The organism is Rhizobium ruizarguesonis (genome assembly GCF_017357285.1).
GTDB lineage: Bacteria > Pseudomonadota > Alphaproteobacteria > Rhizobiales > Rhizobiaceae > Rhizobium > Rhizobium ruizarguesonis.
In genome coordinates this window covers 576,715-632,449 of sequence record NZ_CP071682.1, presented here as the reverse complement: position 1 = coordinate 632,449, position 55,735 = coordinate 576,715, and the positions used below count along the sequence as shown (strand labels likewise).

54 protein-coding genes and 13 pseudogenes (2 of these 67 running past the window's edge) are annotated in these 55,735 nt (G+C 58.5%); 42 read left to right on the top strand and 25 right to left on the bottom strand.

Going from position 1 to position 55,735, the window contains the following annotated elements:
- The 5 genes in view from J3P73_RS37350 to J3P73_RS37330 are tightly spaced (each overlapping or abutting the next) and all read left to right on the top strand, a layout consistent with a single transcriptional unit that may run on beyond the window.
- Positions 1-478 carry the 3' portion of a fatty acid desaturase family protein gene (locus J3P73_RS37350; protein WP_164579942.1) on the top strand. It extends 395 nt beyond the left edge of the window, so 478 of the gene's 873 nt are visible here — the last part of the coding sequence; the start codon falls outside the window, past its left edge; it ends in the stop codon at positions 476-478.
- Positions 468-1,283 carry an alpha/beta hydrolase gene (locus J3P73_RS37345; RefSeq protein WP_164579941.1) on the top strand — a complete coding sequence of 272 codons (816 nt, stop codon included), beginning with the start codon at positions 468-470 and terminating at the stop codon, positions 1,281-1,283. The genes J3P73_RS37350 and J3P73_RS37345 overlap by 11 nt, the downstream gene beginning before the upstream one ends.
- Positions 1,264-2,409 (top strand): GNAT family N-acetyltransferase, encoded by a 1,146-nt coding sequence (locus J3P73_RS37340; RefSeq protein WP_164579940.1) that lies wholly within the window; start codon positions 1,264-1,266, stop codon positions 2,407-2,409. Before J3P73_RS37345 ends, J3P73_RS37340 begins: the two co-directional genes overlap by 20 nt.
- Positions 2,409-2,837, top strand: coding sequence for a DMT family transporter (locus J3P73_RS37335; protein WP_164579939.1), 429 nt, complete (start codon positions 2,409-2,411; stop codon positions 2,835-2,837). Before J3P73_RS37340 ends, J3P73_RS37335 begins: the two co-directional genes overlap by 1 nt.
- Positions 2,837-4,174, top strand: a complete 1,338-nt coding sequence (locus J3P73_RS37330) for an SAM-dependent methyltransferase (RefSeq protein ID WP_164579938.1) — start codon at positions 2,837-2,839, stop codon at positions 4,172-4,174. The genes J3P73_RS37335 and J3P73_RS37330 overlap by 1 nt, the downstream gene beginning before the upstream one ends.
- Here J3P73_RS37330 and J3P73_RS37325 read toward each other — a convergent pair.
- Both J3P73_RS37325 and J3P73_RS37320 read right to left on the bottom strand, forming a co-directional pair.
- The gene (locus tag J3P73_RS37325) at positions 4,115-4,939 is read right to left on the bottom strand and encodes a MipA/OmpV family protein (RefSeq protein WP_164579937.1); all 825 of its coding nucleotides are present in this window, start codon (positions 4,937-4,939) and stop codon (positions 4,115-4,117) included. The two genes, J3P73_RS37330 and J3P73_RS37325, sit on opposite strands and share 60 nt — an antisense overlap.
- A gap of 101 nt (positions 4,940-5,040) precedes the next feature.
- The gene (locus J3P73_RS37320) at positions 5,041-7,335 is read right to left on the bottom strand and encodes a caspase family protein (RefSeq protein WP_245002796.1); all 2,295 of its coding nucleotides are present in this window, start codon (positions 7,333-7,335) and stop codon (positions 5,041-5,043) included.
- Between the two features lie 595 nt (positions 7,336-7,930).
- On the opposite strand from J3P73_RS37320, the gene J3P73_RS37315 reads away from it, so the two are divergent.
- The 6 genes and pseudogenes from J3P73_RS37315 (at position 7,931) to J3P73_RS37295 (ending at position 12,019) form a co-directional block, all read left to right on the top strand.
- Positions 7,931-8,368, top strand: a complete 438-nt coding sequence (locus tag J3P73_RS37315; protein ID WP_164579935.1) for a curlin — start codon at positions 7,931-7,933, stop codon at positions 8,366-8,368.
- A gap of 51 nt (positions 8,369-8,419) precedes the next feature.
- On the top strand, positions 8,420-8,818 hold the full coding sequence (gene csgH / locus J3P73_RS37310; RefSeq protein ID WP_164579934.1) for a curli-like amyloid fiber formation chaperone CsgH: 399 nt from the start codon (positions 8,420-8,422) through the stop codon (positions 8,816-8,818).
- A gap of 816 nt (positions 8,819-9,634) precedes the next feature.
- Entirely contained in the window at positions 9,635-10,048 is a 414-nt protein-coding gene (locus J3P73_RS37305) for a curlin (protein ID WP_164579933.1), read from the top strand.
- A gap of 855 nt (positions 10,049-10,903) precedes the next feature.
- A pseudogene (locus J3P73_RS38230) lies at positions 10,904-11,032 on the top strand (ATP-binding protein); the annotation flags it as partial.
- A gap of 358 nt (positions 11,033-11,390) precedes the next feature.
- Positions 11,391-11,723 carry a hypothetical protein gene (locus J3P73_RS37300; protein WP_164579932.1) on the top strand — a complete coding sequence of 111 codons (333 nt, stop codon included), beginning with the start codon at positions 11,391-11,393 and terminating at the stop codon, positions 11,721-11,723.
- Between the two features lie 92 nt (positions 11,724-11,815).
- Positions 11,816-12,019 (top strand): hypothetical protein, encoded by a 204-nt coding sequence (locus J3P73_RS37295; RefSeq protein ID WP_164579923.1) that lies wholly within the window; start codon positions 11,816-11,818, stop codon positions 12,017-12,019.
- A gap of 202 nt (positions 12,020-12,221) precedes the next feature.
- Here J3P73_RS37295 and J3P73_RS37290 read toward each other — a convergent pair whose 3' ends face one another.
- The 5 genes and pseudogenes from J3P73_RS37290 to J3P73_RS37270 form a co-directional block, all read right to left on the bottom strand.
- Positions 12,222-14,072 (bottom strand): bifunctional DedA family/phosphatase PAP2 family protein, encoded by a 1,851-nt coding sequence (locus J3P73_RS37290; protein WP_245002794.1) that lies wholly within the window; start codon positions 14,070-14,072, stop codon positions 12,222-12,224.
- Between the two features lie 180 nt (positions 14,073-14,252).
- Positions 14,253-14,804, bottom strand: coding sequence for a phosphatase PAP2 family protein (locus J3P73_RS37285; RefSeq protein ID WP_164579931.1), 552 nt, complete (start codon positions 14,802-14,804; stop codon positions 14,253-14,255).
- A gap of 88 nt (positions 14,805-14,892) precedes the next feature.
- The gene (locus tag J3P73_RS37280) at positions 14,893-16,032 is read right to left on the bottom strand and encodes an MFS transporter (protein WP_204340607.1); all 1,140 of its coding nucleotides are present in this window, start codon (positions 16,030-16,032) and stop codon (positions 14,893-14,895) included.
- 108 nt (positions 16,033-16,140) lie between these two features.
- The gene (locus J3P73_RS37275; RefSeq protein WP_037068119.1) at positions 16,141-16,683 is read right to left on the bottom strand and encodes a Chromate resistance protein ChrB; all 543 of its coding nucleotides are present in this window, start codon (positions 16,681-16,683) and stop codon (positions 16,141-16,143) included.
- 282 nt (positions 16,684-16,965) lie between these two features.
- Positions 16,966-17,198, bottom strand: a pseudogene (locus J3P73_RS37270) (hypothetical protein); the annotation flags it as partial.
- 308 nt (positions 17,199-17,506) lie between these two features.
- On the opposite strand from J3P73_RS37270, the gene J3P73_RS37265 reads away from it, so the two are divergent.
- Complete coding sequence (locus tag J3P73_RS37265; protein WP_164579929.1) at positions 17,507-18,208, top strand: acid phosphatase; 702 nt, start codon at positions 17,507-17,509, stop codon at positions 18,206-18,208.
- A gap of 186 nt (positions 18,209-18,394) precedes the next feature.
- Here J3P73_RS37265 and J3P73_RS37260 read toward each other — a convergent pair whose 3' ends face one another.
- Complete coding sequence (locus J3P73_RS37260; protein WP_164580068.1) at positions 18,395-19,375, bottom strand: IS5 family transposase; 981 nt, start codon at positions 19,373-19,375, stop codon at positions 18,395-18,397.
- 30 nt (positions 19,376-19,405) lie between these two features.
- Between J3P73_RS37260 and J3P73_RS37255 the strand changes: the two genes are divergently transcribed.
- Entirely contained in the window at positions 19,406-19,735 is a 330-nt protein-coding gene (locus J3P73_RS37255) for a hypothetical protein (protein ID WP_207580337.1), read from the top strand.
- A 1-nt stretch (position 19,736) separates the two neighbouring features.
- The gene (locus tag J3P73_RS37250) at positions 19,737-20,681 is read left to right on the top strand and encodes a ParB/RepB/Spo0J family partition protein (protein ID WP_207580336.1); all 945 of its coding nucleotides are present in this window, start codon (positions 19,737-19,739) and stop codon (positions 20,679-20,681) included.
- A gap of 31 nt (positions 20,682-20,712) precedes the next feature.
- Here the strand turns inward: J3P73_RS37250 and J3P73_RS37245 are convergent, their stop codons facing one another.
- Both J3P73_RS37245 and J3P73_RS37240 read right to left on the bottom strand, forming a co-directional pair.
- Positions 20,713-21,744: a hypothetical protein gene (locus J3P73_RS37245; RefSeq protein ID WP_164579926.1), complete on the bottom strand. Its 1,032-nt coding sequence runs from the start codon at positions 21,742-21,744 to the stop codon at positions 20,713-20,715.
- Positions 21,734-23,398, bottom strand: a complete 1,665-nt coding sequence (locus J3P73_RS37240) for an HsdM family class I SAM-dependent methyltransferase (protein ID WP_164579927.1) — start codon at positions 23,396-23,398, stop codon at positions 21,734-21,736. Before J3P73_RS37240 ends, J3P73_RS37245 begins: the two co-directional genes overlap by 11 nt.
- Before the next feature lie 399 nt (positions 23,399-23,797).
- Here J3P73_RS37240 and J3P73_RS37235 point away from each other — a divergent pair, with 399 nt between their 5' ends.
- Positions 23,798-25,360 (top strand): nucleotidyltransferase family protein, encoded by a 1,563-nt coding sequence (locus tag J3P73_RS37235; RefSeq protein WP_164579928.1) that lies wholly within the window; start codon positions 23,798-23,800, stop codon positions 25,358-25,360.
- A 382-nt stretch (positions 25,361-25,742) separates the two neighbouring features.
- On the opposite strand, the gene J3P73_RS37230 is transcribed toward J3P73_RS37235, so the two are convergent.
- Both J3P73_RS37230 and J3P73_RS37225 read right to left on the bottom strand, forming a co-directional pair.
- Positions 25,743-26,309: an ImmA/IrrE family metallo-endopeptidase gene (locus J3P73_RS37230; RefSeq protein WP_245002814.1), complete on the bottom strand. Its 567-nt coding sequence runs from the start codon at positions 26,307-26,309 to the stop codon at positions 25,743-25,745.
- An 8-nt stretch (positions 26,310-26,317) separates the two neighbouring features.
- Entirely contained in the window at positions 26,318-26,650 is a 333-nt protein-coding gene (locus J3P73_RS37225) for a helix-turn-helix domain-containing protein (protein WP_207580334.1), read from the bottom strand.
- A 138-nt stretch (positions 26,651-26,788) separates the two neighbouring features.
- Between J3P73_RS37225 and J3P73_RS37220 the strand changes: the two genes are divergently transcribed.
- The 7 genes and pseudogenes from J3P73_RS37220 to J3P73_RS38035 form a co-directional block, all read left to right on the top strand.
- Positions 26,789-27,508 (top strand): multiubiquitin domain-containing protein, encoded by a 720-nt coding sequence (locus J3P73_RS37220; protein WP_207580333.1) that lies wholly within the window; start codon positions 26,789-26,791, stop codon positions 27,506-27,508.
- A gap of 8 nt (positions 27,509-27,516) precedes the next feature.
- Positions 27,517-27,936, top strand: coding sequence for a hypothetical protein (locus tag J3P73_RS37215; RefSeq protein ID WP_207580332.1), 420 nt, complete (start codon positions 27,517-27,519; stop codon positions 27,934-27,936).
- Positions 27,921-29,378, top strand: a complete 1,458-nt coding sequence (locus tag J3P73_RS37210) for a HesA/MoeB/ThiF family protein (RefSeq protein WP_245002793.1) — start codon at positions 27,921-27,923, stop codon at positions 29,376-29,378. Before J3P73_RS37215 ends, J3P73_RS37210 begins: the two co-directional genes overlap by 16 nt.
- Positions 29,379-29,950: 572 nt before the next feature.
- On the top strand, positions 29,951-30,625 hold the full coding sequence (locus tag J3P73_RS37205; protein WP_207580331.1) for an MreC domain-containing protein: 675 nt from the start codon (positions 29,951-29,953) through the stop codon (positions 30,623-30,625).
- A 128-nt stretch (positions 30,626-30,753) separates the two neighbouring features.
- Entirely contained in the window at positions 30,754-31,308 is a 555-nt protein-coding gene (locus J3P73_RS37200; RefSeq protein WP_207580330.1) for a hypothetical protein, read from the top strand.
- A gap of 301 nt (positions 31,309-31,609) precedes the next feature.
- Positions 31,610-32,595, top strand: a pseudogene (locus J3P73_RS37195) (IS5 family transposase).
- A 402-nt stretch (positions 32,596-32,997) separates the two neighbouring features.
- A pseudogene (locus J3P73_RS38035) lies at positions 32,998-33,176 on the top strand (DUF4158 domain-containing protein); the annotation flags it as partial.
- A 21-nt stretch (positions 33,177-33,197) separates the two neighbouring features.
- Here J3P73_RS38035 and J3P73_RS37190 read toward each other — a convergent pair.
- Positions 33,198-34,217 carry a 1-aminocyclopropane-1-carboxylate deaminase gene (locus J3P73_RS37190; RefSeq protein ID WP_018481130.1) on the bottom strand — a complete coding sequence of 340 codons (1,020 nt, stop codon included), beginning with the start codon at positions 34,215-34,217 and terminating at the stop codon, positions 33,198-33,200.
- 143 nt (positions 34,218-34,360) lie between these two features.
- On the opposite strand from J3P73_RS37190, the gene J3P73_RS37185 reads away from it, so the two are divergent.
- Positions 34,361-34,837 carry an Lrp/AsnC family transcriptional regulator gene (locus J3P73_RS37185; protein ID WP_018481129.1) on the top strand — a complete coding sequence of 159 codons (477 nt, stop codon included), beginning with the start codon at positions 34,361-34,363 and terminating at the stop codon, positions 34,835-34,837.
- Positions 34,838-35,122: 285 nt separating this feature from the next.
- Here the strand turns inward: J3P73_RS37185 and J3P73_RS37180 are convergent.
- Positions 35,123-35,368 (bottom strand): annotated as a pseudogene (locus tag J3P73_RS37180) (thiazole synthase); the annotation flags it as partial.
- Positions 35,369-35,562: 194 nt separating this feature from the next.
- Positions 35,563-36,753: an FAD-dependent monooxygenase gene (locus J3P73_RS37175; protein WP_245002813.1), complete on the bottom strand. Its 1,191-nt coding sequence runs from the start codon at positions 36,751-36,753 to the stop codon at positions 35,563-35,565.
- Here J3P73_RS37175 and J3P73_RS37170 point away from each other — a divergent pair.
- Positions 36,752-37,201, top strand: a complete 450-nt coding sequence (locus J3P73_RS37170) for a M78 family metallopeptidase domain-containing protein (RefSeq protein WP_018486479.1) — start codon at positions 36,752-36,754, stop codon at positions 37,199-37,201. The genes J3P73_RS37175 and J3P73_RS37170 overlap by 2 nt on opposite strands.
- 269 nt (positions 37,202-37,470) lie before the next feature.
- On the opposite strand, the gene J3P73_RS37165 is transcribed toward J3P73_RS37170, so the two are convergent.
- Positions 37,471-37,890 (bottom strand): hypothetical protein, encoded by a 420-nt coding sequence (locus tag J3P73_RS37165; protein WP_018486480.1) that lies wholly within the window; start codon positions 37,888-37,890, stop codon positions 37,471-37,473.
- Between the two features lie 96 nt (positions 37,891-37,986).
- Positions 37,987-38,457, bottom strand: a complete 471-nt coding sequence (locus J3P73_RS37160) for a hypothetical protein (RefSeq protein ID WP_245002792.1) — start codon at positions 38,455-38,457, stop codon at positions 37,987-37,989.
- Positions 38,458-38,474: 17 nt separating this feature from the next.
- Between J3P73_RS37160 and J3P73_RS37155 the strand changes: the two are divergent.
- The 6 genes and pseudogenes from J3P73_RS37155 to J3P73_RS37130 all read left to right on the top strand — a co-directional run.
- A pseudogene (locus tag J3P73_RS37155) lies at positions 38,475-38,738 on the top strand (DDE-type integrase/transposase/recombinase); the annotation flags it as partial.
- 101 nt (positions 38,739-38,839) lie between these two features.
- A complete protein-coding gene (gene tnpA / locus J3P73_RS37150) occupies positions 38,840-39,232 on the top strand; it encodes an IS66-like element accessory protein TnpA (protein ID WP_207580290.1) in 393 nt (130 codons plus the stop codon).
- Positions 39,229-39,576, top strand: a complete 348-nt coding sequence (gene tnpB, locus J3P73_RS37145; protein WP_207580329.1) for an IS66 family insertion sequence element accessory protein TnpB — start codon at positions 39,229-39,231, stop codon at positions 39,574-39,576. Before tnpA ends, tnpB begins: the two co-directional genes overlap by 4 nt.
- A 45-nt stretch (positions 39,577-39,621) precedes the next feature.
- Positions 39,622-41,259 carry an IS66 family transposase gene (gene tnpC / locus J3P73_RS37140; RefSeq protein ID WP_207580289.1) on the top strand — a complete coding sequence of 546 codons (1,638 nt, stop codon included), beginning with the start codon at positions 39,622-39,624 and terminating at the stop codon, positions 41,257-41,259.
- Complete coding sequence (locus J3P73_RS37135; protein WP_207580288.1) at positions 41,256-41,867, top strand: plasmid pRiA4b ORF-3 family protein; 612 nt, start codon at positions 41,256-41,258, stop codon at positions 41,865-41,867. The genes tnpC and J3P73_RS37135 overlap by 4 nt, the downstream gene beginning before the upstream one ends.
- Positions 41,868-41,897: 30 nt before the next feature.
- Positions 41,898-42,188 (top strand): hypothetical protein, encoded by a 291-nt coding sequence (locus J3P73_RS37130; RefSeq protein ID WP_207580287.1) that lies wholly within the window; start codon positions 41,898-41,900, stop codon positions 42,186-42,188.
- A gap of 615 nt (positions 42,189-42,803) precedes the next feature.
- On the opposite strand, the gene hxsA is transcribed toward J3P73_RS37130, so the two are convergent.
- From hxsA to J3P73_RS37110, 4 genes are read right to left on the bottom strand one after another with little or no spacing between them, the layout of a single operon-like run.
- Positions 42,804-43,400, bottom strand: coding sequence for a His-Xaa-Ser repeat protein HxsA (gene hxsA, locus J3P73_RS37125; RefSeq protein WP_018486482.1), 597 nt, complete (start codon positions 43,398-43,400; stop codon positions 42,804-42,806).
- Positions 43,397-44,482, bottom strand: coding sequence for a His-Xaa-Ser system radical SAM maturase HxsC (gene hxsC, locus J3P73_RS37120; protein ID WP_018486483.1), 1,086 nt, complete (start codon positions 44,480-44,482; stop codon positions 43,397-43,399). Before hxsC ends, hxsA begins: the two co-directional genes overlap by 4 nt.
- A complete protein-coding gene (gene hxsB / locus J3P73_RS37115) occupies positions 44,479-45,885 on the bottom strand; it encodes a His-Xaa-Ser system radical SAM maturase HxsB (protein WP_018486484.1) in 1,407 nt (468 codons plus the stop codon). Before hxsB ends, hxsC begins: the two co-directional genes overlap by 4 nt.
- Complete coding sequence (locus J3P73_RS37110; RefSeq protein WP_204340063.1) at positions 45,882-46,118, bottom strand: hypothetical protein; 237 nt, start codon at positions 46,116-46,118, stop codon at positions 45,882-45,884. The genes hxsB and J3P73_RS37110 overlap by 4 nt, the downstream gene beginning before the upstream one ends.
- Positions 46,119-46,317: 199 nt before the next feature.
- Here J3P73_RS37110 and J3P73_RS37105 point away from each other — a divergent pair, with 199 nt between their 5' ends.
- On the top strand, positions 46,318-46,839 hold the full coding sequence (locus tag J3P73_RS37105; protein WP_018486486.1) for a peptidoglycan-binding domain-containing protein: 522 nt from the start codon (positions 46,318-46,320) through the stop codon (positions 46,837-46,839).
- Between the two features lie 142 nt (positions 46,840-46,981).
- A pseudogene (locus tag J3P73_RS37100) lies at positions 46,982-47,365 on the top strand (helix-hairpin-helix domain-containing protein); the annotation flags it as partial.
- Positions 47,366-47,555: 190 nt separating this feature from the next.
- On the opposite strand, the pseudogene J3P73_RS37095 reads toward J3P73_RS37100, so the two are convergent.
- Positions 47,556-47,955, bottom strand: a pseudogene (locus J3P73_RS37095) (AraC family transcriptional regulator); the annotation flags it as partial.
- Positions 47,956-48,656: 701 nt separating this feature from the next.
- Here J3P73_RS37095 and J3P73_RS37090 point away from each other — a divergent pair.
- Entirely contained in the window at positions 48,657-48,857 is a 201-nt protein-coding gene (locus J3P73_RS37090) for a hypothetical protein (protein ID WP_026237248.1), read from the top strand.
- 78 nt (positions 48,858-48,935) lie between these two features.
- Positions 48,936-49,106: pseudogene (locus tag J3P73_RS37085) on the top strand (transposase); the annotation flags it as partial.
- Between the two features lie 137 nt (positions 49,107-49,243).
- Here the strand turns inward: J3P73_RS37085 and J3P73_RS38430 are convergent.
- Positions 49,244-49,357: pseudogene (locus J3P73_RS38430) on the bottom strand (IS6 family transposase); the annotation flags it as partial.
- Between the two features lie 72 nt (positions 49,358-49,429).
- On the opposite strand from J3P73_RS38430, the pseudogene J3P73_RS37075 reads away from it, so the two are divergent.
- From J3P73_RS37075 to J3P73_RS37055, 5 genes and pseudogenes are all read left to right on the top strand, one after another.
- Positions 49,430-49,792, top strand: a pseudogene (locus J3P73_RS37075) (DDE-type integrase/transposase/recombinase); the annotation flags it as partial.
- Positions 49,793-50,142: 350 nt separating this feature from the next.
- Complete coding sequence (locus J3P73_RS37070) at positions 50,143-50,970, top strand: type IV toxin-antitoxin system AbiEi family antitoxin domain-containing protein (RefSeq protein WP_018486493.1); 828 nt, start codon at positions 50,143-50,145, stop codon at positions 50,968-50,970.
- Positions 50,967-51,827 (top strand): nucleotidyl transferase AbiEii/AbiGii toxin family protein, encoded by an 861-nt coding sequence (locus J3P73_RS37065; RefSeq protein WP_018486494.1) that lies wholly within the window; start codon positions 50,967-50,969, stop codon positions 51,825-51,827. The genes J3P73_RS37070 and J3P73_RS37065 overlap by 4 nt, the downstream gene beginning before the upstream one ends.
- A 39-nt stretch (positions 51,828-51,866) precedes the next feature.
- A complete protein-coding gene (locus tag J3P73_RS37060; RefSeq protein WP_207580328.1) occupies positions 51,867-52,823 on the top strand; it encodes a hypothetical protein in 957 nt (318 codons plus the stop codon).
- A gap of 218 nt (positions 52,824-53,041) precedes the next feature.
- On the top strand, positions 53,042-53,776 hold the full coding sequence (locus J3P73_RS37055; RefSeq protein ID WP_207580327.1) for an SDR family NAD(P)-dependent oxidoreductase: 735 nt from the start codon (positions 53,042-53,044) through the stop codon (positions 53,774-53,776).
- A 191-nt stretch (positions 53,777-53,967) separates the two neighbouring features.
- On the opposite strand, the pseudogene J3P73_RS37050 reads toward J3P73_RS37055, so the two are convergent.
- Positions 53,968-54,144 (bottom strand): annotated as a pseudogene (locus tag J3P73_RS37050) (small ribosomal subunit protein bS21); the annotation flags it as partial.
- Here J3P73_RS37050 and J3P73_RS37045 point away from each other — a divergent pair.
- Positions 54,143-54,325: pseudogene (locus tag J3P73_RS37045) on the top strand (slipin family protein); the annotation flags it as partial. The pseudogenes J3P73_RS37050 and J3P73_RS37045 overlap by 2 nt on opposite strands.
- A 192-nt stretch (positions 54,326-54,517) precedes the next feature.
- On the opposite strand, the gene J3P73_RS37040 reads toward J3P73_RS37045, so the two are convergent.
- Entirely contained in the window at positions 54,518-55,069 is a 552-nt protein-coding gene (locus J3P73_RS37040; RefSeq protein ID WP_245002791.1) for a hypothetical protein, read from the bottom strand.
- A gap of 24 nt (positions 55,070-55,093) precedes the next feature.
- Between J3P73_RS37040 and J3P73_RS37035 the strand changes: the two genes are divergently transcribed.
- Entirely contained in the window at positions 55,094-55,591 is a 498-nt protein-coding gene (locus J3P73_RS37035; RefSeq protein WP_130676468.1) for a hypothetical protein, read from the top strand.
- A gap of 54 nt (positions 55,592-55,645) precedes the next feature.
- Positions 55,646-55,735: the 5' portion of a hypothetical protein gene (locus J3P73_RS37030; protein ID WP_080642907.1), read on the top strand. 117 nt of this gene lie beyond the right edge of the window; 90 of the gene's 207 nt are visible here — the first part of the coding sequence; the start codon lies at positions 55,646-55,648; its stop codon lies beyond the right edge, outside the window.

The following is a 55,735-nucleotide window of genomic DNA, read 5'->3' as shown; positions in this document are numbered from 1 at the left end:
CTACACATTGATGAGCTTTTTCCGCGACAGCCTCGGCGACATCCACAAGGCCATCGCCAAGAACCGTCCTTTCGACGCCGCATGGGGCCGTTTCGAACTGCTTGTCTTCCTCGGCCTGGCGGCGATCGCGCTGATCTACGATTGGAAGGCCGTGCTGTTCTTCGTGCCGTTTTATTACGCCGGCAACTGCCTGTCGTCGCTCAACGGCTACTACGAACACCTTTATGGCGATCCGGACGAACCGATTGCCTGGGGCGTGAGCAGCCACAAGCCATTCTACAACTGGCTTTGGTTCGGCAATGGTTATCATGCCGAACATCATTACCGGCCGCGCACCCACTGGACGAAACTTGCGGCACTACACGAACAGATCAGGGAAGACCAGGATAAGGCCGGCACGCATGTGATCAGCACCTGCCATGCCCTAGGCTTCATGGCTCCGGAAAACCGCGAGCTGGAGCTTCGGCATGAGATCTGAGCAGTTGAGCTTCTTCCTGCCGGGAACGAACGGCAAAGGTGTGCTGCTGATCCACGGCTTGACGGGCGCGCCCGCCGAAATGAAGCTCTTAGCGCGCCAGCTCAACCGGCGCGGCTACAGCGTTCACGCTCCGTTGCTGGCCGGTCATGGCGAAGACATCAGGACGCTGCGCCGCACGCAGTGGGAAGACTGGCTGACAAGCGTCGTGCGCGGATCCGAATTCCTGGCAGAACACACGCAAGCGGTTTTTGCCGCCGGCATCTGCGTCGGCGGCAAGCTGTCATTGCTGGCTGCCAAGCACCGGCCGGACCTGATCAAGGCGGTGGCGATCTATTCGCCCTGCTTCCACTATGACGGCTGGGACGTTCCGCGACATTATACGATGCTGTCGCCGCATATCGGCTGGCTGTCGCGGGTGCCGTTTCTCGACCGTCTCAACTTCAGGGAAAACCAATCGCTCGGCATCAAGGATGATCGCATGCGCCGCCTGGTCGAGGACATGGCGGGCGAAGGCATGCTCGAAAAATTCCCCGGCCGCGGCATCGTCGAAATGTATCGATTGGGCAAGGCGCTTCGGGGTACCCTGCCTCAGATCCAGACGCCAACCCTGATCCTCCACGCCGAAGAGGACGATCTCAGCAATCCCCGGCATGCGCTTTACATATCCGATCACATCGGCGGGCCGCATGAACTCAAGTGGATCAAGGACAGCTACCACATGATCCATCTCGACCGCCAGCATCGACAGGTGGCCGAATTCACGGCCAATTTCTTTGAGGCAGGCCATGCTGAAGCTCGCTTATAGACAATTTCCCGCCGAAAACGGCGAGCCGGTCGCACAGGTCTACGACACGATCCGAGCCATCGGCCGCGAAGCGTGGAATGCCTGCTACCGCGGCCAGGTCGAAGATTATGATTGCCTGCTGGCGATCGAAGACGCCGGCATCGGCGAATTCGATTGGCGCTACATTACGATCGTCGAGAACGGAAGGATCAGCGCCGCCGTGCCGGCGTTCCTGTGCCCCTATCCGCTGGACACGACACTGGAAGAGGGTTTGCCGCGCCGGTTGATCCGCCGCGTGCGACGGCACGTTTCAGGCTTCCTGGTACTGCGGCTTGCCTGCCTCGGCTCGCCGTGCACCGAAAACGGCGTCATAGGCTTTCATGCCGAGGTGCCGGAGGAACGTCGTGAAGCACTGCTCGGCGAACTGCTCGACGCCTTCGAAAGTCTTGCGGCTCAGGAAGGCTGCTCGCTGATGGGGATCAAGGATATTCCCGCGCCGGTCGCCCTGGAATTCGGGGCCGTGTTTTCAGAACGGCGCTATGCCGCAATCGGCGGCCTGCCATCCGCCTGGCTCGATATCGATTTTCAGACGATCGACGAATACATGGCCCGGCTGTCTGCGGGCACGCGCAAGGACATGCGGCGCAAGATGAAGTCCTTCGACGCCGTCAGGGTCGAAATCAGAACGGATGTGGGTGACGTGCTGGCACGTATCATGGCGCTCTACCACGATACGCGCAATCGCAGCGAATGGCAGTTCGAAGAGCTGACGCCCGCCTATTTCGAGGGGATCCTGACCCATATGCGCGGCCGTTCGTTCTGCGTCCTTTACTATGTCGGGGACGAGCCGCTGGCTGCTAATCTCATCGTTCACGATGATCGAGTCGCGATCGACAAGTTCTTCTGCATGGATGGCGAACAGGGACGGCCGTACAATCTCTATTTCCTGAGCTGGTTCACCAATCTGCGTTATTGCCTCGATAGCGGTCTCAGCCGTTACCAGAGCGGCCAGGCATATTATGAAAATAAGGTACGGCTCGGCAGCCAACTAACGGCCAACACCATGTTTTTCCGCCACCGAAATCCCGTGCTCCAGACATTGCTGCGGCTTATCTCCCCACTTTTTTCCGCGGAGCAGGCCAAGTGATGACATCGATGCGCCTAACATGGCTTGCCGTGCCGGTCCTCAACACGCTGTTTCAGATTTTCATGAAGCTCGGCGCCGTGCAGTTGACCGGTGCGCACGGAGCGACCCTGGCGCACGACGCACTCGCCTCGCACTGGATCCTGGCGGCCCTCGTCGTCGAGGTTGCCTGCTTCTTCGTCTGGATGGCCATTCTGGCCGAACTCGACCTCAGCCGGGCCTTTCCGCTCTCGGGTATCAGCTATGTCCTGATCATTGCGAGCGGCTGGTTGATGTTCGGCGAGCCGGTTGTCGCACTCCAGATCGTCGGCAGCGGCCTGATCCTTGCCGGCGTCTGGCTGATCGCCGGCGCATCGGAGGCGACGCACCCGGTCAATGACCCCCGCAGCGGGCACGCGCTGCCCCACGCGCATCCTGGCAAGGATCGGTGATGGCGCAAGCACAACGCTTCATCTTCGAGAGGATCGGCGCCGTGGCCGCGGCTTTCACCAACTGGATCATGGCGCGGGCACTTTCTCGCATCGTCACCCACGGTTCCCTCGACGTTACCACGTCCGATGGCCGCCTGCTCTCCTTTGGTGACGCATCCGGTGAACGGGTGCATGTGCGCTTTGCCGATCTGGCTGCGCAATGGGCCTTCCTGATCGATGCCGATATGCGGCTCGGCCAACTCTACATGGACCGCCGATTTCTTGTCGAACATGGTTCGCTTTACGACTTCCTGGCAATGATGTTGCGCGAGGCGCAGTACGCCAGACATCCCGTCGTCGCCCGGCTGATCGATGGCGCCCGCACCCGGTTGCGCACCTTCCGCCATCGCAATCTGCCGGCGCGCTCCAAAGCCAATGTCGCCCACCATTACGATCTGGATGGCCGGCTCTACGAGCTCTTCCTCGACGCGGACCGGCAATATTCCTGCGCCTATTTCGAGAGGTCCGACCAATCGCTCGATGCGGCGCAGCGCGCCAAGAAGCGGCATCTCGCCGCGAAATTGCAGCTTGAGCCCGGCAAGAGTGTGCTCGATATCGGTTGCGGCTGGGGTGGGCTGGCCCTGCATATGGCCAGGCATGTGCCGCGCGGGCATGTGCTCGGCATCACCCTGTCGGAAGAGCAGCATGGCTATGCCCTGAGGCGGCTTGCCGAACACGGGCGAATGGAGGCGGGTATCCAGTTTGCCCTTCAGGACTATCGCAGCCTGAGCGGACGGTTCGACCGGATCGTGTCGGTCGGCATGTTCGAGCATGTCGGCCTCGGATCCTACCGCGCCTTCTTCGAGAAATGTGCGGACCTGCTGGAAGATGATGGCCTCATGGTTTTGCACACCATCGGCTGCTCGGCGACACCCGGCTTCACCACGCCTTGGCTCGACAAATATATCTTTCCCGGCGGCTACATTCCTGCACTGTCGGAAATCCTTCCCGAAATTGAAAGAGCCGGTCTTGCGGTTGCCGATATCGAGGTCCTCCGCCTGCACTATGCCTGGACGCTGGCACATTGGCGGCAGCGCTTCCTGGCGCAATGGCAAGAGGCTGCCGCACTTTACGACGAACGCTTCTGCCGCATGTGGGAATTCTACCTTGCAAGCGCCGAAGCCGCATTCCGCTACGAAGATCTGGTGGTTTTCCAGATCCAGCTAAGCAAGCGCAACGACGTCATTCCCGTGACGCGGGACTATATCGGCCAGCATGAGAAAGCGGCGGCGCAAAGCTCAGAAGCCGATCTGGAAGGAGCGGTTGAGCGTGATGCCAATGACGTTCTGGTCGGCTGAGCCAAGTCCTGAGGTGACCGGGCTGTCGGCGGCATCGCCCACCAGGCGGCTATATTTGTCGTAGATCTGCACGCTCCAGGCCGGTGAGAGCGTATAGGTGGCAGCCACCATGAAACCGATGGATTTGAGACCGCCATTCGCGTCGAACGCCTCGACGCGACCGCTATTGGCAGCTTCCTCGGCGGAAACTGCGAAATTGTTGCGCATATAGGCGCCGTTTGCCAGAGATATGCGCGGACCCGCAGATAGTAGCCAGCGATCGCCGACCGGCTGGAACCAATCGAGATAGAGATCGGCAAGCAAACCGTCGCCGCCCCACAACGCCTGACGTGTTTCCGCCCGCATACGCAGGCGATCCTCTATCGGCCAGTATTGCGCAAAGACGCCGGCGTCCAGATTCCACTGGACCGAATGCAAACCCTGCAGTTCGGATTCGTTGAATGCCGACCGCCCTCCTCTCAGGCCGACGACAGAGCCGATTTCGACGCCGCCGATATCGAACAGACCGTAGTCGATATTATCGTCCGGCGCGCTGTATTCAGGCGCTTCGCCGAACCGTCGAAAATCGAAAGACGGCATACCACTGAAAGAAAGGTGCTTCGATCCTTCATAGGAAGGACCGTATTCGACGGATCCGCCAAGGGTTATGATCCACTGGTTATCGGAGGATTTTGCATCCTGGCTCAAGGCCGATTGGGACCCCAGGAATATCAGCGGCAACGATAGCGTCGCCGCCCGGAATAATGCCCTGTCCGATGAGACCATATAAGCCCTGCTCCGCGTCTCGAACGTCAGCAAACGATCCCTCTGTCCAAGGCGCGCTGCTGCAGTCCTTTAAAGCAATTCTATCTTCTATGCCAACTGCCTTAGGGGCATGCAGGTTGATCTGGAGCGCCGCACTTCTTTTTCTCTGCGGCCGGCGGTCGCTTCGCCTGCTGCTCGACGATTGCCGGCTTGGACTTGGGCTGAGGCTTAGGCTCAGCCTGGGGTTTGGGTTGAGCCTGTATCTTCGATTCGACCTTTAGCTTGGGTTCGGCCGGTGGTTTTGGAACAGGTGCCTGCGCCGGACCTGCAACATGCGGCTCCCTCGGCAATGATGGCGGCGCGGCAGACTCTCGAGACGGCGGCGAAACAACATGGCGCAGATTGCCGAGCTGCGGCTCGCCGTTATTGGGAACGCCGGGTTTTGCTGGCGTATTGTCCATAATTGGCGGTGCCGCAGAGTTTGCCGGCAGGCTGCGAGCGTCGGGGTTCGGGGCTGCGACACCTCGTTTCGGCTTCGCATTTGGAGCTGCCGTTTGTGCCGGGGTCTTGGCGATCTGGCTTTGACCTTTGACGGCAGGGGCATTGGCCTCGGGCAACTGCGGCTGGCCCTTTGAACCGGGAAGCGCATGCGCGTCGGGAGTTGTGCCCTGAAGCGTCGGTTGCGCGACCGTCGTCGGACTACGCGCCGTATTCGATTCGGCTTTGGGCGCCTGCGTCTTTTCTGCCGGGGCCGACTTCCGCTTGGTTGTCAGCTTGCCGGCGGGCGGCAGCGGCTCGCCGTTGGCGCCGGGAAGCTCGTGGGTGGCAGCACTTCCGGTCTGGATCTGGGGCTGGTGCTGCAGCTGTTGTGCCTGTGTCTGGACGGAAGGTACGGGCGCCAGCGCCAAACCGGCTGCAGGTGTCGGTTTCCCGGTTGCGGCCGCGACCTGCTTTTGCAAAACCGCAGCCTTTTTCTGTACCGAGGGCGGCAAGGCGACGTGGAGCGCAGCTGCACCCGCCCCGGCGATGACGGCCGCGCCGGCAAGCTTTTCTCCCGTGGTCAATCCGGGCGCAGCCGGTGCGGCCTCGTTCTCGCTGACAACCGTGTTGTTGATGACCGTATTGTGAATGTTGTTGAAAATGATGTTGTTTTCGGGCGGCACTATATCACGCGGGGGTTCCACCCATTCGGGGACCGGAACGAAGACCGGCGCCGGCAGCACGTAGAGATCGACCGGTGGTCTTGGCGGCGCAAGCGTTACGAAATCCGGCGGCGGCGGTGCCAGGAAGACGACCGGCGGCGGCGGCGCATAACCGAAGTCCGCATCACCGAAGTACAGAACAGGCCGGTCGACATAGACGATTTCCGCTGGTGGCGGCGGCGGCACGTCATACTCGATCACCGAAAATGACGGGGGCGGCTCGAGCGCTGCCTCGAAATGTTCCAGACGACGGCGGGTATCCCAGACATGGGGACCACGCGGATAACGTCTCAAATAGGACCAATAGGCCTCAGGCGTGTCCGCATTCCAGGTTTCGCGCCAGGTGATCGCTTCGCGGCGCGCTGCAATGATCGCACGCACCCGCCTTGCCATGGAGTCGTTCGGATAGGCTGCCAGGAAATCCTCGTAACCGCGCATCGTGTCGCGATCGAGCGCAGCGAAATAGGCATCGCGTTCATCGAATTCGCTGATCGGCTTCGTCCGGATAGAGGTATTGTCGTAGCTGGACAACTGAGCCGGCGGCGGATTGGGACCACGACCGAAAAACGTGAAGGCATTCTTGAATCTGGAGGCATTCCAGGAAATCTGCGCGCCCTTCGTCAGATCGCTGACTCGCAACCGTGTCCGGTCAAACACATCGTCGAGAGGAATCCCGCCGATGCGGATCATTTCGGCGAGAGCATGGGCATAGGAGCCATAGGGGCCGGGCTCCTGCGGGGCGACCGTGCCTGGCGCGGCATTGAAGGCGATCAGCTGATCGGCGTCTGGGTCGACGAGCGCCAAACCACCGGCCAGCGGCTGATTGGACTGCACGAATGGATTGCTTCTTGCTGCATCGAGCACGACAATGCTGCCGCGATTGTTGATGCCGGCTAGCGATCTCGAGAAATCGGTTATCCGCAGAGCTTCGACCGGTACATCCCTAGCGTTTACGATCTGGGCGTCGACAGGCAAGAAATAGTTATCGCCCTGGTACTGCACGCCATAGCCCGCCAGATAGACGAAGACGACTGTATTGGGTCCCGATGCATTCGCTTTCGTCTGAAAGTCCCGCATCGCGTCGCGCAATCCGTTCTGGTCGAGATCGCGCGCACCGATCACATCGAAGCCGGCGGCCTGCAGCGTTTGCGCAATCAGCCCGGCATCGTTGGCCGGCGTCGGCAAGGCGCCTGCCTTATAGGCGGCGTTACCCACGACGAGGGCTATTCTCTTTTCAGGGGAACTTTGCGCTTCGGCTGGATTTACGGAAGCGATACCGGCCAAAACCAGCATAATGGCAAAGAATGTCCAAATCGTTTTTTTACACCTCAGCCCTGTTGTCCAAAGAAGAGAAGGCATAGCGGTTTCTTCCAATCAACATGCGATGCAGTTCCTGTGAGCCCCCAGTCGGGGCCAAGCGTATGTGCTTTCGCCAGTGACGGCTGGCGAGCCTTGCGTCGCTACTTAGCAATGGTTTATGAGCGCTGGATTAGGCGAAGCTGAAGCGAAACTGAAGACAAGTCTGTCCCTCCGTAAGCCGCCGGCATCAACGTCCCTGGCTTGCGGCGTCTGGCAAGTCGCCGCGCCATGAGAGAGCCGGGATCGTATAGGTCGTCTGCGTTATTTCGGTGACGGACGACTCGGAACACATATCGCCAAAACTTCCTGGCCAGGCACCTGCAGCCCGCCCGATTGCGCCGATCTCCGCGAATGAACCCCGACTGAATGATGCCTTCAGCTTCCGTTTCAAAGGGAGCGTCTAGAAGAAGGACGTTCAACCGCGGTCTTATCCGCCTGAGGAGACATAGTCATGATCCGCACCTCTATCATTGCAACTGCACTCGTCGCTCTCGTCGGCATCACCGCCGCAGCCCCGGCCATCGCCAATGATGTTCGTATCGAACAATATGGCTGGTCGAACTCTGCCGGTGGGGCACAGGAAGGATACGGAAACCGCATCAGAACCTACCAGAACGGTGGCTACAACCGGGTTCTCGGCCATCAATATGGCCGCCATAATCTTTCAGCTGTCGGTCAGGAGGGCAATGACAACTATGGCGCCACCTATCAGCGCGGCAACCGCAACGTAGCGGGAATTGGCCAATTCGGCTCCAGCCATACGACCATCCTTACCCAGGACGGCAATGGCAACATCGCGGCCGGCGTCCAGGTCGGCCATGGCTGCAGCGCCAATGTCAGCCAAGGCGGCAACGGCAATGTCGCGGCTTTTGTCCAGGCCTGCCCGTAGGCGGCTGCAAGAGGTCAAGATCGCAACAGCAGACCATTAGGGGAAACGACCATGCCAAATAGCATCAAACATCCGCACCGCGTGATGACGGTTCTCGCACTGGTCCTGCTTCCAGTCGGCGCGATTGCCGCCGTGACAACTGCCAACCAATCTGACCGGGCGCAGCTTTGTGAAATCAAAGCAACCCCTGGGGAAAGAATGGTGAGATTGGACGCACTCGTCCACGCCGACAAGCATGTCGGCGGGACTTACACCTTCCATGTCGAAAAAGTGGGAGACGGCGGAAGCTCCACGATCAACCAGAGTGGCGATTTTGATGCCGTCGAGGGACATACGGCAATCCTTGGTTCGGTCTCGCTCGACTCGAAAGGAGCCAAATACAAAGCCACACTGGACGTGGTCATCCGGGATAGGAGTTTCAGCTGCACGAAACAGATCGGGGGCGACTAATCGGTCTCCACACGCTGCAATTTCCGTAAAGGGGCGCCGGTTTCCGGCGTCCTTTTGCTTTGTGCGCCAGGCATGGCGCGTGGTGTGAGAACACCGCTTGGCCGGGGTGGTATCCGGCCGATGACTTGGAGGTGAGAGTCCTCTGCGGGCCCTGGTGATGGGAACCGCTAGCTGAACAGCAAGGGCGTCGTCGCGAGGCGGGGTCTGAAGGAAGCTGGAGGCAAAGTGCCGGCCTGACGAACAGGAAGCGCATATGAGGCGACCGCATCCGGGCGAGGGGGCAAACACACCCGAAGCCCGATATCACCCGGAGGGTGCGGCCGTAGATGCGACAGGTATGTGGCACGAAGGTCACGCGTCTTACCCTGGGAGGTCTGCCGACCTGCCCTGGTTTTCAGGTGTTGCTACCGGCGTCGAAAGGTGTCGGGATGGGGCGGCAGAAGTCAGCAGACGCCGTAGTAGCCGGACCAACCGGTGAAGGGCCGAACATGTCGACGGAGGCTGGACCGCTTTTCCGACCGCCTTGAGCAGATGCCTCGCAAGAGGGCCTAAGCCGGAGGTAGCGGGCGGAACCCGCGAGATAGGGCTGGGCGCTTGTAGGGCGGCGGGCATTGGGGACCATGAAACCGAGCGCGACATGAACCGCCGTGTACGGAACCGTACGCACGGTGGTGTGGGAGGAGGGATGCCGCAAGGCTCCCTCCTACCCGATCAGGTCGAAACGACTGAACGACAACTGAACGGGCAATTCCGACTGGGTTCAGCTGCAAGATGCGAAAGTCGATCATCGGCTGAGGCAGCCGGATGGAGATCAGAATGAGCCGCAACGTGTTTAAGATCCTTACCGTCACTCTTCTTGCCGGGAGCCTGGCGCAAGTAGCCTTGTCTGTGCCAGCCTATGCCGGCGGCCGAATCTCGTTCAACCTCGCACCGGACGACGCCGAGGATGCGGGTCTTTTCTCAACCGGGCTGCGCGTCTATTCGCTCTACCGCGGCCTGAAAGACGCCGACATCCGGCAGTTGGGCCGAGGTAACGGGGCTGGAATCGCTCAGGCTGGCCGTGGCAACCTCGGCTTCATCCGGCAGCGGGGCAATGGTCATTCTGCGACCTTGCGGCAGAACGGCTACAACAATGCCTATGGCATTTTCCAGTATGGGCGAAATGCTGAAACCGACGTGGTGCAGGATGGGGATAATGGCAGTGGTGCCACCTTCAGCTACGGCTGGTAAGACGGACCACCCGGAGAAGGTCGTCTCAGCGCGGCTTTCGAAAGACGAGAAACGAGCAATTCTTGCTTCGCGGGCTTCTGACCTTCAGGCGGTCGAATCGTTGCCGGACTGGGGCATCCGTCGGCGTCCGCCATCCAGTTCGATCGTGGTCCCCTTGGCGCGCGATCCGCATGGATGGGTCCAGCTTCACGTCCGACGCTATGGCAGCCATGGACGCTGCGGCAAGTATACAGGGACATTCTCGACGCACTGAAGAAACTCGACGAGTGGCAAGACGAAGTCCCGCAGACGCAGCCCCCCGTCCGGTTCTCCTTGGATAAGCGGAGGCCAAAGGTGAAAGTCCAGCGAACCCAACCTCGGAGTGGCACCACCACCCATGATCCCGTGCCACAGCGGCTCTTGGTGATTCGCGCTATTTGGAGAACCTCCGACGTCTTGCACGGCTGGCGGACCGCATTGGCCGCAGCGAACTGATGCCAAAGGCAAGGGATGCGATAGCTTTCCGCCCCCTGCTGTTGAGCCTGTGGAACCCAGACGCGGCCGGCGGCGCTGTTATGTCGGCCGCCGGTGGCGACAAGCACCGCGAGAATGCCGGCGATTGCCAGCAGGATGGCGATCAGCGGGAAGGAGACCACGGGACTTTTCTTGAGAATAGATCATGTCCCTCTCCTATAGCCCCGGTGGGGATGGCCTCCATGTTGAGTATACCGTCGAACGGACAAACTGGCTCGGCTGCGGGCCGGCGACGTGGTCCCCAACCGTGCTATGGATACCCAACGATGATCCTGACCAGGGGCATCGCCAAGATCGACCTCTTCAACACCTTTGACATGGACGCCGGCTTGCACCAGGGCGCGCCTCCTTCACCATTCGACAGTGATCACCATCCGAGGTGATAGCTACAGGCTTCGCGAAAAGCGCCGTTCCGGCCTTCTGCGGAAGGCCGGAACGGCGCTCGAGACAAACGAAACAGCAAATCAATGAAGGGGGTCAGTTCTTCGTTTCGCCTACGGTCAAATCTTCACTTCGCTTGACAATGCTGACTCCGGACAACCAATGGCCTTTGGTAGCGATCGTCGGGACCCGGTTGGTACACCAGACGGACGAATGCGATCCATCGTGAAAGAGAACTGAAGACACACTCGTCTTCCGTGTTCAGCCTATACTGGCGACGGGCGTGGAGTCTGGTTCCTGGCCGCTTCCACCGCGTGATCGAGGATCTTCCGGTGACGAACCAACTCCCGATCAGAATTGTTGGACTTGCCGAGTCATAGTGCCGACATCCGGATTATGCCGATTAGGGAGTGGCAGCGCCGGTGGGCAGCCGCCTCCAGCACAGTTCTTGCGGCATAAAAAGGGCGGCATCGGCAATAGCGTTGCCGGGCGACCGAAGGTCCTATCCGACAAAATCCCTTACGAATTCGTCGCCAGGAAGTGCCCGAAGACCTCCAGCAAGAAGATCGTCGGTGCAGCGCTTCTGGCGCTCACCGATCCCGATGTCACAGATCGACATGTGCTCGACACCATCTATGCCCTTGCAATCGATCATCGCATGGACGAGATCGGCGATGGCGATCCAGGCGATGAGCAAGACAACAAATCCGAGATCGCCCCGTCCGTGAAGCCTTCCAAGAGGCGTCTTGATTCATCCACGTCGCCGAGCATTGCGCCGTAAAACCCGCGACCAGCGCCATGCTTTTGCCACTCCGCCGACATTCGATCTCTGCATTGCCGCGCTAAATTCAAAGCTCAAGAAGGAGGACTGCTATGCAGGACATGACGATGTCAGAAGTTCTGAAAGATCCGTTGATCCGGCAGATGCTGCGCGCGGACAACATGAGTCTCGGTGCGTTTGCGGAACTCCTCGAGAGCGCTGCCAACGACCTCGACCGCAAATTGGCGGCCAGCAGTCTGACAGCACAAGGAAAATGGCCAGTTCCGCCCGGGCAAGAGTATCAATCTGTGGCCTGATGCAGGTCTTTCTTCGCAGGTTTTGGGTTCAACCTGGGCAGGCCTAAGGCTCGCTCTAGCGGCGGGCCTCCTTTTTTGCAACGAAACCTCGATTGTCCGATGATCGAAACCCAGTCAGTTTTGTTTTTTGTATCGATGAAACGACAGGGCAGTTACCCGCAGCCGAAGGTTCTTGCTGGTTCCGGGGTGATTTGCTGCGCGATTATAGATGGGCCAAGAGAACACGCCCGTCCCATTCTTCATTCGTTTGCTCGTCAGCGCGTGATACGAGGTTGCTGTTAGCAAAGGATTGCGCCAGCGCCTGCCTCGGCGCGTTGAAGTCCGGTTGCGTCGAAACCAGAGTGATCAGCGAGAGAGGGCGATAGATACGCTCTTCCGTGACCGAACCCACCCAAAGCGGAGTCGGCTGTCCGTCCGTGAGTTCCAGGTCAGTGGTCCACAGGCGAACAACGAGACGCGAACTTGAGTTGGCGGGCAGGCCCCAGGATCGGACGAAGGTTAGATCTGGCAGACGTCCGCTCGCAAATCGAGGAACGACCGGGACAGCAGCGGCGTCGGTGGATGCAGTGAGCCATGCGAGGGTGGTTTCCGGCGTCCAACCCGTCGAGGGCCTCCAACCATGTTGCTGCAGCACATCCTGCAAATCTGGTAGACCGCCCGCCCATTGGAACGTCAGCGGTTCCTCCACTTCACCGGTGAGATCGATCCGCCGCTCCGGTAGCCTCTGCCAACCTGTCGTCCACCAGTCGGTAACAGCCGTGATCTGTGTTGCGCTCTTGGCTGCATACCGCTCCACATCGATCGAATGGCTTCGATAGATGTTTCCTCCTCCAGCAAGGAGAAGCGCTACGGACGCCGCGACAAGCAAGGCTGGCGATCCTATTCGTTCGGCCGGCCGCCGCAGATAGAAGAGGCCGAGCAGGATCAGCCACGCGGATCCGAATGCCGCCCCGCCAACCACATCGGAAAACCAATGCGCACCGAGGTAGAGACGCGAGAACGCGATCAGGAAGATCAGCACCGCAGCGCCGACGGCGACGGACACCTGCAGCGCCGGACGAAGCTCGCGGGCAATGAGAGATGCAAGAAAACCGTAGAGCACCATGTTCGTCGTGCTATGTCCGCTCGGGAAGGAATATGCACTCCAGCCGGAATAGAGCAGCTCATCGGGTCTTGCTCTGTGGAGTGTAACCTTGACGATGGTGTTGAGAGCCGACGCCCCTGCGACAGCAACTAGCCAGAAAGCAGCCGTGCGCCACGCACGCTTCCACACGAGCCAGAGGAACACGATCGCCGTGACGGCTACTACGACTCTGGTGTCGCCAAGCTCGGTGATACCGATCATGACCGCATCGCCGGCTGGCGTGCGAACCTCCTGCAATGCGTTGAAGATGGCGCTGTCGGCAACGACCAGCGGATCACCGCTGATCACATCCTCGAGAACCCCGAAGAACAGCCAAGCCGCGCCGCCGAGGAGGACAAGCATCAAGGCGAGAACCCGCGCTTCGGAACGCTCCGGGTCGAGCAGGCTGGCGATACTGCGGCTGAGCCAGGTGTCTCTGGTCGAAGCCCAGTTCCGTATCTCTGTAACAGCAGCGTCTAGAAGCGGAACCGCGCGCCTCAACGTCCATCGCGCGATACGCAGCATGACCCAGCCAGCTGCGAGCAGCGTGATCAGAAGGATCGCCAGCGGCTTTGCGGCGGCGCCGAGAGCGCCGAATGTGGCGCCGACGAGAACGCCCGGCAAAATGTGTGACGGCGCCCAGGCAAGGGCCGAGGCGATGTTGACGGCATAGAACCGTCTCACCGACATTCCGAGCATGCCAGCAAGAAGTGGCACGAACGCGCGAACTCCCGGCGCAAAGCGGGCGATAAAGACACTCTTGTCGCCGTGCCGCTCGAAAAAGGCTTCACTACGCGCGATCAGTTCGGGGTGCCTGTTCAGCGGCCAGCGCCCAAGAATCTCGCGGTGGTATCGATGGCCAAGCCAGAAAGAGACACCATCCCCGACGATCGCACCTGATGTCGCTGCGGCGAGCAGCGGCCACAGCACCAGGACACCACTCGGAACGAGAGCGCTGAGCGCAGTATCACCGCCGTGCCCGGAACGATGACGCCGATCATTGGGATCGACTCAGAGAGCGCAAGCAGGAACACCGCGAGATAGGCAATGTGCGAATGTGCGCTTAGCCAGTCGATTATCGATGAGAGCAAGGACGCCATTGCCGGCGTCCTATAGGATGCTGGTGATTAGCCGGTCGGCTCTGGTGCCTTCCCGATATAACGCACGGACAATGAGCGCTGCTATAACCCCGGTCAGCGCGCCGCCGAGGACGTCGCTGGCATAATGGGTGCCGATATAAATACGGGAGAAGGTGACCAGGCAAGCCGCGGCAAGAAGCGCAAGTCCGGCACGCCGCGAGCCATGAAGGAGAAAGGCTGCCGCAATGGCGAAGGTTGCCGTTGCGTGGTCGGAGGGGAACGAAAAGTCGGCGCTGCGTTCGATCAGCAGGTTGGTTACGCCGCCGTCATAAGGGCGGGCCCTGTGAATGAAGAGAAGAATGATCTGGTTGGTGCCGAGCCCCAGTAGAAACGAGAACCCTGCCGCAACGAAGATATGGCGCATGTGCGGTCTGTCGGGCCTCCGCCACCATTGAACAGCGACCGCCAGAACCATAAGCGGAACGCCGATACTGGAGATCCAGATCATCAGAAGATCGAGAGCAGCGCTATGTCCTGCCAGTCCGTTGATCGCATGCGTTATAGCGGCGTCGAGTTCATACATCGGCAGTCTCCAGTTTGACTCAAAGCAGCCTCAGGCGCGCTGCCTTTGTGATTGATTGGACGGGATCACATGGCCGGGCGGCAGATGCTCACACATGGATCCGATCTCCCAGCCGCACGCGGACGATGAACAGTCCGGCGAGAGTCATCATGGTGAAAGCGGCTCCCGCCAGGAATGTGCCCTGCGGCCCCGTCATGTCCCAAAGGGCGCCGGCGACGACACTGGCTACGAGCAGTGAGATCCCTGTGACCAGGTTGAACACACCGAAGGCGGTTCCCCGCAGTTCGGCGGGAGCGCTTTCGGCAATCAAGGTTGCCAGCAGGCCTTGGGTGAAACCCATATGACAGCCCCAGAGCACGACACCAAATCCAACCCAGACAATATCGCCCGCGAATGCAAGCGCGAGGTCGGCTGCGAGTAGAAGGACGAGTCCGACGGCTAGTAGGGTTGTACGATTGACGCGATCCGACAGCACACCAACTGGATAGGCGGAAAGGGAGTAGGCGAGGCTCATGACGACCAGGACAATGGGGATCGCCGTTACCGAGAAGCCGATCGATTGTGCCCGCAAGATCAAAAATGCTTCGCTGAAACGGGCGAGCGTTAAGACGGCCGCGACCGCGACCACCCACCAATAGGTCGCTCCCAATCGGCGCAGTTCATCGCGATGCAGCTGCATCCGGGCGCGACGCTGCTCCTTGGGCCGATCCGGCTCCTTGACCCCAACGACGATCAGACCAACGGACAGGAACGCCGGGATAACGGCGATCCAAAACACTGCCTGGAAATGGTCGGCTGTTAGCCACATCAAGCCAATGGCGAACAGCGGCCCGAGAAAGGCGCCGACCGTGTCCAGTGATTGCCGCAGGCCAAAGCTGGCGCCACGCAGATCGGGTGGGGCGATGTCGGCGACAAGGGCATCACGGGGCGCACCTCGAATGCCCTTGCCGACGCGGTCTATGAAGCGCGCCGCGATCAGCCATTCGATGGAAGCAGCCAGCGGGAAGATGGGCTTGGTGAAGGCGGCCAGGCCATAGCCGATCGCCGCCAGTAGCTTGCGCTTGCCCAGCCAGTCGCTGAGTGCGCCGGAAAAGACCTTCGTGATTGAGGCTGTCGCCTTGGCGATACCCTCGATGATGCCGACGCTCAATGCTGACGTCCCAAGTACTGTGACCATGTAGATGGGTAACAGAGCGTGGATCATCTCGGACGATATATCCATGAGCATCGAGACGAACCCGAGGACCCAGATGCCCGTCGGGAGACCGGACCTGCGGATAAGCCGAGTGCCGATGCTTGCAGTGGCTCGGTCAGCCCTGTCCGGTTGACCGCTCATTTATCGGTTCTCGTCATGAGCATCGAAGACCCTTTGCGCGTAGCTGTCGAGCAATGCCTCGCACCCTCGCAAGCGCTCGCTCGCCTCTGCCGCGAGCGTGGCTCCGTAAAAATCGAGCTTCTTGATCTTCTCCAGCCAGCCCTGGAGCTTCTTTAAGTCGGTGTCTTCCTCTTCGAGTTCGGCATAAGTAAACTTGTTGATCGCGATCTCCTTTGCGATCTCGGCCTCGAAATCGGCGCACCGTCCCAGAAACTCCCGATACTGATCGTCGCGATCGGCTTTGAAGCGGGATACGACCTTGTCCTCTTGCGCGCGGTCGAGGGCGACCGTCTCCAGGATGACGGATTCACCGCCCATCTTCGAAACATCGTTCTCGAGCATCTTCAGGCGTCGGACATGATCGTCGGTCTTCGGCAGCAAGCAAACCCCATTCTGCAGATAGACGGCGCCCATTCCTTTCAGCCGCCGCCAAAGCGCGATGCGTTTGGTCGCGGGGTCTGGGGGCACTTTGTATGTGAGCAAGAGCCAAGCTAAATTCGTCATGTAGCAATCGTATTGCAACGACCGTTACAAATCAACCGCGACGACCAGTTCGGCGAGGGAGTATCGTTGATGGCAAAATCGCGCGCGCGCTGCATCTCCGTAAAATTTGCTCTCACTAAGCCCAGATGCGCCTCGCCCATGCTGCGATGGCGCAGCGTCGGCCCGAAGGGGCGAACTCAGGATCCGGAAAGCGCGTCCTCGGTCTAAGCTAAGCTTCCGCTGAAATATGCATGTCAGGGCCCCAAAGCCGACACGGGCGTATAGGGAAGCCCATAGCCACCAGGTGAAGATCGAGTGGATAGAAAGCGTCCGCTCTTTTTGGAACCACAGCAGGAAAGTCAGCGCCAGGGCGATCGAGAAAGCAATCGTCGTAGCCATCAGTGGCACATGGAAGTTGTAGACCAGATTGTCGTAATCAATGTGCCAACAATGCTGATCAGCACCACGGAAAGCCAATAGGCGGCGGGAACATATTTCCTCTGCGCAAACTGCCAGACCAGTGCGACCGCCAGAATGAAGCGCAGCCGGGAATGCCCGTCGAGGATTTCGTCAAACCAGAAGAGCGTACGCCGCCGTCCTTTCTCGTCAAGCCGTTTACAGACCAGGTCATGCGCATATTCCGCCCAGAGTAATGTCCGCATTGCGAGATGAATCAGGGCTTCCTTGACCGGAATGAGGAATGCAGCGCGCGGTGGCGTGAGAGCGAGAAGGCTCGGAGGTTTGCGCCACACTGTTTCCATTTCATACGGATTGGTGAGGTTACTGTCACACGAGCGGAATATCGGGGTGCTAGCGTCGGCATCGCTGTTCAAAAGGAGTTACCATGCGCAATCTAGCCCTGTCGCTCGCCCTCGTCATCGGCCTTGCTTCTTCCGTTTTAGCAGAAGATGCCAAGCCATTTTCCAATGCCAAGGAAATCGACCTCGTTTCGCTGTTGCCGACACCGCCCGCCAATAATTCGCCGCAGATGCAGGCCGAACTCGCTGAAATACTAACGATCCAGGTTACCCGCACACCTGAGATGGCCGCACGTGCCGTCGCCGATGCGGATGAAGATGTCTGGCGCTTCGCCGATGTGATCGACAATCCCAAGTTCACCAAGGAAAACCTGCCGAAGTTCGCCGCCTTCTTCGACCGCGTCGTCGCCACAGAAGGCGCTGTTGTCGATCCGGCCAAAGATTTCTGGAAGCGTCCGCGGCCTCACCTCTACAGCGACCTGGTCAAGCCGATTGTTCCCCTCTCGAAGTCGGGTGCTTATCCGTCGGGTCACACCACCGTCGGCACGCTGATGGGCATCGTCCTTTCCAACATGGTGCCGGAGAAAAGGACCGAGCTGATGGCACGCGCGTGGGAATATGGTCATAACCGTATTGTCGGCGGCATTCACTATGCTTCGGACGTCGAGGCTGGCCGCATCGCCGGCACCGTCATTGCCGAAACGATCCGCACCCATGACGACTACAAAGCTGAATTTGAAGCCGCCAAGAAGGAACTTCGATCCGTCCTTGGTCTGTCCCACGTCTGAGGCGATTGACTAAACATCCATTTGAACCGCCGGCGAGAAATCCGGCGGTTCTATGCTTTCAGGCATGGTCGCCCTTGGATGACCTCGCGTTAGAGTTTACTGCCTTCAATTAACGTTTCCGGCAATTTATGCAGCACTGTTGCATGGATCAGACTTTGGACGAGGCAACCCTATCCACTGCATTTTTCATGCAACGCGCTCGAACTTAGGCCGGCCAAGTTCTGTCATCCGGTTAAGAACACGGACGCCAATCTTCGCTTCAGTCTTCTGATTGTCAAAATGTCGGGCTTTGAGTTTGGGCCCGATCACAGCCTTCCATCGACCCATCTGGGTCTCAGCGCGACTGCGCTTGTTGTAGCCGGTGGATTTCTGCCATGCCATCCGCCCTTTGGTCTGGATTTCTGCAATATGGCGATCGCGGACAGATGGAACCAGCACCGATTGAGGGCTGGCAACGGCAGTCTTGGGAGGTGGGATAATAATCTCCACGATCTCACCAAAGCGTGTCGCCAGAAGATCTCGGCTTGGCGTTCCATCATAGGCGCCGTCGGCAATGAACTTCTCGACGGGGCCACCGATCTGGTCCAGAAGTCCTGGTAACGCTGTCGGATCGCCGACATCATCCACGGTCAGATCGGAACAAACAATCTCACCACTGACAAGATTGAGACCAAGGTGCAGTTTGCGCCATCTTTTGCGTTTGGCCTTGGTTTTATGCTTGTTTTCCAGCCACTCGCCCTCGCCGAAGACCTTCAAGCCGGTGCTGTCGACAACCAGATGGACCGGACCTGATGTTGTGGCTCGGGACTTTGTCGACGGCAACGCCAGCCCTTTGCTCCGGCGAGACAGGGTGGAGAAGTCAGGCACGGCAATATCGAACCCCATCAGCGCCGCGACACTGCGCATCAAGCCTTGGGTCTGGCGTAGCGCCAGCCCGTAGACGACGCGCAGGGTCAAGCACAACGTAATCGCCAGATCCGAGTATTTCGGCTGACCACCCCGCGATGTCCGCCTCCGCGCCGTCCATAAAGACAGGGCCTCATCCTTCACCCAGATGGTCAAATCACCACGTTGACGCAGGCTTTCATTATATGCCGGCCAATTCGTCACTTGATATTTCTGCTTGGCAATCTTGTCCCGCCGATCGGCATTGAACTTGTGCGGCATCGTCGAAATCCACATCAGGAGACTGAAAACTTGAGACTGAAAACCACCGCTCAATATCAGTCGACGGGTGATCCACGCAACAACGCCGTCCATACCCACTCACTTCGACTAAGCAATGAAGAGCGAACACAAAAGACCGCCGCACTTTACGACTATATCACTTCGGAACGTTGTGCCGATCTGTTCAGTCGGTTCGATACCCATGCCGACGATCTACTGGACGTGCAAGAAAAAGAGAAACGTGCGCACGATGCGACCTGGAAAAAACAGGGAGAGCTGATCCGTGCTGTTCAAAAAGTCAAAGCGCAAATGCAGCATGAGATCGATATGATTATCACCACGAGCGCGGCGTCAGAGTAGGATGATGAGCAAACCAGCAGTCGGCCGCGAAAACGTCGTCAATTTACAGGAGCGCCGGCTCGACCGGACGGTCCTGCGAACCTATCGCACCAAAGCAGACATTGATGACATTGTGCCCAATGACAAACAGCCTCGTCTGGGCCCGAAAGTCGATGAAGAGCTTCAACGGCAGATCGAGGCGAACGGCGGTCTGTTTGAACCGCTGCTCGTTGAGCCGCATCCCGATTTTCCGGGAAAGTTCCGGATCATTGATGGCGACCGGCGCTGGACAAACTCGCGAGCTTTGGTTGATCAGGGCAAGGAAGACTACCGCCAAGTCCCAATCGAAGTGACGGATCGCACACTCAGCGAAGAGGATAGGCTTCGTGTGTGGATCTACATTCATCGCCAGCGCAAAGAGTGGGATGCCAAGGAAAAAGAGATGGTTGCCTACAGGTTGGTCGACCTCATGGGACGGACCAGCGCCGCGAATATCCTCGGCATTACAGTTCGTGAACTCGACAACCTGGTTGATATTTTTGAGCTCTCGGAAAAATTCACCAGTTTGCGGGATCCAAGTGCAGCGATAACGTGGTCAAGAGAGTTGATGGGGGTCAGTAAGAAGTTACTTACACCTAGCGTGGTCGAGGCCATTATAAAAAAGGTCAACCAGAAGCGTATTACCAATTCCAAGGACTTGAGGAAGCTACGGTCCATCTTGCCGGACCCAGTTGCGAAGGCGAATTTCCTTTCAGAGGTCGGTGATCTCGACACCGCTATGTTGCGACTGGGACCGACTGAAAAAAAACCCAAGGGCGGACTTCCTGGGGATTTGGACAGCGTCATGGAATCGATGAAGGCCCTTCCTTGGACTGCGTTGCAAGAGATGAGGGGCGACAAGGATCTTTTGGAAAAAATTGATGAAGCCGAAGCGCTTCTTCGATCCCTGCGCAAGGCACTCTCCTAACGGTATGAGTGTATGAGGTTTCGGAGGGTCGTTATCTCTTTGCCAACACTGAAGACCTGCGCCTCCTCGCCTCCTCATGCATGTTGACGGGCGTGGCCGCGAGAACGCGCGTAACCAACGACGTAAGAAAACGGGCCGGTGAGAGGTCATCTGGAGTTCGTTCTTCGAGGATCGATACCTTCGGCAGGGCCTTGACGATGCTCTCGACCGTGCTTTCAGCAAGGTGCGCTATTTCACCCTCGGCCGGATCTGTTATCGGCTGCGGGCCTGGCTCTAATATGCCGTCGGTGGGTTCTTCTTCGTCGACCGCCGGCTGTACCGGATCAGTGGAGTATTCCATCAACACCAGGCAGGTGGAGTGGTAGGCATCGTCCTCACGGCCAAGCTTGGACAAAAGGTCGAACAACCATTCTGCCGTCTTGGGTTCCTTTTCCAAGATGTCAGACCGCAGACCGAACAAGAACCCCAGTGCCGCAAGGGGGTGGCGCAAGCGAAGATTCTTGGCATCGCCGTAGGATTCCTCGATGCGGTTCGGCGCATTTTTTCCATATGAGGAGTCCATTCGCTTCGTAGATATCAGCAATTCTGGGCCGGTTACCCAATCCGTGATGATGACATCGACTTGCTTCAGATAGTTTTTACCCAGAATTGAAGCAGAGGAGGAGGTCACGCCGGGAATGGACGAGTTCGACGTCAAATGGGATTGGACCTTGGCTCGTATCGCTGTGGGAAGCGACTTGACGAAAGCCGAGACAGGCGCGGGAAGAACCCGCGGATTAGCAGGCCTCGGCCAAACCTGGTCCGTCCCGAAACCAGCCCTCCGAAGTTCGTAGCTGAGCCAGACATCGAGGGCGAGTGCAGGCACTCCCGTTTGCGTCCCTACTTTCAGGTGCAGCGGAACACCGAGCAATAGCGCAAGGGTGTCGTAATCGGGATTGATGAACGGCTGGCCGTCAGTTCCAAGAACCCATGGATTGTTGTGTTCCCCGCTAGGTGCGGCAGCTTCGACGATATGATCGAATATTTCCCAGGCTTCTGCTTTCGAACTTGGTTTAGCGGCCACTTGCTGACCTCACATTGCGACGGTTCGCCAGTTCCGCGCGTGCATTCCGGACGGCTGCCATATGTGTCGCCGAAACCTCGCCGTCCACCAGCAGTACCTCGTCAACCAGATTAACGGCATCGAGCAGCCGCCCTTTGTCAAGGAGCTTTCCAACGCCTCGCTTAATCTTGCGAAGCTCATCGGCGCGAGAGGCGACCAGGGTCGGGGAAGGCATGGCCCACACGTCTGCCTCCTTTGGCTCGATCTTCAGGATCCCGCCTCCATAGGCGCGGCCGACCATTTCGGCATGTAGCAAGGTGATTGAGTTCAAGCTGGCGACAGGGAGGAGCTCGCGGCCCAAGGCAGTATATGCCTCGTTCAAGTAAACCCCATGCACCGAATTAAGGTGACGCGCCTTGGCCGAGTTTTCCGTAATCCGGGGGGTGTCCGCATTCATGCACGTCAGTAAAAGGTCCGCGGGTGAAACGAGCGGTACCCGATACCAGGTCTTGCGAACCCGGCATTTATAGGCGGTGTCGACGCCTGTCCTGTGGCCGTCGGCGATATATGCCGCGGCAGCCTTGGAAGGCGGGTCATTTGGATAGAATAGGTGGATCGCGTTGCCCTCTTCACCAAGTTTCTTCAGCTGGGCACTCGAAAGCGAGAGGCCCCGCAAATGCGAGCTTCCGGGTGGCGAAAGGCTAAGCAACTCGTCTGGGCGCAGTCCGAGCTCGGCTACGCGCTGGGGGGAAAGCGTGAAGTATTTGTTGTTTCCGGTTACCATTCCGAGCGTTGTGTCGCCCCAGGTTTCTAGGTCCGTGTAGAGGCCTGCTGTCGAAAGAGCGTGCAAAAGATGCACCGCGTCGATATCGACGAGACTGCTGGTCCACTTGCCCGCTGGGTCGGCCGGTGTCCAGCTCAGTCCCGGACCTAAAGTGTCGAGCGTTGCAGCGTTCTTGGTTTGCCGGATCGTTGCAAAATCCGCCGGCCCCTCAAGGTAGCCATCAGCGAGGAGAAGTACGACATCCGCTTCCGCCTCCGGGAACACTTGCTCATCGAACAATACGAGCTGCATGTCGCGAAATCGACTGAACAGGAATTTGCGGACGGGAGCGGCATAGTTCACCGAGAGCAGTTCGGCGGGCAAGACAAAGGCCAGCCGGCCGCCTTTCTTAAGGAACAACGCCGAGTGCACGGTGAACGCAGCCCAACTGGATGCGAGCCCCGTGAGGGAAATGCCGCCTCTGATGGCCGCCTCCCGGGCCCGGGCACGGGCCTCCCCGGTAAAGTCCTGGTATCGGATGTAGGGAGGGTTTCCGATGACGGCGTTGAACGCGGGATCAGGCGTGACGGCAAAGAAGTCGGACAGTAGGATATCGGCCTCGCCCCCGGCATCAGAGACCCGCTTGCGAGCAACATCTGCGCTGTGGGCGTGTATCTCCACGCCATGAACCACAGGGCACGATCGCCCTCGGGGAGCGAGTTCACGAAGGCGATCGACCGCGGAAACCAGGAATGCAGCGTCGCCAGCCGCGGGTTCGAGCACGCGCTCATCGGGCCCGCGAATGGCCCAGTTTGAAATGAAACGGGTAATCGCTGGAGGCGTGAAGAACGCACCTCTCTCCTTGCGGAGGACGGGAGTGTCGATAGGGTCGCGATGGGTAACGAAAGTCACGGCTAGCTCCCGAATCGTGCACGCATGGGTTCGCTGTCTTGCCGCATACCTATCCTACACAGATGAATTTCTGTCTACTCTTTGTTCTTATTTTCAATTTGCCGATCCAGCGGAAAAATTGCTCCAAGTCAAAAATTGCTCCAAGTCATTGCGTTTAAATGGCCTATAACAGACTACACGACTTGGATGGAAAACCCAGTCGGGGACAACTGCAATTTGCGTTGAGGAACAGTGAGATCCCGCATTGTTTTGCAGCACTCAGGTTGTCAGAGGGATGGGGCGACGGGTTACCTGAGACGATCTTGTAGAAAAGCCGCTCGAGAGCAGAGATGCGCTGTCGTGCCTCGCCGCCAGACTATCTCTCTGATATATACTGCTAAAACAGCAAAAGGTCTTTCAATGCTTCAGCGCCCGGCGATTATCGACGAACTGCAGGTGATTCTCTCCGAATGGGTCGTCGGACTGGAATCCCCAAAGCCGATTGGCGCCTATCTTTTCGGTAGCACGGTAAATGATGGGGGTGTTCGTTTCGATCCGAAGGCCGGAGACCTCGACGTCATCGTCGTCCTGGATTGGGATCGGGTGCCTCCCGGCGAGAGGGTCGAGCAAATTAATGGGCTACGCCAGGCGAAGGAGGAGCTTGAAAACCGCTTGTTTCGCAAGTTACGCAGGGAGAAGGGGTCCGAGAAGATCGTCAGCCTTGTTCCCGTCACTCCTTTCGAAATCGAACACGCTGTGCATAAGGACAACGTCAAACACATCCTCACGGATGCGAGGGCGTTCGATCTGCTTGAGAAGTGCGAGATTGCAGGCCTTAACGGAGGCCGGGCCTCTCATCCCTTAAGCGATGCCCATCGATCGGTGCTCGCCTTCTTGCAGAAGAAGCGCGCGGAAGCCCTGTCCGTTTCACCCAATGGCGGAGGAGGCCTCAAGGTCGAACCTCACGGCGATCCAGTGCCGAAGGAGCTGATGCGAAACTTCGCCGTCGCGACGGCCGAACCCGGGATACATCAGGATATCTCGGATATCGCCCGCGGTTTACAAGGGATCTCTCATTTTGCGCGGGACGCTGCCGGCTGGACACCGATGACCAGCGCTTTCGCCCAATGGCTTGGTGTAAAGATGGGAGAGCGCGGGTCCGTCGATCCGGTGATCAGCTCAGATCACTATCTGCTTCTAATCGAGACGATATACGATCAGGTCCGCGTCCAATATGCGGGAGATACGGCGATCCGATACGTAGGGCCAGGGCCGATATCAGCTCCACCGAAGCACGCTCCGCCAACACCAGCGCTTCCGTCAACCCACCGACTTGAATCGACCTTTCGAGTGACAAAGGCGGACAAACTTGGCGGAACGAAAACCGACATTCTTCGTGCGGTTCGCGCGGCTCGTGCGAACATGAAGGCCCGGGTAAGCAATCCCTTTGAACTGCTGTTCGAAGAGGACGCCAAGGCTTCAACTCTTTTCGAAATAGATGACGTCGATTTGGATGCCAAAGCTCACCGACAAAAGGTAAAGGCCTTTGAGCGTCGAACGCTGGTCGCGGCACGCCAGGCACGCTGGCAACAAGGGGTCGAGCTCATCCTTTGGTACGGAGGAACGTTGTTCCGTGGCGACGAAGAAACAATGGAGGAGGCCTGCAGAATAGCGATCGCCAATTGGTTTGCTGTCGCAGCGACGAACGTGGTTAATCCTGGCGGTATGTTCGAGGCTTTCCACCTCGACCTCTACCCATCATATGGAATGGCCCTCAGTTTCTCTGGTAAGCCCTCGTGGGTAAGGGACGATGGAAGGCCCAGTCCCATGTACAAGCTCGATCCTATGGATCTGGCGAGAGGCTTCGTACCAAATCTTGTCTCGAAATATCTACACCTCGCTTCACAGTCGGGACGTGCTGACCTTCAAGACTACAAGGACAGCGTCTTCGACATCGCGCGGTGGGATTATGGACTGAAGTGATCGCGCGTCGGCGGTTCGCTCTACCGAAGCATTTATTTCCGACGGACGCCGCTTTAAGTCCCTCTCAGACAAAATCTGGACGACTGGGCTGCATTGGAGAATCTGGGAAGGGTAGCGATCAGAGGTCACGGGATAATGAATGGAACCATAGGATTAGCAAAAGTTCTGACGTGCTCACTAGTTCTTATCCTTTCAAGGCGAAGGATAGGGACGAGCGTCTTAATTGGGACCGCCTGCAGACCGTCTGCTATTAGGTGCCGAGCCCGGATCGTGGACGTTTGATTGACGCCAAGCCAAATACCAGATCCTGTTCCATACGCCGTCCTTGGGTCCTATCACCCTCCTGCATCCGGTGCGAGTTCGCCTGTATCGTTGATCCCGATCAAGCCCTGCTATGGGAGAGCTGCTTGTCAATCCCGGTCTTATTGCGCCGCATGCGCAGCAGCGCGGCGCTGACCCCGAAATGCCGGGCTAGCGCCGTATCGCTCATCCCCTGTCGGATCGCCTGAAGCAGGGCGTCGCGAGGAAGAAGCAGCGCGCCGGCGAGGCAGTCCGCTTCCTCTTCGTGAACTTCGTTGTACTCATTCATCATCATGTGCCCGTCCGGCGTGTGAAAGACATGTGCCGGTTCGTGTTCAAGGATGATATGCGCGAGCTCGTGCGCGAGAGAATTGTTGCGTCGGCCGTCGTCGGAGATGCTGTTGAGGATAACCAGCACCATGCCTTCGGCCTCGATCGTCACCGCGTCCCAGCTGTCGGCGTCGTCAACGGTCAAGTGGTCCAGTACCTCCTTGCCGATCCCGGGAATATCCTGTGGAGACCAGACAAGGATGCCCAGATGCCGGGCCAGCAATACAGGATCGAGCGGAGCGCCACGTGCAAGGCCGAGATCGCGCCGGTAGTTCGCGGCCGCGTTCTCACACCATGTCTTGAAGCCACGACGCAACATGGCCAAGGTCAGCCCTCGTTCTTCCGGATTTCCGCCATCGCTGCTTGGGCAGTCAGGATCATCAGCGCGAGATTTTGAGCTGTCTTGGCACTGACAGTTTTCTTTTTTCTGAAATGCACGCGCGCCATCGACTGCGGCGCCGCCGTCACCCCGACCACATCCTCCACGCCAATGCCGAGCCAGCGGCAGATGCGGCGATAATTTGCAAGGTCAGGCATGAAGCCTCTTTCCACCCGCGACAGGGTGGCGTGACTGATGCCTATTTCTTTCGCTGCTGCTCGGATGCCTTGTGTGCCCCGCTTCTCTTTCACGCGCAAGCCGAGGTTTTCCAGCGTTACCATATCATAGGCTCCTCCGTTGGTTCAGATGTAAGACGATGGTTGACAAGTGAGACGACCCGGCTCATGCTGTCTTACATCTGATACAGATTCGCACGGGGCGAGTCGGCGGTCAACCTCTTACCGAAGGAGAGCACTCCGATGTCCACTACGAAAACCTCCATCGTTAACGCCGCTACCGCGACCGGCCAGAAGTGGCCGGTCGAGATCGCTGGCGCCGACCTCGCGTTCACGTCTCATGTTCTGCGCGACCCGATGCCTTCAGGCCGCCAGATTATCGCCACCGCCGGCCACCGCGACCCGGCCGGCTATATCGTCCTGCAGTGGCTGTCGGACGGCGCCCTTGAAGAGCTGCGTCTCGAGGAGTTGACCGACATCGTCGCCAAGGGCATCGAGCGCTTCATCGTCGTCGAGAGCGACCGCAGCTTCCGCCTTGAGGTGGAAGGCCTGCGCCTCGAGTGGCCGTGCGCGCCGATCTCTGCGGCAACGGTGAAGGCACTCGCCGGTCGCGACGACGAGGCGCTCGCCGTCGTGCTGTTGCGCGAGGGTCGTGACCGCGTGCTAGAGGACGACGAGATCGTCGACCTGTCCGGCGACGGCGTCGAGGTCTTCAAGCTGCGCCCGCGTCCGGCCAACGTCGAAATCGGCGTCAACACCAAGCCGGTGCCCATCCGTCGCGGCGTGCACACCGGCCTTCAGATCAAGCAGGCCGCCATCAATGCCGGCGTCGCGATCCAGCTCGACTTCATCCTGAGCCTTGAGACCGGCGCGGGGCAGACCCGCATCATCGGCGACCGCGACCGTGTCCGCGTGAGGCCGGGCCAGCAGTACCTCGCCATCGCTGACGACGACAACAGTTAGGACCCGCAATGACCCCTGCCGTCACCAAAGCTGTCGACGCGATCCGGAGCCAGTTCGGCGGCGATAACGTCCTTGTCGCCGCCGATCGCGACGGCGGGGCTTACGTGATTGTGGAGGGTGTCCCGATCGGGGCGCCCTTTTTGCAGGCCGTCAGTTGGATCGGGTTCCACATTCCGTCGACGTGCCCCTATGCCGACGTTTATCCGCATTTCGTTGTCCCGGACCTTGCGCGTCTTGACGGGGGCCCGCTCGGCGAAGGGCTGTCGACCGGCCACAGCTTTCCGGATCAGGGTTCCCTCAAGACCCAAGGCACCATGTCGGCACGTTCGGCCATGCAGGTTTCCCGTCGTTCGAACCGCAAGGATTCGGCCGGCATAGAAACGCCCCTCCACAAATTGCTGAAGGTGATCCAATGGCTGAAATCATGATGACCGGGCCGTGGTCGCTGACCATCCCCGAAACCATGTACGATACGCTCGACAGGCATTTGTTTCCCGGCGACCACGACGAGCACGGCGCCGTCATGGTGGCCGGTGTCTTTGCGGCGCCTGACGGATCGGTGCGTCTGCTCGCGCGCGACCTGTTCCTTGCGCGGGACGGGGTCGACTACGTTCCGGGCAAGCGCGGCTACCGCATGCTCAAGGCGCAGTTTATCCAGCGCCATATCCTGGCGTGCCGCGACGAAAAACTCGTCTACCTCGCAATCCATAACCACGGCGGCCGCGGCACCGTTGCGTTTTCACCCGACGACTACGCGAGCCACGAACGGGGTTATCCCGCGCTGCTCGACATCAGCGCCGGCAACGCCGTCGGCGCGCTGGTGTTTGCCGCTGGCGCAGTTGCCGGTGACATCTGGCTGCCCGGCGGGCGCCGCGTGACCTTGGAGCGGGCGGAAATCACCGGCCGCCGCTGGCAGGTGCTGCGCCCGGCGCCGGACCGCGCGGCGCGCAAGGCATTGCCCCTTTATGACCGGCAGACCCGCATCTTCGGCGACGCCGGCCAGCATGTGCTGGCGGGCATGAGCGTGGCGATCGTCGGTCTCGGCGGCGTCGGCTCGCTCGTCGCCGAGTACTTGGCGCGGCTCGGCGTCGGGACAATCTGGCTGATCGATCCCGACCGCATCGATCCAACAAACCTTCCGCGCGTCGTCGGCGCTCGCCGGGCCGACATTTGGTGGGCGCTCGGCGGCCCGTTCGCGCCCGCCTGGCTGCGCCGGCGCGTCCTGACATTCGCGTCGCGGAAGGTGGACATCGCCTGGCGGGTGATCAGGCAGGCCAACAAAGCCACCCGCGTCAAGATCGTCGCCGCCAACGTGCTGGCGCCGGAAGCGGCAGCGGCACTGCTCTCCTGCGACTACATCTTCCTGGCCGCTGACGAGATGCGCGCCCGGCTTCTCGTCAACGCGATCGTTCACCAGTACCTCATTCCCGGCGTCCAGATCGGCAGCAAGGTCTCGGTGGCGGACAACGGCGATGTGACCGACGTGTTCAGCGTCGTGCGGCCGCTGCGCCCCGGCATGAACTGCCTGTGGTGCAATCAGCTGATCAATCCTGGCAAGCTTGCAGACGAGGCGAAGAACGACGGCGAGCGCAAGCGCCAGCGCTACGTGGACGACAAGGATGTGGCGGCGCCGAGTGTCATCACGCTCAATGCAGTTGGCGCGGCTCATGCCTGCAACGATTTCCTGTTCTATGCGATGGGAATGTCAGGGGCGGCGTCCACCGATTTCGCCCGTTACGACAGTCGCTCGCGGGCCGTAATGTTCTCCACGCCGCGTACGGACCCGGACTGTACGGAATGCGGGAGCCGCAAGGGCAGCCGCTTGGGACACGGGCAGTCAGGCCCCGACCTCCCAGTGTTCGCTAGGTAAAGTTCCTCCGACGCGCTTTGTCTCTCTATGCACGAAGGCGTGGTGTGAGTTCCAGGGAGGCGACACTCTTTCTTGACCACACTCCACTGGCAATCACGGTGTTGGTGGAACAGCAGCGAAGATATGTTCGAGCATCGAACTTTTAGCTGGCTGCTAGTGTCAACTTTTGGGGGCTCTCGGTTTCGGCCCGAATGACCGGGATGAAGGCGCAATGCAGTCGTTTGCAGACCTAAGCGTGCCGCGCCTTACGGGCCGGAAAGAACTATTCTTTCACGAGCCCTGCAAGCCTTGTTGCTATGATGTTCACTCTTTGGGCGGCGAAGATCGCATAATGGATCGTCGGGAACCTGTGAAAACGTCTCGGGACGAACTGCTGGTAGCTCGTTTCCTTTCAAGAGCGTTGACGTATAGACCGCCTCAGCTCCCATTCGATTGGCCACAAATTCTGCTCCCGGAATGGTGCGGTGGATCTGATATGAGCATGTCTATAGACTGGCAGTCCGCTAACCGTTATTGCGGGTATACCAGCATTTCACCAAACCATCCCGCGGATCCGCCAAGGCCCTCCTATATTGAAAAAAGTGCAACGCAGTTTTGCCATCGAGTACAAAACCGGCAGGCGAAAGCTTGATACCAGGTCGAACTCGATCTGGGGCAACATGGATCTAAAGTCCGTCGCTCGTAACCTGGAGGAAGAGGCATTGCCGTTTCTGTCGGGTAGCTCTCAGAGTGGCAAATCCAACAATGAGATGTCTTTACCGGAACCAGATCAAGCCGAGGCGTTGTTGACACCGCCTCTCGGGGCGTCAACAACAGCATCAGATACACAGGAGATGAGCATGGCCGACGAGACTGATACGGCAACCAGTGCCGATGCGCCGATCGTTGTTGAAACGCCTATTGCGCCGAAGAAACAGCGCAAACCCCGCGCCAAGAAAGCGGCGGCACTCGAGAGCGCGTCGGCTGACGCTATGGCAGAGCCAGCAGCTGCTCTGGCCGGGGCCGGTGGTGTGAAGAGGAGAGGGCGCAAGGCAAGGGTGATCGAAGCTACGGCGAGCGCCAAACGCGCAGCTGTGCGCCGTGCTCCAAAGGCTGTGCAGACAGCGCCGGCCGCGCCGATGACGGCGATAGATGAGATGGCGGATCTCTTGCAGTTGGAAGAGGAAAATCAGCGGCTGCGCAAGCTTCTGGCTGAAAAACTTCGCGCTGAAAATGCCGATCTGCGCAAGCGGCTCAAGCTCGATTGATATAGGCAGCCGGTCAACCGCCGGCCGGATTTCCATGCTTATCCAGTATACATTTTGGCGGCGGTGGATGCTGTTGCCGGAACTAAAACTCACTGCCTGCTTGCGGGATAAAGCGCGAGGTCGGATAGATGGCATCTCCGTGGAAAATTCTTGCCCGACTGATCTCACCGGGGCGCGAACAGAAGCGAGAAAACGGCTCGACGGCGAAGGCTACGCCGGACGCGTTGGCTATTGCCGGTCCGACTGAAGCGCCTGCCGAGGAAAGTGTGAATGGCACTGATCGACCGGCAAGCGAAGAGCTACCTCGTCACGGTCAAGTCGATGCAATTTCCGTTGAGCCTGTGCATTCCGAAGAAGCCGTAAACGACGTCCACGACAAGGTCGACGGGGAAGTCGCCGAAATCGTGGAGGTCGCTGATCCCGCTACATCCGGTGGTACTGGTATTGACGGCACCGCTGTACATGATGCCGCTAGGATCAAGCGAACTGCCGAGGTCGCACTGCGCGAGCAAAGGAGCCGCAGCAAGGAAGCGGTGGCGATTGCGAACGATCCCCAGGTTATCCACACTGCAAACGAGATGAGCCTCGATGAGGAGATCAGGGTGCTCAGGGAGCAGCTGGCCAGAAAGCTAACGTTGCAAAACGCGCAGTTGAGAAAAATGCTAGAGCGGTTTGAACGGTGAGCGTGGCGCGCTGCCTGCCCTTTTAAGCTTGTTGCAGGTGAACAATCTCAGATTTGAATAGGGTGTCGCCGATTCGAGTCCCATCAAGGCGAGGGATGGCGACAATGGTCGGCAGCGACTGAAATGTATCAAAGTCGTTAGGTACCCAACGACGACTGCGCTGAAGCCACCAAAGGTAACCTCCGCGGGGTCTAGCTGCCGTTCGGCATAAATTGGCGTTGTTGCGTGGATCACCCGTCGACTGATATTGAGCGGTGGTTTTCAGTCTCAAGTTTTCAGTCTCCTGATGTGGATTTCGACGATGCCGCACAAGTTCAATGCCGATCGGCGGGACAAGATTGCCAAGCAGAAATATCAAGTGACGAATTGGCCGGCATATATTGAAAGCCTGCGTCAACGTGGTGATTTGACCATCTGGGTGAAGGATGAGGCCCTGTCTTTATGGACGGCGCGGAGGCGGACATCGCGGGGTGGTCAGCCGAAATACTCGGATCTGGCGATTACGTTGTGCTTGACCCTGCGCGTCGTCTACGGGCTGGCGCTACGCCAGACCCAAGGCTTGATGCGCAGTGTCGCGGCGCTGATGGGGTTCGATATTGCCGTGCCTGACTTCTCCACCCTGTCTCGCCGGAGCAAAGGGCTGGCGTTGCCGTCGACAAAGTCCCGAGCCGCAACATCAGGTCCGGTCCATCTGGTTGTCGACAGCAGCGGCTTGAAGGTCTTCGGCGAGGGCGAGTGGCTGGAAAACAAGCACAAAACCAAGGCCAAACGCAAAAGATGGCGCAAACTGCACCTTGGTCTCAATCTTGTCAGTGGTGAGATTGTTTGTTCCGATCTGACCGCGGATGATGTCGGCGATCCGACAGCGTTACTAGGACTTCTGGACCAGATCGGTGGCCCCGTCGAGAAGTTCATTGCCGACGGCGCCTATGATGGAACGCCAACCCGAGATCTTCTGGCGACACGCTTTGGTGAGATCGTGGAGGTCATTATCCCACCTCCCAAGACTGCCGTTGCCAGCCATCAATCGGTGCTGGTTCCATCTGTCCGCGATCGCCATATTGCAGAAATCCAGACCAAAGGAAAGGGCGGATGGCATGGCAGAAATCCACCGGCTACAACAAGCGCGGTCGCGCTGAGACCCAGATGGGTCGACGGAAGGCTGTGATCGGGCCCAAACTCAAAGCCCGAAATTTTGACAATCAGAAGACTGAAGCGAAGATTGGCGTCCGTGTTCTTAACAGGATGACAGAACTTGGCCGGCCCAAGTTCGAGCGCGTTGCATGAAAAATGCAGTGGATAGGGTTGCCTTGTCCAAAGTCTGATCCATGCAACAGTGCTGTTGGTGGGAGCCCAGGCACGTGATATTGCGGCACGGTGACAAATGCCCGATGTCACCGCATTTATTCTTCCACCAACCGCAACACTGGCGGGGCTCCACATGCGCGGAACGCCTTTAGGTCGACTTGAACCATCGGGCCACGCGGCGTGTGCATGGTGAGGGTGCTGATATCGACATCAATACCGGATTTGTGTACGTCGCGGATGGCGTCGTTCATTTGTTGAAGGGCTGCGCCTAGTCTTTCCTCAGCATGCTTCTGTCTTGCGAGGTGAGATGTCATGGTTGTCCTGATCGTTTGCTGTTCGCTTTCCGCTTATGCGGGTAGCTTTTTGGTCCGCGCTGGGGTTATCTCATCCTGGGGAAACGTGCGCGGATCCACGGAAGTTTTTCGTTATAACAGTCGAGAAGACAGCCTCATCCGACACTATTCGTTTTCACTGTCGGATCGACTGGAGATCGAACTGCGGAGGCGTGATCATAATCGGCTCGGCTTGCCATTCAGCTATGTTTAACGCGATACCCGGGCCGGTTAACCTGACGGTGCCAATCACCCGTCCTTGTAGTAATAGCTATAGCCGTTGAGCGCCGGGGCGCCGCCGAGATGGGCGTACAGCACCTTCGAGCCCTCGGGGAAGAAGCCCTTGCGTGCGAGATCGATCATCCCCTGCATCGACTTTCCCTCATAGACTGGGTCGGTAATCATCGCCTCGGTGCGCGCCGCGAGCCGGATCGCCTCGTTGGTCTCCTCCGAGGGCACTCCATAGGCGGGATAGGCGTAGTCAGGGTTGATGACGATCTCGTCTTCACGCACCGACCGACCAAGGTTCACGAGTTCCGAGGTCGCATCGACGATCTTCCGCACCTGATCCCGCGTCTGCTGGAGGGTGCCCGAGGCATCGATGCCAATCACCCGGTCGGCCCTGTCTAGTGCGGCAAAGCCGACGATCATTCCGCCCTGGGTTGAACCGGTGACAACGCAGACGATGATATAGTCGAAGATGAAGCCGAGGTCCTTTTCCTGTGCCGCGACTTCCTCGGCGAAGCCGACATAGCCGAGGCCTCCGAACTTGTGTACCGAAGCGCCAGCCGGGATCGCGTAGGGCTTGCCGCCCGCATCCTCTACCGACTGAATCGCATCCTCCCAGCTCTTGCGGATGCCGATGTCGAACCCATCCTCGACCAGCCGGCTGTCGGCGCCCATCAGTTTCGTCATCAGGATATTGCCGACACGGTCATAGACCGCATCGTAGTGCGGTACCCATTTCTCCTGGATGACGACACATTTCATGCCGATCTTCGCCGCAGTCGCAGCCACCATGCGGGTATGATTCGACTGGACCCCACCGATCGACACCAGCGTATCCGCGCCGGAGGCGATCGCGTCGGGCACGATATATTCGAGCTTCCTGAGCTTATTGCCGCCCATGGCGAGGCCGGAATTGCAGTCGTCGCGCTTGGCATAGATGTCGACCTTGCCGCCCAGCGCCGCAGTCAGCCGCGGCAGGTGCTCGATCGGCGTTGGGCCGAAGGTGAGCGGGTAGCGTTCGAACTTTTCCAACAGTGACATCGATCAGGGCCTCCGTGCCGAATTTGTGGTCGAAGGCTAGTAGATATCGTTTGAAAGGTGCTCTCTAATTTTGCTTTAAAAGCTTTCTTTATCGGCGTAATTTTTCGGTGGTAGAATCCACTTCTTCAATAATACGAGGTAAAATGAAAGAGTCTTCCACAGAGGATTTCGATAGGATAGACCTCAAGATTTTGCGCGCCCTGCAATCGGAGGGCCGGCTCAGCAATGCCGATCTCGCCGAGCGCGTGAATGTCAGTGCTGCAACTTGCCACAGGCGAACTCAACGCCTCTTCGAGGAGGGCTACATTACCGGCGTGCGGGCGGAAGTCGCGCCGGGCGCCGTAGGCCTCGGCGCGATGGTCATGGTTGGCGTGGTACTGGATCGCTCCACGCCTGAGAGCTTTGGTGCCTTTGAGGGCGCGGTCATGGAGCTGAAGGAAGTACTGGACTGCAATTTGGTCGCCGGAGATTTCGATTATCTCCTGAAAATCCGCGTCCGCGACATGGCCGATTTCAACAAGCTCCACGGCCAGAAGCTGATCGCCCTCCCAGGCGTGCGCCAGACGCGCACCTTCTTCGTGATGAAGGAAGTCAAGGAGAACGCGAGGTTGCCCTTCTAGCGTCGTCGGCAGCTATTGTGGATGCAGCATCTATTGTCCGGTTCCGCGCAGACAGCGGATGTCAGGCGACTTTTTCTGACATCACCGGCCCCACGCTCTGTGCATCAAACATACGGTCTCACCGTTCACACGATGGAGGCACTCCATAGCGAGGTTATTTGTAGGTCTGCGATAGTTCAGTCTCCCGACGATCCTTGATGCGCAGCTGCACCAGCTTGACGCCAAGCGGTACCAGCCGGGCAATCCACTCGGCGCCGTCGACGATCAGGTAGAACGGATCAAGCTTCAGGTGAACACCGCCTTTCCAATCACCGGCGTGGAGGGGACGGCCATGTCGCGTGGCTCCAGCACGCCAGCGTCAAAGGCCTGCTTGCCGGCGGCGATTGCCGCGGCAAAGGCAGCTGCCATCGCCGCGGGATCTCCGGCGCCGGCAACGGCGGTGTTGAGCAGAACCGCATCGAAACCGAGCTCCATCACCGCAGTTGCGTGCGACGGTCGGCCGATGCCGGCGTCGACGATCAGCGACACGTCGAGAGCGGGATCGAGATGCTCGGAATGAAGGAATGGGAAACAAAGGGCGTGAAGGTCGACCTAACTGATCTAATAAGGCGTCGCCGGTTCAGATCCTTTCAAGAGCAGGCATGGCGCATCGACTGATCACCTCAACCAGTACCCAAAGAGAACTAAGGTCGGTGGACTGCAATCACCACCGCGGTTACGCCTCTTCATCGCTTTGCTGGGATATGGCCCAGGACAGTCTCGATGATTTGAACGGCGTCGCCATCGCCATCTCCGCGCCAAGCGATGACCTGGTCTGGCCGAATGAGCACAAGCGGCTCGCGATAAATTGCCCGGAGTTGATCCTCTTTTATATCGACGACGGTAAGATCCATTCCGGCCATTCTAGCGGCTGTAACGAACTCGGTTCCTGGCGAGGAGGAGGGGCGAAGCCGCAGGAGGGTCCATTCAAACCCAAATCGGTCGAACAATGACGTTTGAGAATTCAACCAAATATGGGGCGCTCTGCCCCCCGGCGCGGCATTTGGAACGTAGACTTCCGGCAGGTCCGGAGCTCGTCCTTCCCCTTCGGCGAGGATTATCGGCGAATGGTCGTAGCGAGCGCCGAACGTCACGCCGGGTATGTTGAACTCGGACCGCCCATGGGCCTCCAGATAGGCGCCGGCTTCCCGTCGCAAATCCGATCCGAGATCCGAGTCCGCCTCGATGTCGGGTTTCGGGACGTAGTTTCCGATGGATTCGGCGAACGCCCGAGCGAAGCCGGTGTTTCGCACGGCCACCGGGCGTCGCTCCAGTTCATAGGTATCGAGAAGGAATGACGGTGCATTTCCTTTCACAACAGAAGCGAGTTTCCAACCTAGATTGACCGCGTCATCCACCGCCGTATTGTACCCCAAGCCACCGGCTGGCGTAAAAAGATGAACCGCGTCGCCGCCGAGGAATATCCGGCCAGCCTGAAACTTCTCGGCGACAAGGGCAAACCCGGCCGTCCAGGTGCCGCGAGAAAGAATTTCCCCCTCAACGGGATACCCGACCACCGTCTGGAACATCTTCAGCGCTTGCGCATCGGATATATCGTCTTCGCTCTCGCCTTCCTTTAGTTGGGTGTGAAAAGCAAACTCGCCTTTGCCGTCGACGGCGGCCATAAACGCCCGGCGCTCAGGATTGAACGCCACGTTCATCCAGGCGGGTGCAAAGGGAACAACCTCATAGAACTGCGGGCAGCGAAGATAGAGGGCAAACATTTTCCCGCCGAAGAAATCTCTGACTGCCCCGCCATCGCCCTGATATCGAATGCCAAGTGTCCGACGTATGAAGCTTTTCGCGCCGTCTCCTCCGATAAGATACTTGGCTCTTACGGAGCGCGTGCTCTCGGAGCCGACCTGACTTGCGGTCATGGTCACGGCGTCACCAACGTTCACCGCTGCTATCTGGGAACTGGAGCGCCTTAAGGCGCGTTGGAAAGTTTCGATCAAGGCACAAATTATGCGTCTGCAGCGGCTTCAGATTCTGGACAAAAGTTCTGCAACTCGTCTCTACAAAATCTACAGTGCGAAAGGCTACTCCAGGCGGGAGCCGTTTGACGATGTTTGGCCGATGCAGGAACCGACATTGCTCGCGGATGTGTTCAAGGCATTGGTCGATGCGGGGCAAGTCACCAAAGAGGATTTGCGCGAAGATCTACCGCTGTTTCCGAACGACGTTGAAAGTCTGACAGGTCTACCATCCGGATGGCTGAGCTTGCAGGCTGCGAGAATCGTGGAGCTTAAGCCCGTCGTGACGCCGCGTGACAACCTCGGTGGGGTTCGCGGAGAAGTAGTGCCGATCAAACGGAGCGGTGACTGATAACCACATTTCGGTCCAGTTTGCATTTTCAGCCGCTTGTTAAATATGGGAAATCATTGTTGAACGGGTAATTCTCCCGCCCTGTCGACGGTTCGAATCCGTTCAAGAATGCACTCGAACCGGTTGGTCGGATGGCAGTGGAACTCCGCTATCTGCGCTCGGAAATCTATCGCTGGCTGAAGCGGATCCACCGATCAAGTGGCTCACCGCATTCGATCGCTTCAAGGCCTGAATACCGGGCCGTCGAATGACGCGCAAAGATGCGCCTCTCAAGGTGGCGACCCCGTCGACACTTTGAATCGGCGCAGACTAAACAACAGGACAGCGGCGGCGAAGATTGCGACCAAAGAAGCAATCTCAATTACGGTTCGAAATCCGTAGGCCCGTGCTATTACCCCTACGGAGGGGCCGGCCAACCCGCCGCTGATCACTATTGTGTTCCAATAGATTGCCGTTGCATATGCCGGGCGAGCTTCAGCTTGCGATTGGACGAAGCTGGTACCAAGGCTGGCATAAGGCACGTAGTACAGCCCCTCCCTTGTCGCACCGACAACATCGGCGGATAGCTCTGGACCATGGTAACGAGCAAACAACGCTGTGGCGATCAATGGCGTCCGAATCCCGAACCAGGCGAGTGCTGCTTGCCCTGCGCCTCGCATTTGCGCCAAACCATTTCTGAGAACAGACATTTGAAGCAAGCTCCACACATGATTGTGCGATCATGGTAATTACAACGGAAGGTAGAGCAGGTTCGTTTAAAACGGACCTGCCAGAGGAAGGTATCCTCAGTTGGCGACGAAAGAGAGGTTCCACAGGACTTTGCCATGGGAGATTGTCGGAGCGGAGGTCTGCGTGCAGGTAGGGGCCTGAGTTCCACCTGAAATGGCGACCCAAGCCGGCGTTCCGGCAAGTGAAAGCGCTTGGCCGGTCGCAGGATCATAGTTGACGCTCAATGAGGCTCTGCACGTCCGAGCCGGAACGACACCTCTGGTCACATCGAAACGAAACGTCATGAAGCCGTCGATGGTGTTGCCTTGCACCGTAAAGACAACTGACGCTCCATTAGAGATGCTGGAGGGGAAGTTGGGCGTGCAGCCGACGCAACTGATACTGCCGACATTCGCAGTACCGGATGTGCTGTTGTTTTTGATTGTCACCTCAGCCGTGGCAGCAAGAGCCATAGCAGGAATTGCCGCTGCCATGACGGCAGCGAGAATCAATTTTCGAAAAAGCATGGTCATTTCTCCAAGTGTCACAATATTTTCTTTGGACGCGTCAGGTTATGCCGGGTGTTGAGCATCGCTCACACAAGAGCTTGAACAACCGGGCGGAGAACTCGCATCTGCCGTTTCGAAAACGGGAACGAATGCGCCAGGGATTCCGATCAATCGGGAGCCTGCAACATTTTGTTTAGCTGTTCTCCGCTGTTCGCAATCTCTTCGTTCCAGATCGCACAAAACCTTCTGCCAACCAAATTCGCAGTCACCGACTGCAAGCCATGGCCCAGTGGAAAGCCGTCAGCGGCCAGCTCGTCTGAAACTGTCCGCACGGGCCTTGACTGTATTCCCACGGTGACGGCCGTCTTGTGATGTGAAGCCGAACATTGGAAGTCCTGGTGGTAGCACTAGGAGTAGTCCTATGACGAAGCAGCATATTGAGGTGATCACGTCGGTCGAGCGTCGCCGGCATTGGTCTCGCGAAGAGAAAGAACGGCTGGTCGCGGCGACGTTAGAGCCGGAAGCGGTTATCTCGGATGTGGCGCGCTCGGCCGGGATTCATGTCAGCCAATTATTCCGGTGGCGCAAAGAACTCTGCCAGATATCAGCGCCGTCCGTTCCTCCATTCATTCCGATTGAGGTCGTGGCGGCGTTGCCAGCGCCTGATCCTTTGGAGACGACACCGGCACCACGGGCGCGCAAGAAGACAAGCATCGTGACGATCGAGCTTGGCCGCGGCCGGCGCATTCGTGTGGACAGCGATGTCGATACGGAAGCTTTGGGTCGAATTCTCGACGTGCTGGAGCGACGATGATCCCGGTTCCGAGCGGCGTAAAGGTCTGGCTGGCGACCGGCTATACGGGCATGCGGAGGGGATTTCCTGGGCTGTCGCTGATGGTGCAGGAGACGCTGAAGCGTGATCCGCATAGCGGCCATTTGTTCTGCTTCCGCGGCAGGAAGGGCGGCCTGATCAAGGTGATCTGGCACGACGGCCAGGGTGCCTGCCTGTTCACGAAGAAGCTGGAACGGGGGCGCTTCATCTGGCCATCGGCGGCCGACGGGACGGTGGTGATTACGCCGGCGCAGCTCGGCTATCTGCTCGAAGGCATCGACTGGCGGATGCCGCAAAAAACCTGGCGTCCGAGCTCGGCTGGATAGTGGAAATGGCTGGAAAGGTGGGAGCGAATATGATTCCATCTCGTTATGACCGATGCGGCAGATCAGCTTCCCGACGACCTTGCCAGCGCGCATGCGATGATCCTCGCCGAGCGCGCGGCACGCCGTGAAGCCGAGGCCGTTGCTGCCCGTGCCCAAGCGGTGAACTCACATTCGGATGCGCTGATTGCCCGGCTCCGGCTGGAGATCGAGAAGCTCAGGCGCGACATCCACGGCAGCCGCTCGGAGCGCAAGGCACGCCTTCTCGAACAGATGGAATTGCAGCTCGAGGAGTTGGAAGCTGATGCCAGCCAGGACGAAATGGCTGCGGAGCTGGCGGCAAAGTCCTCTAAGGTCCAAGCCTTCGAACGCAAGCGTCCATCCAGGAAACCGTTTCCGGAACACCTGCCGCGCGAACGTGTCGTCATTAGCTCGCCGACAAACTGCCCATGCTGCGGCTCGGCCAAGCTGGCGAAACTGGGCGAGGACGTTACCGAGACATTGGAAGTGATCCCGCGCCAGTGGAAAGTCATCCAGACGGTGCGCGAGAAGTTCTCATGCCGGGAATGCGAGAAGATCGCCCAGCCGCCGGCACCCTTCCATGTGACGCCGCGCGGCTTTGCAGGGCCAAACCTTTTGGCGATGATCCTGTTTGAGAAGTTCGGTCAGCATCAGCCGCTGAACCGGCAAAGTGAGCGCTATGCCCGTGAAGGCATCGACCTCAGCCTCTCGACGCTTGCCGACCAGGTTGGCGCTTGCACCGCGGTCTTGAAGCCGCTGCATGGCTTGATCGAAACGCATGTGCTTGCTGCCGAGCGTCTGCATGGCGATGACACGACCGTGCCGATCCTGGCGAAAGGCAAGGCCGATACCGGGCGCATATGGACCTATGTCCGGGATGATCGGCCGTTCGGCGGAACATCACCGCCAGCAGCTCTCTATTATGCCTCGCGCGATCGGCGGCAAGAACACCCCGAGCGCCATCTGAAGACCTTCACCGGCATTCTGCAGGCTGATGCCTATGGCGGCTACAATCCGCTGTTCAAGGCAGAGCGCCATTGCGGTCCGCTGACCCAGGCATTGTGCTGGGCGCATTCGCGTCGCAAGTTCTTCGTGCTTGCCGACATCGCCACGAACGCCAAACGGGGAAAGAACGCGACGCCGATCTCGCCGATGGCGCTCGAGGCAGTGAAACGGATCGATGCCCTGTTCGACGTCGAGCGTGACATTAATGGTCTCGCTGCAAGCGAAAGACTGGCGCGACGTCAGCGGGACAGCCGTCGTCTTGTCGAAGAGCTTGAGGCTTGGATGCGGGCCGAGCGGACAAAGCTGTCGCGCAGCTCGCCGGTCGCCGAGCCAATCGACTACATGCTAAAGCGCTGGGAGGGGTTTACCACCTTCCTAACCGACGGACGGATTTGCCTAACCAACAACGCGGCTGAACGGGCGCTGCGCGGTTTTGCTCTCGGCAGGAAATCGTGGTTGTTCGCCGGTTCTGATCGTGGTGCCGATCGCGCGGCCTTCATGGCAACGCTGATCACGACCGCCAAGCTCAACGATGTCGATCCGCAGGCATGGCTTGCCGATGTCCTGGCACGAATTGCTGACATGCCGACAACAAAGCTTGCAGAGCTGCTGCCTTGGAATTGGACAGGTCCGCGTCCTATGATGGCGTTGGCATCATGACCGTCGATCGCATCGCCAGGCTACATATCCAACTCGACGGTATCGAACCTTTGATCTGGCGCAGGGTCGAGGTTCCACTCACGATGAGCTTGAAGGGGCTCCACGATGTCATTCAGGCCGTGATGCTGTTCGAGGATTATCATTTGTTCGAGTTCGAGGCTGGTGGGCGGTGTTACGATGTGCCGGATCCAGAAGACCTCTATGAACGCAAAACCTTTGCAGCTCGCAACGTCCGCATCGCGGCACTCATCGAGCGTGGGATCGCGACCTTTAGCTACACCTATGACTTTGGTGATAACTGGCGACACACTATCACGGTCGAGGCAGTGGAGGATGGAAACCCCAGCATCGAATATCCGCGCTTCATCGATGGTGAGCGCAGAGCGCCGCCGGAAGATATTGGCAGCACCTCGGGGTTCGAGGAATTCCTGAACGTCATGGCGAAGCCACGACATGCGCAGCATCGAGAGTTCGTGCGTTGGTATGGTGGCCGCTTTGACCCAGAAGATTTAAGCGTTGATATCGTTCAAAACCGTGTCGCTAAAATTGCCCGCCGTCGGACACTCGGAAAAGCTGGATTTGCGAAGAGCCAAAACCGGCAGCACTGACCAAATCTGAAAGACACAGAACGAGGCATCATGGGCTACCGCAACTCCGCCCTCTATACCCTGAAATATGTCGCAGCGATGCTTGATGAGGACGAAGACTTCTTGCGAGAATGTTCGATTGAGATGTTCTCTGAAGATGGCTGCTTGTCTGCATATGACGACTATCCGGCCTCGGAGCTCAGCGAGCACATCATCTTGTTCACCCAAGTGGGGATCGAAAACCTTCAACAAATTATCCGCAATCTTCGCGGAATTGGCGACCCGCCATCGAAACCAGCGGCAGAAAGAAATCGCAAAAAGCCTCGGCTACTGCGGTCCTGACCGGATGGTTACCCTTGACTCGCCTGCCATTCAAACAACGTGACAGCGCCCGACCTGAGACAAGGCATCGTGATCCCCCAATGATCGCGATCTTGCCAGGCTTTAACTTAACAGCTGCTGATATAGAACATTTACGCGACACGGCCGTAAGCTTCGGGCTCAGCGGCCAGAACAGTGACCGGCGCGTTGCGCACTGCGGTCGCCACTCAAGGTATGAAAGACTAACGCGCGTTTCGCGTTGGTTAAACCAATGGCCATCTACAACGTGACGAGCGAGGCGCGGATCTTCGTGGAGCCGTTGGTTTTGATCGTGTGTCCGACGAGATGGGGAGCCACCAAACCGCCGAGGACAACCGCATCATCGCGGCAATGGGGCGGCGTTAATGGTTACCAGTCGTATTTTGTCTGGCAATCGGCGCCTCTTCGGCAGCCAAGGTTAAAGTCGCCGCATGCGATCGATGTGGAGCTGAGAAAGTAGCCAACGACGGTATAGATCGCCGCGACCGTCAGATTGCCCTCGATGTCGCTGCTGCCTCAGTTCAGATGCGTCGCCTCATCGACCTTGGCGAGCAGCGTGCCAAGCGGTGGGTATAGAGCGGAACGGCATTCCAATCGCTATTGTGCTGCAATCCCGAATGCGTTCAAGACCTCTGTCGTTACCGTGCCGGTTATCTTGAGGTTGTTGTCCTTCTGCATCTGGCTCAGCGCCGCGCGCGTGTCCTCGTCGACGACGCCAGTCAGGGCGCCAGCGTAATAGCCGTAGGCCGTCAATCCCGACTGCACCTGGATGACGATCCGCCTGAACTTGTTCGCGTTTCCGGGCAGAGTTTTCGCGGGTGCCATCTGCTGCGGAGCGGCGGGCGCAGGAGCGGGCGTCGGTGCAATCAGGGCCGCCGGTGGGGAATAGGTTGGCGCGGTGTAGCGAGGTGGCGGCGGTGGCGAGGGTTCACTGTAGGAGGGGCTGCTATCGGTCGTGCTCGGCAGATAGCCGCCGCCGCCGCTCGACCGGTGGCTGGAGTGGGAACTGTGCGAGCTGTGGCTCGAATGGGAGCGATGGCCGGCCAGCGAATAGAGATGCCTGATCTTCAGCCGCTCGAGAATCGAATGCGGGTCTGGTTTCTTGACGATCGGATCAAGCGGCATGGCGTCGGTCCTTACCGGCAGGAATCCTGCCGCCAACAGCGACGGGATGAGAAATACGCGTCGTTTCATATCGGCCCCAGCCCCCTGAAACCTTTCCTGTGATCATACCATTCGAAAAATCCTCCGCATCGCTGCCGTGCGGAGCAGTTTGTGCAGAAGGGCTCTTGCTTGTTCTTCCAGTCTGAGATCGACGCTGCCGCGAGGTGGCGGTAGCGCTCCGCGACCGAGCAGAGCGGGAAATTATAGAGCTGGACCGGCACATCCCTTGCGGTCGCGATATTGATGGCGCGCGCGAGATTGGCGAAATCCGTCGAGGTATCCTTGAAGATCAAATCCCAATTCATGCGGCCGAAGCCGATGTTTTCGAGCTGCATGATGGCCCAGCGTTCGACGAAGGGCAGGGCGGTGCCGACGAAGCCGGCCAGCGCAGGTAGGTCGACGTCGTTTTGCCGCATCACTACCGTTCGAAGCTCGATGGCGGCACCTGCCTCGAACAGCATAGCGAAGGATTGGATGAGCCGGTCGAAGGCACGCTGCTTCTTGACGATGGTATCGTGGAGTTCTGCCTTAGCCGCATAAAGCGGGATACCCCAGAGGATGCGCGTGGGGCCGATCTCTTGAAGCGTGGCGATGTCCACTTCGTCGAAGTGCTGGCCGTTCGACAGGATATGGAATTTCAGGTCCGGTCGGGTCTTTGCCAGCGACAGCAGCATGTCGAAGAGCTTGCCCTTGTGGAGGAGAGGCTCGCCGCCGGAGAGGCCAATATAGGCATTCGCCGGCGCAAGCGAGGCGGCGGTCTCGAGTTCCGCAAACAGGTCGACATGGTTCTTCTTCGGAGGCTGCGAGCACATGACGCACAACTGATCGCACTGCTCGGTAATCAGAAACGTGTTGTGCTGCGAATCCGCCCTGATCAGCCGCCGAGCGCTTGCCTGTCCCGGCAGGACCATGATGACGTCGTTGTCGAGCGCGACACCGTCCGTCGCGTGGAGAGTGAGCGAGAACCCCTGGAAGTCGTATTCCCGCCGAGTTCCATCGGTCCCGATCAGGACAGCATCATTCGGCCCAAGATCGTCTGCCTCGTTCCGCAGTCTGACGATGAGAGGATCGACGATCGGAAGCGGCTCGACCTTGATGCGCAAGTCGATCATGAGTGGACCTTCGTCAATAGCGGATCGATCTCCTCCAGGCCCGACCATAGTGCGATCGATCTCCGCACCTTCGGGTCGTCGGAAAAGAGCAGCTCGAAGACGAGATCGAAGATCGCTGTATGCCGCTGGCAGAAGTCGGTCTGGTGGCGGGGCAGGTCGATCCGCCCATGTCTGGAGAGATCGTCAATGAGGTCGACGCCGCAGAAGGCCTGATAGGGACAGTGCACGCAATCAGCGTCGAAGAGATTGAGCGCCTCCATATTGAGAGCATCGACGATTGTCCGATCCAGTCCCGTGCGGACGTCGCCCATGCGCAGATCGATCTGGTCGAGCCGGCTGATCATGCGCGCCTCGTCGGTCGGGTAGAACGAACCGTCGTGATCAATCACCAAATAACTTCTGCCGACGATGTTGGGGTTCCTGAGGTCGACATGATTGTCATGACCGCCGCGTACGACCCGCCGCAGGCAGTGGGAGAAATAGAACTCCTCAATCGTCTGCTCCGATGTCGCGTTGTGTTCGATGAGGGACATGATGAACCGACGGACATAGTCGCTCCAGCGACCGGCGACATCTTTTGTCCGGAAGCGTTTTCGGGCAAAGCCCTGATGATTGACCGGGCGTAGATAGATCGACCGGAAGCCAAAGGACGAGTAGAGCTCGATCACGTCGCAGGGATCGGGCAGGGCATCGAGGTCGAAGGTTGGTAGTGCTGATACCCGCTCGGGCCAGGAGTCCGTCGCTCGCGCCAGATTCCGGAAGAACCCCTGTGTCGTCGCAGCGCTTTCGGTCCGGTGACGTTGATGCAGGTCGATTGTGGGATCGAGCGACGTGCTGATGGAGGTATCTTGCGACGACAGGAAGCCCCATGCCTGCTCGCTCACCTCCTGAAGATTGGTACAGACGACGAATTGCACCTTCTCGAAGCGCTGCCGCGCGAAGGCGCGGACCTCCTTTAGAATGTCCAGTCGAAGGAGGGGCTCGCCGCCCTGGAATTCGATCTTGATCGTCCTCGTCGAGAGCCCGTCGAGGAAGCCGAGGACCGCATTGAGCGTTGCCGCATCCCAATCATGTCCGGAGGCGTTTTCGTTGACACGGCTGACCTGGCAGTAGGCGCAGGAGAGATTGCAGCGCAGTGTGGGCACGAGAATGACGTAGTCGAGCTCGGAAGGCGCGTGCAGACGCTTGGCCCATCGGTAGGCAAAGGCACTATAGCCGAGGTCGCCGCTCTTTTCGAAAGCATGCCCGTTCGTCTTGAGAAACGCCTCATCGCCGGGCGCCAGCCTGTCCTCTACGTAGCGATCGAGGAACGTCTCGCTGGAACGAAAGAATCCCCCGGCGTCGTCGCAAAAGATGAAACCTTCCGTGCCGATCGGCCGGAACTTCAGCGGCATCACGGTCATCGCAGCAGTCTTTCGATGACTGCCCGGCGAAGCATATCGGTCTCACGATGGATCTTTTGGCGATAAAGCGTATGCCGAAATGCGGCGATCAGATCCAGGTCGCAACTGCTCACCTCGACGCCGTCCTCCGTGGTGGTGACGACCACCTCGGGATGCAGATAGGAGAAGCGCGCTATGGCTTCATCAAGGTAGGGCCGGAAGATCGGCGCGATGTCCAGGTTCACTTGTGTCATCCTGAGGAGCAACCAGAAGGTGATAGCATAGATTGGTTGCGATGATTCCTGAATCTGAACGCCGAAGTTGATACCGACTTTTTTTGGACTTTGTGCCAATAGGATAGAAAAGTCGCATTGACGGGTGTTGAGGGCGGGTCGGGAGCATTGGCGCGTCAACCCAGCGGTGTATAGTCATCCGTCTCGGGGAATGAGTCACATGACGATCCAAGCGAAATTCTCGGCATTGGCGATGGCGTGCATGTTTTGCGCGATCTCGACAGGACAGGTCCACGCAGAAATCAGACCGGTTCGCGACGTCCAGAAGGCGCTTGCCGATCAGGGTTTTGATGCGGGCACGCCAGACGGGATCTGGGGATCGAAATCCGTCGCCGCACTCAAGGGGTTTCAGCGGGCCCATGGGCTCACGCCTTCCGGCGTCGTGACCCAGGATTCGCTGAAGTCGCTGTTTCCGAGTTCGAATGGCGATGCACAGCCCGCCGCGCTTCCGGTGAATGTGGTTGCGGTACCCATCGTATCTTCGGTCGATCCAAAGCCTGAGGTCCTTTCTTCCGAGCCGGTGAGCCTTTCGCCGCAAGTGTCGCCGCCGGCTCCCGCCATCCCCATCGCAAACCGAAGCGGGAGCAAGAGCGGAGACAGTTCCGGTTACCTCGTCGTCGTATTCCTCATTATGGTGGCCTTCCTTTTCTTCCGGAGAAAATCAAGGAAAAGAACCGTGTAGCCGGTTCGATCCAAGGCTGGAGTCAAATCGGGTCGGCCAGTTGATGGCCGCCGCGCCGCGCGTTGAAAAATCGAAGACGGATAGCTGCGAGAATTCGTAGTTTTGGAGGTCTTCCCCTTGGTCCCTCGACGTAATTTTCACTCTGGAGGGAGAGCGCCGCCATGCTGTCCGCTTGGGCATGCGCTTGGTGCGTGGACTAGCGGCGGTCGACGCAGCACGCATAGTGGCCGCCCGTGCCGATCACCCCTTCGACAGCATCGATGACATGTGGCGGCGCGCGAGCGTTTCGGCAGCATCGTTGGTCGATCTGGCGGAGGCCGATCCTTTCCTGCCATCGCTCGACGTTCAGCGACGGGATGCGTTTGGATCGAGCATGATGGCTATCAATGGCCGAATCCAACGGGAAGGGGAGGTCGTGCACCTCATAGCCCAACAGCTCTTCGATCTGTCGGGCGACCTATCCGCCTTGGCGGATCGTGATGGGGAGTTCAAACTGCCGACGGGTCGCGGTGACGAGGCTTATCATACCGCCAGATCCCACGTTTGATCGATGCCCGGTTACCGTGACGGTACCGCACCTCGACCTCTGCTACGAAATTGGCGATGGCCGCGGCTTCTATAAGCTGGAGGGTGTTCGGCGGCGGGACGATTCTGTCGCCGAAGTCTAAGCCGACGCACTTCACGTCCGAGGACATCGGGTCACAATCAAGCAGCTACGGCAAGAAGACGAGCACAGCGACTGAATCGGTCATCCGCCCGCGGTAAGGATAACCAAGAGACCTGAAAAATACCTCACCTGGGCCGGTCGCCGTTACATGCCGTTTGGCCTCGGTCCACGCCCAGCCGCTGCGCGTTACGCCGACGTTCCAGTGATCGATTGGGCTCGATCGCAGCATGGCCTGAATATAGCTGCATGCCTGCGCGCGCTGCTGAACGATGAGGATATCGCCGAGATGCCATCCGGTCTGTTCCGCAAGAAAACCGTCGCCCTCTGTTTTCCATCCGGCAGATGAACATCCACAAGCGGAGCCATATGTGATCGCCAGGACTGGAACTGTTCTTTCGGTGGCAGGTTATGCGTCGAAAATCGCAAGGGCACCAGCGCCGCCGCTCCAGGTGCGCCGGTCATTCCTGTCCCGCAGCGGGGTCATCTCCAGACTCCGTAACCATCCAATTCCTCCAGCGCATAAGCCGATCCGGGCTGCTGAAACTGAAGCAAACAATCGTTTTCGCGGCTGAACCGCGCAGCCATCTTACAAAAGCCGAATTGGCTAAAGCTTTACGTGCATAAGCTACTTATCATATTCCCTGGTGAGCAGAAATGGACGGACCGATAATTTTCAGGATGCGGCGATAACGACAATTGCGTCCTGTTCATATATCTAAATGAGTAGTGGTTAATTCCGAAGGAAGTTCGGAAATTCCAAAATACGCAGCTGCCGGTGCAATGTAGTTTCGGGGCGCCGGCAACATAAAACGATATTTATTCAAAACAAAACATGCAAAAATAGGAGGATAGGTCGTGAACTATCGGAGAATTGTTCTTGCGCGCTTTGCGCAAGCGTTGGCTTGCAACAGGAATCATTCTACGTGCACCCGCTCAGGCGCCGGGAAGAATTCCACCGCCTATTGTGCAGATACATGCGAGACGCTCCTGATGCCGGACATCGGCAAATAATGGCGCGCGAGGGGTTGCGCGCAGCCGAGGCAATCTGTGTCGATGCGTAATGGCTTGAGGCTTGCATGCAACCCCTACCATATCCACCCATTGTCGAAATTGTTGACGCTGCCTTTCATATGGCAGAGCGGAGGCTAAGATGACCACGGCATGTGATGAGAAACATATCGAATTGAAGCCGATTTCGAACTGCAGACGAGAAGTCGAAGTCGCGATGGTGGAAATGCTCGTCAGTTTGCAGAAACGTGGATGGTCGGCTGCGGAATTGGCACTGGCGCTCGCAGATGCCTCCGAAGATCTCGTCATGCTGATTGCGACCAAAAGGCTTCGACCGAATTAGGTCGTGGTGACGATTTAACGGTTTGGGATTCCGCCGGAGGCGCAAATCAGATTCAAGGCTGACTTTTGGATATCGGCCGTGGATTGTGATGCGCTTCGGGATGACCAGTGGGAACGGATCAAGGATTGTGTGCCGGGCGGCACGAAGGGCAAACGCGGCCCGCGCACGAACAACCGGCTGTTCCTGGACGCGCTGTTGTGGGTGGCCCGTTCCGGCGGTCGCTGGCGTGACCTGCCCGAACGGCTCGGCGGGCACTGTAAACTTAACGCTGCGAAGACAAGATCTGGGAGTGAGGCTTTGGTTCATTCGGCGTGGCGCGATTTGGCGCCATGCTTGGATGGCAGTTGCTCGCAATTCTCGATGGTGGTGGATGGAATATCGTGGCGGGGAACGTTAAAGAGGTTGGCGATCGGGTCGTGTACGGAAACGAAACGCTGAAGGTGTCGCGCTGACTTGAAGCGCTTCATGATCCTCTCCCGCCGTCGGACGGGTTGATGAGAGGGTACTGTCACATTGATTGAGCGGTAAGGAAATTGAGGTAGCAGCGCACCCATGACCGTGAGTGCACCGACAAGGCGGCCAAGCGCCTGCTGACGCGACTTCTGAAGAAACACGGCATGCCGCCAAAGCGTATGATCACCGACAAATTGCGCTCCTACGGGGCGGCCAAACGCCAGATCATGCCGAATGTGGAACACCGCTCGCATAAAGGCTTGAACAACCGGGCGGAGAATTCTCACCTGCCGTTGAGAAAACGGGAGCGAACGCGACAGGGTTTCCGGTCGGTTGGCTCATTGCAACAGTTCGTGTCGATCTTCTCCGCCGTCCGAAACCTCTTCGTCCCATCCCAGACCAACCGCTCCGCAGCACAAATTCGAACCCATCGACGCCAGGCAATGGCCGCGTGGGAAGCCGTGAGTGCACGGCCTGCCTGAAAAGCGCAGGCTCGGCCTCACGTGGCCGCATTCAAACAACGTGACAACGCCCGGCGAAGAGCTTTTCACGCCATAGGGCCATGCCTGGCCTTTTTGAGGGAACGAGCGTCTGACGGCTCAGGAAATAGCCCGCGTCAGGGAATTGAAATTCGGCATGCGCAGCGTCGCCCTTCGCTTTGGCGAGGAGTCCCTTCCGGCGCGCAAAGCGAAGGTCCGCGCAACGGCTGGATTTGCAAGCTATGGAGAGAAATCATGTTGGAAAATCCGCATGTAGCGCGGATATTCGAACATGAATTACCCATGCAAACAAAACGTGTTGCAATGTCTGTACATAGAGCGGATAATTGGACATGATTCACGATAAACGGGCCGCGCTTTCCGCCTATACATCAAACTTGCTCTCCCAGGGGCGGGTGGTTTTTGATGGCCGAGAGGCGATCGAAGCGCTGGGCATCAATCGTGGCGCGTTCCTGGACTCAGCCGAGCGTTTGCAGCGTCGAAAACTACTCCTCAACCCGCGCCACGACTTCTATATCGTGGTCCCTCCACAATTCATGTCATTGGGCGCTCCGCCACCAACCTGGTACATTGACGCGCTGATGCGCCATGAGGGGAATTCCTATTATGTCGGTCTGCTTAAGGCTGCCGAACTGCACGGTGCCACGCATCAGGCCGTGATGGAGTTTCAAGTCGTGGCGGCCAAACGGCTCCCCAAGATCAGGGCCGGTCGCAACCGCGTCGTCTTCTACTACCGAAAGGATATGGAGACCGTCGCCGCGGGCGTTGTCGACAAGAAAACCGAGACAGGTTCGATGAGAGTGTCGTCACCAGCTCTCACAGCGCTCGACATTCTGCGGTATTCTCGTGGCGCCGGCGGTCTTGATAACATCTTCACTGTCCTCAGGGACATCGCGCCGCAGATTGATTTCGAAAGCCTGACCAACCTGTCGCGCGTCACCGAACGGCCGGTCGTGCAGCGCCTCGGCTACCTTCTCGACAGGCTGGGTCACGGCACACGCCTGGCGTCGATGCGTACCGCCTTGGAAGACCGCGGCAACCTGCCCTGGACGGAGCTGGACCGCAAAGAAGCCGGCGATCCCGACTTTTCTACTGAAGTGCTCGAGCGCGACCCGCGTTGGCGGGTCATCGTCCGCCGCTATCCGGAGGCCGATGAATGATACCAGCTCAGAATATTGTCGCGTGGGGCAATGTCGCGCCTTGGGCCGATCAACGTCAGATCGAACAGGATCTGATTATCAGCCGGGCGGTGGTCGCGATATTCACCGACCCCTTCTTGCGCGAAGCCTTGAGGTTTCGCGGCGGCACAGCCCTCAACAAACTGCACTTCCCGGCTCCGCTGCGCTACTCGGAAGACATTGATCTCGTGCGCACAGAGGCCGGGCCGATCGGCCCGGTCCTGGACGCCTTGCGTGTCGTCCTCGAGCCGTGGCTTGGACACGGTCAGTACGAGTCAAGTCCGGTCGCACCCAAGTTGAAATTCCGGATTGAGGCCGAGGACGGCGGCGGCGTCCCCATCCGCCTCAAGGTCGAAACCAACATCAGCGAGATCGAAGCGTATGATCCGCCGATCGACTTGCCGTTCGGCGTGACCAATCCATGGTTCACCGGGAATGCGTCCGTCCCGACATTCTCCCGTGAGGAAATGTTGGCCACCAAGCTGCGCGCGCTGCTGCAGCGGGAGAAGGGTCGCGATCTCTATGACCTGGCGCATGGCCTGGAGACGTTTGAGGGCCTGAATGTGGAGAAAGTGGCTGACTTTTTTGGCCGCTACGTCGCACTTTCGGGCCAGGTGATCACGCGGGCACAGGCTGAGCAACGGATGTTCGCGAAGCTTGCCCGGCCGCGCTTTCTGACCGACATGCAGCCATTGCTTCCGACACAGCAGGCCGAAGCGCTGACCGACCAAACGACCCTCCAGTCATTTACCAGCGTTTTTGCGGCATTCATCGAACGCTTGCCCGGTGACACGTGGTTACGCACCGCTGAAATGCGCAAGCGCTTCGGCGTGGTGTAGAGATATGAATTGGAACGATGACGTCGAGGGTGGCCTGGGATGAGCGACGGAACGAGAGAAGAGGAGCCGCCGACGCACTATCTTCGCCAGGACAATGATGGGTCCGGGACGCAGGTGTGGCGTATCCAAGACTCTGAGGCAGTGAGGCTGGGTGTTTCCAATCCCGAGCAGGGCGCGGGGACCTATATTAAAAGGGGCAAACGGGCCTCGATTTGGGCGGCATTTCGAGAAGACACTCCTTGGTTTACTCCTGGCGGACCCGAGACCGGGCCGTTTCATCGCCTCGATCTCCCGCCAGCTCACTACTATCGTCGCATCGCCAGGCCGCTAAATGGCAGCTTCGCCCATCCTAAAAACCCCGACGCCGGCGAAGAGCGCGACACGATTGCCGTAGGTGCTGGTCAAGCGCGCGCTCTGACGCATCATCTCGATCGCATCTGCCAAACCGTCCATCCCCATACCGAAACGCTGGGTGTTTACGGTCACGAAATCCGCAACCTGCTGATCCTTGCAGCGACCGAGGTCGAAGCGCATTGGCGGGGGGTCCTGGTCGCGAACGGTAGGTCGGGCCAAAAACTCAACACGAACGACTATGTGCGGTTGCTACCGGTCATGCGCCTCGATCAGTATGCGGTCGGCTTTCGTCCCTATCCGTGGCTAACGCCTATTCGCCCCTTCGCCGGGTGGAATTCTCAAGATCCCACCAAGACTCTCCCCTGGTACGACGCTTATAACCGGGTCAAACACGATAGAGAAACACAATTCAGTGACGCGCGGCTCGAACACACGTTCAACGCCGTCGCCGCATGTGTGATTATGCTTGCAGCTCAATATACCCCGTCGATCGGCTTGGGTGGTCACTCGGATCTGAGCTCTTTTTTCCAGTTTGCCGAGACGCCGGAATGGACACCAGAACAAAGCTACGCGAGCATCTCACACGACCAAGATGGCCGCTGGGTGCCGGTTGATCACCCAGCGCTCGTACGCAAGCAATGAGACTGGATATCGGCAGCGGGGGAGGGGGCGGCGCGGGCAATCATGGACGACATCGATCAGGGTGGACGAGTCATCCTTGCGCATGTGAGTGTAGCTGCTGCTGAATGACGTCTGTGTGGACGTCGATGCGATAATATTTGAGCGTAGGCAAACGTACATCTTGCGCCAAACGCTTTCTCATTTATGAGGCATCATACATCTAGATGGATGAGGGTCTTATGGCAACCGGATACATGCTGTTGACAGGCGCAAGCCGCGGGATTGGCCACGCAACTGTAAAGTTATTTCAGGAGAAAGGCTGGCGCATCCTCACAGTGTCGCGACAGCCATTTTCAGAGGAATGCGCCTGGCCGACAGCAAAGGAGAGTAACATACAGGCTGATCTTGCAGATCTCTCTCAGGTCGGCCCGCTAGTCGCAGCGGTTAGGGAGCGTCTTCCTGATGGGAAGCTTCACGCACTGGTCAACAATGCCGGCATTTCGCCCAAAGGCCCGGGCGGATCAAGGCTGGGTGTTCGCGGAACCGATGCTGAAACCTGGACGAAAGTGCTGAACGTCAATCTGATCTCGACGGCGCTGCTCGCGCGGGCACTCCTGCCGGAGCTTGAGGCGGCCAAGGGTCTCATTGTCAATGTGACCTCGATCGCGGGCTCGCGCGTTCATCCTTTTGCGGGCGTTGCGTATGCGGCGTCAAAAGCAGGCCTCGCTTCCTTGACCCGCGAACTCGCCCATGAGTTCGGCCCGCGTGGTGTGCGTGCAAACGCGATCGCTCCAGGCGAAATCGAAACCTCAATCCTGTCGCCGGGCACCAACGCATTGGTCGAGCAAGAAGTCCCGATGGCTCGGCTTGGAACGCCCCGCGAAGTGGCAGAAACAATATACTTTTTATGCAGTGACGCCTCCTCGTACATCAATGGCGCCGAAATCCACATCAACGGCGGACAGCATGTCTGATCTGCCGAGGGGAGGGGCGGTCGTGGAATGCGATCGGCGGGCACCGTAAACTTAACGCTGTGCGCAGATAGCCGTATTGGCGCGGAGCCGCCAAGCGAGCGGGAATTGGGTGGAGGCCGGATCACGGTCGATAACGTACGCCCTCGGCCGTCATACCCTCGACAGACGAAACATCCGTCACTCGATCCCCACTAGCGACCAGAAGCTCTCGCCTTCTTGGGAGCCGAGATACCGCTTTCCCGCTCAAGCTTTTTGCGAGCGAGTTTACGGACGCGCCTGATACCCTCGGCCTTCTCACGAGCACGTTTTTCGGACGGCTTTTCAAAACGCTCCCGAAGTCGCGCCTCCCGGAAAACGCCTTCGCGCTGCGAGCAGCAGGCTGCAGCCAAACTGCTTGAAGCAGCCGAAATCCTCGCCAGGCAACCCGAGGCCATGCAACTTCGTTATTTGAGTACATTGAACGTCATCGCCGGCGAAAAGACCTCGACGATCATATTTCCATTTCCGATGGAGTTCGGCAAATTGATGCCGCCCAAACCGGACCGATGACGACGCCTTGAATGCGTTGTTTTTGCCGATGGAACAATGGTCCTGCGGTCAAGGTGTCAGCTAAGAAGTGCGTTTGGGACCTTCATCGGCAACGCCATAACCTGCGAAGCGGTGGGCGATCATCGAGCCGTGCAAAATGCCCGCGTTGACCTGATAACTTCATCCAAGTAACGAGATCCCGCGCTCCGAGCATCACTTGGACTCAATACCAAGCGCGCTTAAAAACTCGAGCATGGGATCATTAACGGCACGCTGGCGCAAAATCCGGGCTTCTCTGATTTCCGTGTCGTCTGCAGCACCTTCAATTTCGAACTGCGCCACGGCAACGTTGCCTTCGCGCAGGTAGCCTTCGTCTGGCTCGGGATCACAAAAACGGGTGAGCAATAGCGTCAGGGCACGTTCGATTACCTCCCGATCGTTGCCTTTCAGAGCCTCTTGGAATTTGGCGATTGCACCGGCGAGCCCGCCTTCTCCGTGTTCGAGGCAGTAGACGAGATCGTGCGCATCTTTGCGCTCACGCCGATGATCAAAGGCAAACGCCTTGAGGCATGTGAATGCCACGATATCGGCGTAGGGGATGGAATCTGTCGAGCGGCCTTTTTCACCCAACAGATCAGCGGTGACTTCCATCCGATCGTGATGCCCGAACACGAGCGACGCGTGAGGGATATTCACCGCAGAAACATTTCCTTCCGTCGGCAGTTCCTGCAATGCGCCACCCCGGAGCTTCGGATCGTCTGCCAAGAACTCCAGAATGACGAGAATGCCGTGCTTGAAGACCAGTCATTTAGCATCCCGGTTGATCAGATCGAATGCCGTGTTTTCGGAAATTTTCAGTTTTCTGAAGCTGTGGAAAAGACGAGGAAAGCAAGTTGGGAAGCTCTCCTCATTAAGAATTCTGCCGCCTTCGACGGGGCTTTGCTCCGCATGGCAGATCATCGGATTGAAGATGGCCGCTTAGTTGTTGCTGCAAATAGCACATCGTTTTCTGCATATGTTGCAACACGCGACCCCAGATTTGGTGATGTGTATCCGCACGCGGCACGAGCTGATCCGCTCGGAATGACTGCTGTTGTCTTGACAGCAGACGACAGTGTCATCGTCACGAAGAGAAGCCTTGCGGCGGATCAGAATCCTGGCGGGCTCTATCTTATCGGAGGCTATGCTGAACCCGGTAAAGGCTTTGATACGGTCGATCTATTCCAGGAAGTTGCTCGTGAGATCGCAGAGGAAATTGCTGTCTCTGATCTTACTCGCTCTGCATAGTTTGCAATTGGCCTCGCTTACGATCCTGTCTTCTGCCACCCGGAACTATTCCTGTTGACAGTCAGCAAATCGACAGCCGCCGATATTGTAGAAGGCGCTCAAAGTGCGCCAGATCGAAACGAAGCCGCTCAACTCCTCGCGTAT

Coding starts and splice junctions, on each gene's coding strand:
- J3P73_RS37250 (WP_207580336.1), top strand. CDS start 19,737: ATGATGAGCAAACCAGCAGTCGGCCGCGAAAACGTCGTCAATTTACAG.
- J3P73_RS37235 (WP_164579928.1), top strand. CDS start 23,798: ATGCTTCAGCGCCCGGCGATTATCGACGAACTGCAGGTGATTCTCTCC.
- J3P73_RS37135 (WP_207580288.1), top strand. CDS start 41,256: ATGACCGTCGATCGCATCGCCAGGCTACATATCCAACTCGACGGTATC.
- J3P73_RS37210 (WP_245002793.1), top strand. CDS start 27,921: ATGGCTGAAATCATGATGACCGGGCCGTGGTCGCTGACCATCCCCGAA.
- J3P73_RS37190 (WP_018481130.1), bottom strand. CDS start 34,217: ATGTCACTGTTGGAAAAGTTCGAACGCTACCCGCTCACCTTCGGCCCA.
- hxsA (WP_018486482.1), bottom strand. CDS start 43,400: ATGAAACGACGCGTATTTCTCATCCCGTCGCTGTTGGCGGCAGGATTC.
- J3P73_RS37285 (WP_164579931.1), bottom strand. CDS start 14,804: ATGTATGAACTCGACGCCGCTATAACGCATGCGATCAACGGACTGGCA.
- J3P73_RS37200 (WP_207580330.1), top strand. CDS start 30,754: ATGGCATCTCCGTGGAAAATTCTTGCCCGACTGATCTCACCGGGGCGC.
- J3P73_RS37260 (WP_164580068.1), bottom strand. CDS start 19,375: ATGCCGCACAAGTTCAATGCCGATCGGCGGGACAAGATTGCCAAGCAG.
- J3P73_RS37070 (WP_018486493.1), top strand. CDS start 50,143: ATGATTCACGATAAACGGGCCGCGCTTTCCGCCTATACATCAAACTTG.
- J3P73_RS37225 (WP_207580334.1), bottom strand. CDS start 26,650: ATGGTAACGCTGGAAAACCTCGGCTTGCGCGTGAAAGAGAAGCGGGGC.
- J3P73_RS37185 (WP_018481129.1), top strand. CDS start 34,361: ATGAAAGAGTCTTCCACAGAGGATTTCGATAGGATAGACCTCAAGATT.
- J3P73_RS37130 (WP_207580287.1), top strand. CDS start 41,898: ATGGGCTACCGCAACTCCGCCCTCTATACCCTGAAATATGTCGCAGCG.
- tnpB (WP_207580329.1), top strand. CDS start 39,229: ATGATCCCGGTTCCGAGCGGCGTAAAGGTCTGGCTGGCGACCGGCTAT.
- J3P73_RS37315 (WP_164579935.1), top strand. CDS start 7,931: ATGATCCGCACCTCTATCATTGCAACTGCACTCGTCGCTCTCGTCGGC.
- J3P73_RS37090 (WP_026237248.1), top strand. CDS start 48,657: ATGACCACGGCATGTGATGAGAAACATATCGAATTGAAGCCGATTTCG.
- J3P73_RS37280 (WP_204340607.1), bottom strand. CDS start 16,032: ATGCTCATGGATATATCGTCCGAGATGATCCACGCTCTGTTACCCATC.
- J3P73_RS37335 (WP_164579939.1), top strand. CDS start 2,409: ATGACATCGATGCGCCTAACATGGCTTGCCGTGCCGGTCCTCAACACG.
- hxsC (WP_018486483.1), bottom strand. CDS start 44,482: ATGATCGACTTGCGCATCAAGGTCGAGCCGCTTCCGATCGTCGATCCT.
- J3P73_RS37065 (WP_018486494.1), top strand. CDS start 50,967: ATGATACCAGCTCAGAATATTGTCGCGTGGGGCAATGTCGCGCCTTGG.
- J3P73_RS37305 (WP_164579933.1), top strand. CDS start 9,635: ATGAGCCGCAACGTGTTTAAGATCCTTACCGTCACTCTTCTTGCCGGG.
- J3P73_RS37340 (WP_164579940.1), top strand. CDS start 1,264: ATGCTGAAGCTCGCTTATAGACAATTTCCCGCCGAAAACGGCGAGCCG.
- tnpC (WP_207580289.1), top strand. CDS start 39,622: ATGACCGATGCGGCAGATCAGCTTCCCGACGACCTTGCCAGCGCGCAT.
- J3P73_RS37060 (WP_207580328.1), top strand. CDS start 51,867: ATGAGCGACGGAACGAGAGAAGAGGAGCCGCCGACGCACTATCTTCGC.
- J3P73_RS37275 (WP_037068119.1), bottom strand. CDS start 16,683: ATGACGAATTTAGCTTGGCTCTTGCTCACATACAAAGTGCCCCCAGAC.
- J3P73_RS37345 (WP_164579941.1), top strand. CDS start 468: ATGAGATCTGAGCAGTTGAGCTTCTTCCTGCCGGGAACGAACGGCAAA.
- J3P73_RS37215 (WP_207580332.1), top strand. CDS start 27,517: ATGACCCCTGCCGTCACCAAAGCTGTCGACGCGATCCGGAGCCAGTTC.
- J3P73_RS37165 (WP_018486480.1), bottom strand. CDS start 37,890: ATGTCTGTTCTCAGAAATGGTTTGGCGCAAATGCGAGGCGCAGGGCAA.
- J3P73_RS37105 (WP_018486486.1), top strand. CDS start 46,318: ATGACGATCCAAGCGAAATTCTCGGCATTGGCGATGGCGTGCATGTTT.
- J3P73_RS37220 (WP_207580333.1), top strand. CDS start 26,789: ATGTCCACTACGAAAACCTCCATCGTTAACGCCGCTACCGCGACCGGC.
- J3P73_RS37330 (WP_164579938.1), top strand. CDS start 2,837: ATGGCGCAAGCACAACGCTTCATCTTCGAGAGGATCGGCGCCGTGGCC.
- J3P73_RS37055 (WP_207580327.1), top strand. CDS start 53,042: ATGGCAACCGGATACATGCTGTTGACAGGCGCAAGCCGCGGGATTGGC.
- J3P73_RS37110 (WP_204340063.1), bottom strand. CDS start 46,118: ATGACACAAGTGAACCTGGACATCGCGCCGATCTTCCGGCCCTACCTT.
- J3P73_RS37325 (WP_164579937.1), bottom strand. CDS start 4,939: ATGGTCTCATCGGACAGGGCATTATTCCGGGCGGCGACGCTATCGTTG.
- J3P73_RS37265 (WP_164579929.1), top strand. CDS start 17,507: ATGCGCAATCTAGCCCTGTCGCTCGCCCTCGTCATCGGCCTTGCTTCT.
- J3P73_RS37170 (WP_018486479.1), top strand. CDS start 36,752: ATGGTCACGGCGTCACCAACGTTCACCGCTGCTATCTGGGAACTGGAG.
- tnpA (WP_207580290.1), top strand. CDS start 38,840: ATGACGAAGCAGCATATTGAGGTGATCACGTCGGTCGAGCGTCGCCGG.
- J3P73_RS37175 (WP_245002813.1), bottom strand. CDS start 36,753: ATGACCGCAAGTCAGGTCGGCTCCGAGAGCACGCGCTCCGTAAGAGCC.
- hxsB (WP_018486484.1), bottom strand. CDS start 45,885: ATGACCGTGATGCCGCTGAAGTTCCGGCCGATCGGCACGGAAGGTTTC.
- J3P73_RS37230 (WP_245002814.1), bottom strand. CDS start 26,309: ATGTTGCGTCGTGGCTTCAAGACATGGTGTGAGAACGCGGCCGCGAAC.
- csgH (WP_164579934.1), top strand. CDS start 8,420: ATGCCAAATAGCATCAAACATCCGCACCGCGTGATGACGGTTCTCGCA.
- J3P73_RS37295 (WP_164579923.1), top strand. CDS start 11,816: ATGCAGGACATGACGATGTCAGAAGTTCTGAAAGATCCGTTGATCCGG.